The following is a 52,247-nucleotide window of genomic DNA, read 5'->3' as shown; positions in this document are numbered from 1 at the left end:
GCGGCTCGCCTTCTCGGTCGAACCCACCAGGATCACGACTGGGGTGCCCCCGTCGCTGGAGCCACATTAGCCAGCACGAGTTCGTGATCAAGCGAATTGACGCGCTTCGAGGTAGAGCCGCATCCGATCTCCGCCCCACTGTGGCCAAAATCCAACACCTCGAAGCTTGGATGTGCATAATAATTAAAAAGAAACTAACAGAATGCCGACAGAGAGTAGGAAAAGCGAAGAAAATAGCACCAGGCTTAGGAAGCAGGCCGTTCGAGAATCGGCCACTCCCTACATGTTGCTAAGTCCAGAGCGTTTGACATCTCAGGCTCAGTGCAACGGTTATGAGGAACTGTCTAGCGGGTCTGTGCCGCTTCCGTTAGGCGGCCGGCCCAGGAGAAGCACTGGATATGTTCTTCAAGCCTACGCGTTGGAGCCTGGATCCATCCAAGTTTATCTCCACTGACCTCACGTAGCGCGGGTGTCCCCTTTACAGGCTAAGCCACCAGATCAACGCTCCCGAACCCGAAGAAGGCGCTTCCCCAGTAATGACGACCGGCTTTGCCAGAACGGCTCGCGTCTTTCAGGGCGCTGCTCATCATCAGCCATTGCTCCTCGCGGCAACGATCCTAATGAACTACATCGTCTTAGGCGTGTTGCACGAAAGCCCCCGCCCATTTGGATAAAATTGAGCAACATCAAGCTGATCGTGTGACAGTTGCTTGCCCACTTCGTCAGCCCCCTCCTGTTTTTACCTAGAGAGGCTCTTCAGGATTAGGAAACGCCAGTTCTGGATCAGCAAACGGCAATCTGCATAGCTCAGTTGATGAAGGCTCAGTGTGGGTCAACCCAGGAAATTCCCTGTCATGCATCGAGGGTCCACTTTGGAAGCAGATGCAGCCCTCCCACCTAACAGCGTTGTTAGAAAGTTAAAAATCCCTCGAATTTCGTAGTTGCGTCCGACACTGGATAATTGCGGTTCATGCGAGGCACGCCGGGGGGGAAGCCTTTGGACCGTTTGTCCTGTGGCTCGCCAGATCGAATTGGGCGAGCGATGACGAGACCTCAAAGGCTTGGCGAGCCGGTAGAGGAGTGTGGCGCAAATTCGACCAGGTGTTAGGAAACGGTGGGGCTGGGCTTGAAAGGGAAGCTACCGCTATGGCGCCAGGCAGCAGTCCCCCACCCAGGCGCAGGCTCTTCGGATTGGAGCATTTGATACGGCTGTGTGAGACAGATCTGTGAGATAGGAAGGATAGAACCTGTAAGCCATTGATAACAATGGCGCTCCCTAGGGGACTCGAACCCCTGTTTTCGCCGTGAGAGGGCGACGTCCTAGACCGCTAGACGAAGGGAGCTAGCAAGGTGGAGGCCGCTCGTATAACCACCCTTCTGATTTGCTTCAAGCCCTTTTGCTGAAAAAAGCGAAGGCCAACCGGAAATGAGGATGCGGTGAACGATGTGACGCGGCACGAATGGATGTTGGAGGATGGTCTTGCGCCCGAGCGGCTCGATCGCGTGCTGGCACGGCTCCAAGGAGACCTGTCACGCAGCCGCCTCCAGGCGCTGATCCGCGACGGTCAGGTGAGTGTCGACGGCGCGCCGGCTCTGGATCCCAACCGCAAGGTGGCCGGCGGCGCCCGTATCGAACTGAGCGTGCCGCCGCCGGTGCCGGCGGAGCCGGCCGGCGAAGTGATGGCGCTCAGCATCGTCTATGAGGATGACGACCTGATCGTCATCGACAAGCCGCCTGGCCTGGTGGTGCATCCGGCGGCAGGACACGATTCCGGCACCCTGGTGAACGCGCTCATCGCCCATTGCGGCGAGAGCCTGTCGGGCATCGGCGGGGTGAAGCGGCCCGGCATCGTGCACCGGCTCGACAAGGATACCTCCGGCCTGCTCGTGGTCGCCAAGAACGACCTCGCCCATCAGGCTCTGGCGGCGCAGTTTGCCGATCACGGCCGCACGGGTCCGCTGGAGCGGGCCTATCTGGCCATCGTCTGGGGCGTGCCCGAGCGCCGGCGCGGCACCGTGGAGGCTGCCCTCGCCCGGAGCACGCACAACCGCGAGAAGATCGTGGTGGTGGGCGAGGAGCGCGGCCGCTATGCCATCACCCATTACGAACTCCTGGAGAGCCTGTCCCCTGCACAGCCCCTGGCGAGCCTTGTCCGGTGCGAATTGGAGACAGGACGCACGCACCAGATCCGGGTTCACATGGCTCATCTCGGGCACCCGCTCTTAGGGGACGCAACCTACGGCTCCGGCTTCAAGACCAAGGCGAACCGTCTCTCGGAGCAGTCGCGGGAGGCGCTCACCGCTTTACGCCGGCAGGCGCTCCACGCCACGATCCTCGGCTTCGAGCACCCGCGAAGCGGCGAATTCCTGCAATTCGAGAGCCCCATGCCGGCCGATATGGCTGCGCTGCTTGAGGCCCTGCGGTCGGAAATTTAGCGTCAATGGGTCGCAAAATCCGGCCACGCTGGCACCCTTGCGATTCTGGAGCGTTCACCACGTCTTGAAGCCTGACGCCTCTATTCGGACGAGATTGAACCGATTATATGAAGAGGTTGGGCGGCCAGCCATGGGAGGGGGCCGCCGCAGGCTTGCCTCGCGGTGAGGGAGCCAAAGGAGGAGACACGATGGCTACAGCGCTTCCAGTGCTTGCCAATGAAGGAGGCCTTTCGCGCTATCTCGACGAGATCCGTCGCTTCCCCATGCTCGAGCCGCATGAGGAATACATGCTCGCCAAGCGTTGGCGCGAGCATGGAGATCGCGAAGCAGCCCACAAGCTGGTTACATCCCACCTGCGCCTGGTCGCCAAGATCGCCATGGGCTACCGTGGCTATGGTCTGCCGATCGGCGAGGTGGTGTCGGAGGGCAATGTCGGCCTGATGCAGGCCGTCAAGCGCTTCGAGCCCGACAAGGGCTTCCGCCTCGCCACTTATGCCATGTGGTGGATCAAGGCGGCGATTCAAGAATACATCCTGCGGTCCTGGTCCCTCGTGAAGATGGGGACGACCGCAAACCAGAAGAAGCTGTTCTTCAACCTGCGCAAGGCCAAGGGCCGCATCTCCGCCTTCGAGGAAGGCGACCTGCACCCTGACAACGTCAAGCAGATCGCCACCCAGCTCGGCGTGACCGAGCAGGACGTGGTGGACATGAACCGCCGGCTCGGCGGCGACTCGTCCCTCAACGCGCCCCTGCGTGACGAGGGTGAAGGCGGCGGCGAATGGCAGGACTGGCTCGTCGATCAGAGCCAGAGCCAGGAGCAGGTGCTCGTCGAGGAGGAGGAGGGCCAGAACCGGCTGAAGGCTCTGCGCAATGCGCTGTCCGTTCTCAACCCGCGCGAGCGTCGCATCTTTGAGGCCCGGCGCCTCTCGGACGACCCAATCACCCTGGAGGAGCTCTCCACGGAGTTCGGCGTCTCCCGCGAGCGCGTCCGCCAGATCGAGGTGCGTGCCTTCGAGAAGATTCAGGACGCGGTCAGGAAGAACCTGACCCAGATCGAGACCTCGTCCGCCGAGGCCTGAAGCGTCACAAAGCAATCCTTATGGAAAAAGCCGCGCATCACGCGCGGCTTTTTGCTGTCTGTCGTCCGCCTTCGGCCTATTGCCACTGGCTGAAGGCGTCGTTGATCACCTGCTCGCCGGAGCCGCCCTTCTCGAAGCTCAAGATAGCCCGCTGGCCCGAAGCCATGCGCACCGGAAGGTCGATCCAATTGCGGCGCACGAACAATTGCGTGTTGCGCGCAATATCGGCCTGCAGGTTGGAGAGGCCGATCAGGAACAGGTTCTCGCGAACGGGCACCGGCAGGCCGGCCACGGGGGTGCCGCGCGCCGCCTCCTCGCTCTTGAACTGCAGGAGGCCCACGTCGCGGATCACCCGGTTTGTGTCGCCGGCGCGGGTCGTAAAAGTGAGCTCGACCGTATGGGAGGCCGGCAGGGTGGTGTCGAGATTGCGCCGCAGCACCATCTTCATGGTCAGCCCGGCATCCGGCACGTCGACATTGGCGATCACGGCCCGCTCCAGCGGCTGGCCTTGGCCCGGATTGACGTCTTCGAGGCGCCACGTCACGCGGCCGACCTGTGCCTTGGGAGCCGAAGGGTTGGCGGGGTCCTCTTCGTAGAAGACCGCGCGCTGTGCGACGCCCGTTTCCTGGCGCGGCGCCGCGTTGGGGGCCGATGCCGGCGGAGGCGCCTGCCCTCCCCCCACGCGCTCGTCGATCTTGGTGTCGGCCGGCGGCGGCGCCGGAGCCTCGGCGACCGGAGTCTCGGGGGCGAGGTCCTCGGGCCTGTCGCGCCACAGGAACGCGAAGGCCGCGATGGCCGCGATCACCAGCGCTAGGACCGAGCCGAACACAATGGTGCGGGCACGCCCCTTGTTCTGCATGGCCGGATGCGGCCGGCTGTCGATCTTGGGCCGGGCGACTGCGGACTCTGAATAGGAATCGTCGACCTCGTCGTCCTGCGCCTGCTGAGGAGCGGGCGCCCGCAATCCATGGACCGAGGCTGCACCGCGCGTGTCGGGCCGAGCCGGCGGCTCGTCAGCGGGCACGGGCGAGAAGCCACCGGCATCGAACCCGGCCGGCGGCGCATAATCCGCCTCCACTTTGGCGATGGCCTCGTCGAGGGAGCGGCTCTCCTGCTGGATCTCCGCCTCCGACAGGGGCGGATTGAGCGAGCGCAGCTGCGCGATCAAGGCCGTGCGGGCACGCTCGTAGACGGCGTGCCGCTTGTCGGCATTCTGCTCAGGCAGGCCTTCGACGGCCCGGGCGATGAGAGGGTAATAATCTGCCATTTGCCTTGGGAATGACCCGCCGGGGCTTTGCCGTCAACCCTCAAAGGGGTTCTTCATGAGGATTGTGTCGTCACGCTCCGGCGAGGTGGATAGCACCGCCACCGGCGCGCCGATCAGCTCCTCGACACGGCGGACATACTTGATGGCCTGCGCCGGCAGATCCGCCCAGGAGCGGGCGCCCGCGGTCGAGCCGCTCCAGCCCTCGAATTCCTCGTAGATCGGCTCCACGCGGGCCTGAGCCCCCTGGCTTGCGGGGAAGTAGTCGATGGTCTGGCCATCGAGCTTGTAGCCGACGCCGATCTTGATGGTTTCGAAGCCGTCGAGGATGTCGAGCTTGGTGAGCGCGATGCCGTCGATGCCTGAGGTGCGCACCGTCTGGCGCACGAGCGTCGCGTCGAACCAGCCGCAGCGGCGCTTGCGCCCCGTGACCACGCCGAACTCCTTGCCCTTCTGGCCGATCAGCTCGCCGGTTTCGTCGAAGAGCTCGGTCGGGAACGGCCCCTCGCCCACGCGAGTGGTGTAGGCCTTGGCGATGCCGAGCACATAGCCGACGGCGCCTGGGCCCATGCCGGAACCGGTTGCCGCCTGGCCGGCCACCGTGTTGGACGAGGTGACGAAGGGATAGGTGCCGTGATCGACGTCGAGCAGCGCCCCTTGCGCGCCCTCGAACAGGATGCGCTTGCCGGCCCGGCGCTCCTCGTCGAGGAGGCGCCACACGGCATCCATGTAGGGCAGCACCTTCGGAGCGACCGAGGCCAGCTCCTCGTAGATCTCCTCCGGCTTGAACTCGTCGAGGCCGAAGCCGCGGCGGAGCGCATTGTGGTGCGTGAGCAGCCGGTCGATCTTGTCGCGCAACGACGAGAGATCGGCCAGATCCATGAGGCGGATGGCACGGCGGCCGGCCTTGTCCTCGTAGGCCGGACCGATGCCGCGCTTGGTGGTGCCGATCTTGGTGCCGGCGCTGCCGCTCTCGCGCAGGGCGTCGAGCTCGCGGTGGATCGAGAGGATCAGCGTGGCGTTCTCGGCCACGCGCAGGTTCTCGCGGCTGATCGAGACGCCCTGCTCGCCCAGGCGCTCCACCTCGCCGGCGAGCGCATGCGGGTCGAGCACGACGCCGTTGCCGATCACGGAGAGCTTGTTCGGGCGCACGACGCCGGAGGGCAGGAGCGAGAGCTTGTAGACCTTGTCGCCGATCACGAGGGTATGGCCGGCATTGTGACCGCCCTGGAACCGCACGACCACATCCGCCTGTTCAGACAGCCAGTCGACGATCTTGCCCTTGCCCTCGTCGCCCCACTGGGCGCCCACGACAACCACGTTCGCCATCGCTCAAACCCTCACATGAAAAAGCCCCGGCGCAAGGCCAGGGCTGGGTAAAAACCTTGCAAACCCTCATGGTGGATCATGCGCCTCAGGTCAAGGCGGAATGAGCCCTGCATCCCCGCATCATAAACAGCGGAAAGGCGGGAATGTGGTTTTGTATTCCTGGCCTCGAATACAGATCGATCTGAGAAAGAGCCAGCACCTGTGGGCCCGCAGCGGGTGCTGCGAGCCTGAAGGTGTCGAGGGAGGCGTTTAGGGCAGCCCGGCTCGATGATGTGGTGTGGAAGGTGAGAGCCAAGCTGCTCGTCACGCGCGGTTTGTTTCAGCGGACCTGGAACAAGCCAGGATCGGCCACCCGCGATCACAGGGGTGCGAGACCTGCGGCGGGACCGCTCCTTGCCCCGCATCTGCGACGCCTCGCGAGCGCGCCCCTCGGCGGGCGAGGATGAGCCCAGATATAGCCAAGGTTAGAGCAGCAGCCAAGAACAAAGTGAGAACATGCTCTCACCTGCTGGCCTCTCCCCGTCATCTCGCTCCTGCGTCATGGCCGGGCTCGTCCCGGCCGCCCACGTCTTCAGGAACCGCAACGTTGCAAGACGTGGATCCCCGGAACAAGTCCGGGGATGACGCAGAGGGTGGCAGGACTGGAGGAGCATCAACACTATGCAAGACAATGAGAGTGCCATTCCCGGCCGGAGCGTAGCGGAGGGGAAGGGAATCCATGGCGGCGCGTCTGTGAATGGATCCCTTCCCTCGTTGGGAATGACAACTCCGTCACGGCCAAAGGAGCACTGGCCCTCCGGAACCGGGAGCCGCACGTCCTGTTGGTGAACGAATCCTCTGTTCATCCATGACGAGGCCCGCATGCACCCATACCTGCGCTTTGCCGCGATGATCGCAACATCCACCATCGTGATGTTCGGTCTGATGTACCTGAACGTCTATGCTCTCGATCACATCTTCTGGAGCGAGACCCGGGCCTACATGGCCCTGATCATGGGGGCGGCCATGGCCATCGTCATGCTGGCCTTCATGCTCGGCATGTACAAGAACAAGGCGGCGACCCTGGGCATCGTCCTCGCCGCCGCCCTGGTCTTCGCGGGAGCCCTCTACCTCGTCCGCAGCCAGGACACCGTAGAGGACGTGGCCTGGATGAAGGCGATGATCCCGCACCACTCCATTGCCATCCTGACGAGCGAGCGGGCGACCCTTACCGATCCCCGGGTTCGTCAGCTGGCGGATCGGATCATCGATGCCCAGCGCAGGGAGATCGACGAGATGAAGACGCTCATCCGGGAGCTGGAGAATCCCGCAGGGACACCGTCCGCCAGCGCCTCATGAGATCAGCCGCGACATAGCCTTTCGGAGACAGTGATGCAGCCCCAGCCAAACGCCCCTAAGACAGACGATTTCAGGCTCGAACGTGATGGCGATGCGCTCATCGTGACCTTTACGCCGGACGGACGGTCCTACACCTTCGCGATTGAAGGCGACCGGCTGTCCGAACCCAAGGTCTCACCGGCGCAGACCGCGGCCACGGACTATGCGGAGAATGAGGTTCGCAGGACCGCAACCGAACTGGCGCGGCTCGCGCTCACGGGATCTCCAGGGACGTGAAGTCCTTGACGGAAAGGCGCTTCACGCCCGTCCGCGAGCGCTCTTTTCCGTCCTGACCCGGTGCTCGATGAAGTTGCGGATCTCGCGGGTGCGGCGGGCGGGTTCGAGAACCTCGGCATCGATGCCGTGGCGCCAGGCGAGATCGAACCGCGCCGGATCCTTGTCGAGCGCCGCGAGATCCTGCGCATAGGACAGCGCCTCCTCGGCCGTCCGGCAGAAGCCTTCCCGCACGAGGATGTCGGTCCGGCGGCTTAAGATAGCGGCGAGCTCGCCCAGCGAAAACTCAGGGTGGTACTGCACGCCCCAGAAGGTGCCGCCGTCGCGACGGATCTCGGCCGCCTGCACGGGCGACACCGCATTGCTCGCAAGAACCGTGCAATCCTCCGGCACGGCTGTCACCATGTCGAGATGGATGGCGGGCGCGTCGTAAGCGGCCGGGCGCCCTTCGAGGAGCGGATGCGCCCTGCCGGCCTCCGTCCGCGTCAGCTTGCGGGCTATGCCGACCTCGCGGCCGAGCGGGTTCTGCTGCACGTCGCCATCCGCCGCGACGGCTGCTATTTGCAGCCCCCAGCAGGAGCCGAAGGACGGCGTGCGGGAGGCGAAAGTCGCCCGCATCAGGTCGATCTGGCGCAGGATCTCGGGCGTGCGGTCGTAGATGTTGAGGTGCGAGCCGGTGAGCACGATGCCGTCATAGGATTCGAGCCCCGCCGCATCGGGCAGGTTCGCGCCCTCATCCGTCGGAAAGGCGATGTCGCAGACCGCATCCTGGGCGATCCCCTGGATCACCTCCGCATAGGACTCGGAGAGCGTGAGTCCATAGGCTTCCTTGTGGGCCTGCCTTGCGCCCCGCGTATTGCCCTCAACCACCAGAAACCGTAAGGCCATGCCTGTCACCCGCTTGTTCCGTGCCGGTTTAGCCGAACGGCGCACGACAGCAAGTGCAATAAGGTCCGACCTCCGATGAATATCCTGCACGCGTTTTGGAAGGGAATCTGGGGGCAGGCCTACGTGCTCCTCACCCTCACCACGCTCATGTGGGGCGGCAATGCCATTGCCGGGCGGCTCGCTGTGGGCGAGGTGTCGCCCATGATGCTCACCTGCCTGCGCTGGGTCATCGTGGTGGTCGTGCTGCTGCCGCTCGTCGGCCGGCAGGTGATCGCGGCATGGCCGCAGATCAGGGAGCGCTGGGTTTTCACGGTCCTGATGGGAGCCTTCGGCTTCACGGGCTTCAACGCCCTGTTCTACGCCGCCGCGCACCATACGACCGCGGTAAACCTCACCATCTTCCAGGGTTCCATCCCGGTGCTCGTGCTTCTGGGCACGGTGCTGTTCTTCCACGCTCGCGTGATCCCGCTTCAGGTCATCGGCATGATCGTCACGATCCTCGGCGTGATCCTGGTGTCGGTGAAGGCCGATTTCGAGATCCTGAGAACACTTGCCCTCAACATCGGCGACGTCTGGACGCTGATCGCCTGCGTGTTCTATGCGGGCTATACGCTCGGCCTGCGCCATCGCCCCGCGCTTCCAGGCCTCATCTTCTTCGCGGCGCTGGCAGTGGTGGCCTTTGCAACCTCACTGCCTCTTCTGTGGATCGAGGCGTCTCAGGGCAGCCTGCAATTCCCAACCGCGAAAGGATGGCTGATCCTGCTCTATGTGGGCCTGCTGCCGTCCCTACTCTCGCAGGTGTTCTTCATGCGCGGCGTGGAGCTCATCGGACCGGCCCGGGCCGGCCTCTTCGTCAACCTCGTGCCGGTCTTCGGCGCCCTGCTCGCGGTTCTGCTGCTGGGCGAGCCCTTCGCGCTCTACCACGCAGGCGGCCTCGTGCTGGTGCTCGGCGGCATCTGGCTCGCGGAGAGAAAGCGGTAGCTCCCACTGTCATTCCCGGCCGGAGCGTCAGCGGAGGGGAAGGGAATCCATGGCGCTGTGCGTGTGAGTGGATCCCCTTCCCGGCCTCACGGCCGCCGGGGATGACACTCTCTCCGTCATGCCCGCACTTGTTGCGGGCATCCACGTTTTTACGCGGCCAAAGACGTGGATGGCCGGGACGAGCCCGGCCATGACGGTTGTAATTGTCAGTCTGCGAACACCACCGTCTTGCGCCCATTGAGCAGGATGCGATCCTCCAGGTGGTAGCGCACGGCACGGGCCAGCACGCGGCGCTCAATATCGCGGCCCTTGCGCACGAGGTCCTCCGCCGTGTCGCGGTGCGTGATCGACTCCACGTCCTGCGCGATAATCGGGCCTTCGTCGAGATCGGACGTCACATAATGCGCCGTGGCGCCGATCAGCTTCACGCCGCGCGCATGGGCCTGATGATAGGGCTTGGCGCCCTTGAAGCTCGGCAGGAACGAGTGATGGATGTTGATGCAGCGGCCGGAGAGCTTCGCGGCGAGCCCATCCGAGAGCACCTGCATGTAGCGCGCCAGCACCACGAGATCGGCCTTCGACTCGCGGATGATCTCCCAGACCTTCGCCTCCTGCTCCATCTTCGTTTCCTTCGTGACGGGCAGGTAATGGAACGGGATGTCGCCCAAGCTCACATGGGGATAGGTCTCGGCCGGATGGTTGGCAATGATGCCGACAGGCTCGAAATCGAGCTCGTCGATGCGCCAGCGATAGAGCAGGTCCGCAAGGCAATGGTCGAACTTCGAGACCAGCAGCATCACGCGGCGCTTCTCGGCCGGATCGCGCAGGGCCCAGGTCATGGAAAAGCGCTGAGCCAAGGGCGCGAAGCCATCCTTGAGTGCGTCGAGGTCGGCCTCGCCCGACACGGGATCGAACACGACACGCATGAAGAACCGGTCGGTCTGCGTGTCGTCGTATTGCTGCGCGTCGAGGATATTGAGGCCCGCATCCGACAGGTGCCCCGCCACGGCGGCCACGATGCCGGGACGGTTCGGGCAGGCGAGCGTCAGGACGAAGCGCTGCGACGGAGAATGGGCCATGGCATTACACCTTAGAACCGCACGGCGCGGGCGCGCTTGACCTGCGGGATCTCCTCGATCCGGCGCAGCAGCTCGTCGGAGACCGGCTCGTCCACCGACACGAAGCAGATGGCATCGCCGCCGGGCTTGTCGCGGCCGAGCGCGAAGGTCGCGACGTTCACGCCGGACTCGCCGAGCAGCGTGCCGAAGCGGCCGATGAAGCCGGGCTTGTCGTCGTTGCGCACATAGATCATGTGCGGGGCGAACTCCGCATCGACCGCGATATCGCGGATGTCGACCACGCGCGGCTTGCCGTCCTGGAACACGGTGCCGCCGGCATGCCTGGCCATGTCCTCCGCGTCGACCACGATGCGGATGAAGCTCTCGTAGTCGCGCGCCGCGTTCTCGCGCTTGACCTCTTCCACCATGATGCCGCGATCGCGCGCCACGAGCGGCGCCGACACCATGTTGATGTCCTGCAGGAAGGGACGCAGCACGCCGGTCACGGCAGCCGAGGTGAGCGCGCGCGTGTTCATCTCGGCGACATTGCCCTCGTACTCGATGCGGATGCCCTTGATCGGCGCTTCCGTGAGCTGACCCAGGAACGAGCCGAGCTTTTCGGCCAAAGCCACGAAAGGCTTCAGGCGCGGCGCTTCCTCGGCGGTGATCGACGGGAAGTTCACGGCGTTCTGGATCGCGCCCTGCAGCAGGTAATCCGACATCTGCTCGGCCACCTGCAAAGCGACGTTCTCCTGCGCTTCTGTCGTTGCAGCGCCCAGATGCGGCGTGCAGACCACGTTGGGGTGACCGAAGAGCGGGTTCGAGGTGGCGGGCTCCTCGACGAATACGTCGAAAGCCGCGCCCGCCACATGGCCGGAATCGAGCGCCGCGCGCAAAGCCGCCTCGTCGACGAGGCCGCCGCGGGCGCAGTTGACGATGCGCACGCCCCGCTTGGTCTTGGCGATGTTCTCGGCCGAGAGCACGTTCTTCGTCTTTTCCGTCATCGGTACGTGCAGCGTGATGATGTCGGCGCGGCGCAGCAGGTCGTCGAGCTCGACCTTCTCGACGCCAAGCTCAACGGCGCGCTCCGGCGACAGGAAGGGATCGTAGGCGATCACCTTCATGCGCAGCCCGATGGCGCGGTCGGCCACGATGGACCCGATATTGCCGCAGCCGATGACGCCGAGCACCTTGCCCGTGAGCTCGACGCCCATGAAGCGGTTCTTCTCCCACTTGCCGGCCTGCGTCGAGGCATCGGCCTGCGGGATCTGGCGCGCGAGCGCGAACATCATGGCGATGGCGTGCTCAGCCGTGGTGATGGAATTGCCGAAGGGCGTGTTCATGACGATCACGCCGCGCGCGGTGGCGGCGGGGATCTCGACATTGTCGACGCCGATGCCGGCGCGGCCGATGACCTTCAGGTTCTTGGCCTGCTCGAGGATCTTCGCCGTGACCTTGGTGGCGGAGCGAATGGCGAGGCCATCGTAGTCGCCGATGATTTGAGCGAGTTTTTCTTTGTCCTTGCCGAGATCGGGCTGGAAATCGACCGCGATGCCGCGATCCTTGAAGATCTGCACGGCGGCGGGGGAGAGAGCGTCGGAAATGAGTACGCGGGGAGCGGGCATGGGGCACCTGTTGTTTGCAGCCGTCCCACCCTCCCCTTGAGGGGGAGGGTCGGCTCGCAGAGCCGGGGTGGGGTGACGACGCTGTCGGTTCGATTGTCTGTGCGTTGTGTCCGAGGGCGACGAAGATGGGCGGTGCTGCCACCCCACCCCGCCGCCCTGACGGGCGTCGACCCTCCCCCTCGAGGGGAGGATAAAGGAACGTCAAGCCGCTTTCGCGAGCTTCGCCTTTTCCTGCGCGAAGGCCCAATCGAGCCAGGGCGTCAGGGCTTCGAGATCGGATTGCTCGACCGTGGCGCCGCACCAGATGCGCAGGCCCGGAGGAGCATCGCGATAGGCGCCGATGTCGAAGGCCACGCCTTCCTTGTCGAGGGCGGACACGATACCCTTGGCCACCTGCGCCACGGCCTCGGGGCCTTTCGCCACGATGTCCGGATCGGCGATCACCAGGCATACGCTGGTGTTGGAGGCGGTGGCCGGATCCTTGGCGAGGTTGGCGATCCACGGAGTCTTGGCGACCCAGTCGGTGATCACCTTCGCATTGGCGTCGGCCTTGGCGACGAGCGCGTTCAGCCCGCCGATGGACTTCGCCCATTCGAGCGCGTCGATATAGTCCTCGACCGCGAGCATGGACGGGGTGTTGATGGTCTCGCCCTCGAAGATGCCCTCGATGAGCTTGCCGCCCTTGGTCATGCGGAAGATTTTCGGCAGCGGCCAGGCGGGCTTGTAGGTCTCGAGCCGCTCCACGGCGCGGGGCGAGAGGATGAGCATGCCGTGGGCCGCTTCGCCCCCCAAAACCTTCTGCCAGGAGAAGGTGACCACATCGAGCTTCGAAAAATCGAGCTTCTGCGCGAAGGCCGCCGAGGTGGCGTCGCAGATGGTGAGGCCCTCGCGGTCGGCGGCAATCCAGTCGGCGCTCTGTACGCGCACGCCAGAGGTGGTGCCGTTCCAGGTGAAGACCACGTCGCGATTCTTGGTGTCGACCTGAGACAGATCGGGAAGCTCGCCGTAAGGCGCGCTGATCACGCGGGCATCCGCGAGCTTGAGCTGCTTGACCACGTCCGTGACCCAGCCCTCACCGAAGCTTTCCCAGGCCAGCATGTCGACCGGACGGGCGCCCAGCATCGACCACAGCACCATCTCGACGGCGCCGGTGTCGGAGGCGGGCACGATGCCGATGCGGTAGTCGGCCGGCACGTCGAGCACCTCGCGGGTGAGGTCGATGGCGAGCTTCAGGCGCGCCTTGCCGAGCTTGGCGCGATGCGAGCGGCCGAGGCTGTCGGTTTTCAGGTTCTGAAGAGACCATCCGGGGCGCTTCGCGCAGGGGCCGGACGAAAAGAAAGGCGCGCGCGGACGCGCGGCGGGCAGGCTTGTCATGTGATCCATCCTCTCAGATGGGCGCCTCTCGGTGGGGAGAGGTGTCCCGCCGACCGGTATGACGGACGCGAAAGCGACGGTCAAGGCGGATGCGGCCTGATCTGTCCTTGCGGCAGCGATCCAGATTACGAAATCGTAATACAAAACATTGTGTTCAGAAGGATCTGTTCCGATTAATTGGCATATATAGTCCTGTGATAAGTTCCGATAAACCGAACGACAAAGACTGACCTGTAAGGAGCGAGCATGCGTGTGTCCGGTCAACTTGCTGTCATAGCCTTGCTGGGGGCGGCAGGCTTTGGCGGCTGGTACGCCTATAAAGGCGGCCATCTGGCCGATATGCCCGTGATCGGCGCCTATGTGGGCCAGCCGTCCGGCCAGCAGGCCGGCGCTGCGAGGGGTCCGGGCGGCCGGGGCGGACCCGCCGGTCCGGCAACCGTCGAAGTCGACACGGTCAAGACCGGGCGCATCGTGGAAGTCCGGGAGGCGGTCGGCACCGTGCGCGCCTATGAATCCATCATGGTGACCGCCAAGGTGGCGGGCATCATCGGCGAGATCGGCTTCGAGGAAGGCCAGAAGGTCAAGGCCGGCGACATGCTGGTCCAGTTCGACGCCGCCGAGCGCCGCGCCGCCATCGAGCAGGCAACCGCCGAGGCCAACCGCGCCGCGGCGCTGCGGAACGAGATCGCCATCAAGCTCGAGCGCGCCCAGGCCCTGCGCCGCACCGGCTCGGGCACCGAGGCCCAGGTCGAGGACCTGACCGCCCAGATGAAGTCGCTCGAAGGCTCGATCGCCTCGGCTCAGGCCCAGCGCAGGGCCGCCGAGGCGCGGCTCGAGGAGTTGACGATCCGCGCGCCCTTCAATGGCCGCGTCGGCACCCGCTCCGTGTCGCTCGGCGCCTATGTGGCGCCCGGCACCCGCATCACCTCCCTCGACGACCTGTCGAAGGTACGCCTCGACTTCGCCGTGCCGGAGAACCTCCTGGGCCGTCTCGAGCCGGGCCAGACGGTGAACGCCAAAGCCGCAGCCTACCGGGACCGCATCTTCAAGGGCACGGTTTCCACCATCGATCCTCGCGTGGATCCCGCAACTCGCACCGTCCGCCTGAGCGCCGATTTCGACAACCCGGACGAGGCGCTCAAGCCTGGCATGTTCCTGTCGGTCGCCCTGGAGGTTTCGGCGCAGAACGACGCGGTGGTGGTGCCGGAGGAGGCCATCGTCAGCGAAGGCCTCCGCCACATCGTGTATGCGGTGAAGGACAACAAGGTGGAGCGCCGCGTCATCACCATCGGCCAGCGCCAGGGCGGCAAGGTCGAGGTTGTGGACGGCATCAAGGCCGGCGAGAGCATCGTGGTGCTGGGCGTCCAGCGCGTGCGCCCGGGCGCTGAAGTCATTGCCCGGCCCGTCGGCTCCACGGCACCCGCCGCCCCGGCGCCTGCGGCCAACCGCGAGCAGCCCTCGCGCTCCTCGCTGAACCTGCCCCAGGCCATCGGCAGCGCCCAAGCGGCCGAACGGAAGTAAAATGCACTTCGTGTCATTCCCGGCCGGAGCGCAGCGCAGGGGAACGGAATCCATCGCCGCGGCGCGTGCAAGTGGATCCCCTTCCCTCGCGTCGCTCGCCGGGGATGACACCGAGCCTCAACCCTTCAGAAGACTTGACCCGAACGGGATCGATTAGAGCCATGCAGGTTTCCGACCTCTTCATCCGCCGTCCCGTCTTCGCCGTCGTGGTCAGCCTGCTGCTGATTGTCGGCGGCCTTGCCGCGCTTATCCAGCTGCCGGTGCGGGAATATCCGAGCGTCGACCGTCCGGTCGTGTCCGTCTCGACGGTTTATCGCGGCGCCTCGAACGAGGTCATCGAAAGCCGGATCACGGAAGTCATCGAAGGCGCGGTGGCGGGCATCGAGGGCATCGACCAGATCCGCTCCCAGAGCCAGAACGAGCGCTCCTCGGTCACGATTGAGTTCGACGTATCGCGCGATCCCGAGGGCGCCACCTCCGACGTGCGCGATGCGGTGTTCCGCGTGGTCGGCCGCCTGCCCGACGGCGTGGACCAGCCCGTGATCCGCAAGGTCGACGACAACGCCTCGGCCATCATGTGGATCAGCGTGACCTCCTCCACCTACGATGCACTCGAGCTCAGCGACTTCCTGAAGCGCGTCTATGTGGACAGGCTCTCCACCGTGCCGGGCGTCGCCAACGTGTATCTCGCCGGCGAGCGGCGCTATGCGATGCGCGTCTGGGTCGATCGCCCGGCGCTGGCGGCCCGCGGCCTCACCGTGCAGGACCTGGAAAGCGCCATCCGGCGCCAGAACGTGGAGCTGCCCGGCGGCCGCATCGAATCCGCGCAACGCGAGTTCACCGTCAAGACGGATTCCCGCCTGTCATCGCCGCAGGATTTCGAGCAGCTGATCGTTTCGAACAAGAACGGCTACCTCGTGCGACTCAATGAGGTTGCCAGGGTCGAGGTGGGGCCTGAGGACAACCGCTTCGAATTCTACGAGGCCGGCAAGGTCGCCACGGGCCTCGGCATCGTGCGCCAGTCCACGGCCAATACCCTGTCGGTGGCCGAAGGGGTGCGCGCCGAGCTGGAGCAGCTTAAATCCTCCCTGCCGCCGGGCACCACGGCTGAGGTCTCCTATGACGAGAGCCAGTTCATCAGCTCCTCGATCAACGGCGTGCTGACCACGCTCCTCGAAGGCGTCGGCCTCGTGATCCTGGTGATCCTGGTCTTTCTGCGCGACTGGCGCTCGACCATCGTGGCCATCGTGGCGATCCCGGTCTCGATCATCGCAGCCTGCATGGTGATGGCCTATTTCAATGCTTCCATCAACGTGCTGACGCTGCTGGCTGTCGTGCTGGCCATCGGCATCGTGGTGGACGATGCGATCGTGGAGATCGAGAACGTTCATCGCCGCATCGAGGAAGGGCAGCCGCCGCTGCTCGCCTCCTTCGATGGCGCACGCGAGATCGGGTTCGCGGTGATCGCCACCACCGCCACGCTGATGGCCGTGTTCGTGCCGCTCGCCTTTATGACCGGCAATACGGGCCAGCTCTTCCGCGAGTTCGGCATCACGCTCGCGGCTGCGATCTTCTTCTCCGGCGTTGTCGCGCGAACCCTCACGCCGATGATGTGCTCCAAGCTGATGGTGCCGGCTCATGGCCCCATCCAGCGCATGACCGAGCCCTTCTTCACGGGCATGAACAATGTCTATCGCCGGATCCTGATCCGTGTTCTCAAGGCACCCCTGGTGATCCTGGCGATCGGCTTCGCCATCTCGCTTTCGGCCTACGGCCTCTTCCAGGGTCTGCCGAAGAACTTCGCCCCGACGGAGGATCGCGGCGCGATCATCGTCCGGATCGAGGCGCCGGAAGGCTCCAGCCTCGACTATACCCGCGAGCGGGTCAGGGAAGTCGAGAATATTCTGCTGCCCTACAAGGAGCAGGGCGTGGTCTCGTCCATCACGAGCCAGGTCGCGCCCGGCTTCGCGCGGCCGTCGCCGGTGAATGCGGGCATGATCATCGTTCGCCTGGTGCCGTGGGACCAGCGGACGATGAAGCAGCAGGAGCTGGTGCAGGAGATCAACCGCAAGGTCGCGAACCTGCCCGGCGCCCGCGTTTCGCCGATCAGCCCCGGCTCGCTCGGCCAGCGCGGCCCCTCCAAGCCGATCCAGTTCGTGCTCGGCGGCCCCGATTACGACACCCTGCGCGACTGGCGCGATACCGTGATGCAGAAGGCGCAGGAAACGGGCATGTTCGTGAACATGGATTCCGACTACCGGGAGTCCCAGCCCGACATCCGCGTCCAGATCGACCGGCAGCGCGCCGCCGATCTCGGCGTCTCGGTGGAGGATATCGGCCGCACGCTCGAACTGATGTTCGGCGAGCGCGAGGTCTCGACCTTCGTCAGCCGTGGCGAAGAATACTCTGTGATCATGCGCGGCCGCGCGGAGGACCGGGCGACGCCAAACGATCTCGCCAACACCTTCGTGCGCGCGACCAACGGCGAGCTCGTTCCTCTCTCGTCCTTCGTGACCCTGACCGAGGCCGCCGCGCCCCAGACACTCAACCGCTTCAACCGCATGCGCGCGATCACCATCGACGCGGGCTTGAGGCCCGACGTGTCGATCGGCGATGCGCTCCAGACCCTGGAACAGATCGTGCGCGCAGAGCTGCCTGCGGATGCGCGCATCGGTTATCGCGGCCAGTCGCAGGATTTCCGCGACTCCTCCAACGCCATCTACATCACCTTCGGCATGGCGCTGCTCGTGGTGTTCCTGGTGCTGGCGGCGCAGTTCGAGAGCTGGATCAACCCGTTCATCATCATGCTCACCGTGCCGCTCGCCGTCACGGGCGGGTTGGCGGCGCTCACGATCACCGGGCAGTCGCTCAACATCTACAGCCAGATCGGCATGATCCTGCTGATCGGCCTGATGACGAAGAACGGCATCCTGATCGTCGAGTTCGCCAATCAGCTGCGCGAGCGCGGCATGTCCGTGTGGGACGCTGTGATCGAGGCCTCGGTGCTGCGCCTGCGGCCGATCCTGATGACCTCCATCGCGATGATCGGCGGCGCGATTCCGCTGGCGTGGTCGACGGGCGCCGGCGCCGAGGCGCGCAACGCCATCGGCACGGTGATCGTCGGCGGCGTGACCATGTCCACCCTTCTTACCGTGCTGGTGGTGCCGGCGATCTACCTGCTCATCGGCGGCTATACCAAGCCCGCCACCTATGTGGGTGAGATGCTCGAGAAGCTGCGGTCGCAGACCGGCCAGCGCCCGCACGGCGAGGATCTGCCACGCCACACCGCCCCGCAGCCTCCGGCTCACCCGGCGGAGTGATCGGGAGAGATAGCACTCTTTCCAAGCCCTCATCCTGAGGAGGTGCGCCAGCACAGTCTCGAAGGATCAGGGCGCCTCCAGTGCAATCTGGACCCTCCTTCGAGACGCAGCCTCACGGCTGCTCCTCAGGATGAGGCCGAGGAACTCAAGGAAGCGGAAGTCGAAACAGAAAGCCCCGGCGATCATCTCGCCGGGGCTTTTGCTTGAAGACTGAGAAGACGTGGCGATATTAAGCCGCCACCTGCGAGGCGGCCCGGGTCACGGCATCGACCACGTCGTCGACCACGCGGTTGACGAGATCCTCGTTGTCGCCCTCGCCCATCACGCGGATGACCGGCTCGGTGCCGGAGGGGCGGATCACCAGGCGGCCCCCTTGGCCAAGAGTCTCGCGTCCGGCCTCGATGGCCTTGATGACCGAGGCGTCCTGCAGGGGCTTGCCGGCCTTGTAGCGCACGTTCTTGAGCACCTGCGGCAGGGGCTCGAAGCAGTGGCAGACCTCGGAGACCGGCTTGCCGAGGCTTTTCACCACCGCGAGAAGCTGGAGCGCCGCCACGAGGCCGTCGCCCGTGGTGGTGTAGTCGGACATGATGATGTGGCCGGACTGCTCGCCGCCGAGGTTGTAGCCGTGAGCCCGCATGTGCTCGAGCACGTAGCGGTCGCCCACCGCCGTGCGCACGAGGCCAAGGCCCATGTCACCCAAGAAGCGCTCCAAGCCGAGATTCGACATGATCGTCGCGACGATGCCGGGCTGCGACAGGCGTCCGTCTTCCTTCCACGAGCGGGCGACTATGCCCATGAGCTGGTCGCCGTCGACCTTGTGGCCCTTCTCGTCGACGATCAGGACGCGGTCCGCATCGCCGTCGAGGGCGATGCCCACATCGGCGCGCAGCTCCCGAACCTTCTGGATCAGGGCATCGGGCGCGGTCGAGCCCACATCGTGGTTGATGTTGAAGCCGTTGGGCTCCACGCCGATCGACATCACCTCGGCGCCCAGCTCCCACAGGGCTTCCGGGGCCACCTTGTAGCCGGCGCCGTTGGCGCAGTCGATCACCACCCGCATGCCTTCGAGATCAACCTGGCGCGGCAGGGTGCGCTTGGCGAATTCGATGTAGCGGGCCTGGACGCTCTCGATGCGCTTGGCGCGGCCCAGCGTAGCGGAGCCGGACAGGCGGCGGGTCAGATCGGAATCGATCAGCGCCTCGATCTGGAGCTCCATGTCGTCGCTGAGCTTGAACCCGTCCGGGCCGAACAGCTTGATGCCGTTATCCTCATAAGGGTTGTGCGAGGCCGAGATCATGACGCCGAGGTCACAGCGCATGGAGCGGGTCAGCATGGCCACCGCAGGGGTCGGGATCGGGCCGAGGAGGAGAACGTCCATGCCCACCGAGGTGAAGCCCGCCTGGAGGGCGGATTCGATCATGTAGCCGGAGAGACGCGTGTCCTTGCCGATCACAACCCGGTGCCGGTAATCGCCCCGCTGCTGGAACATGAGGCCTGCGGCCTGCCCGACCCTGAGGGCCAGGTCCGGCGTGATGATGCCGTTGGCGCGGCCCCGAATGCCGTCGGTCCCGAAGTATTTACGCACGTGCTTTGTCTCCGCATTCTTTGGCGCCGATCCGCGCTTTTGCTTTTTCAAAGCAACCTCCCCCATTCCGGTCAAGGCATGGAGGCCAATCCGCGCATCACAAGTGATAAGCGATTGTTACAAACCTTACGCCTGGCTCAGGTGTAGTATTAGTACTTTGAGGTAAACAAAAAAGAACGCCCGCTGCGGGAGCGGGCGTTCCTGGATTTCACAGATACTGACGTTTTAGGCCTGCGGCTGGGGCTCCATGCCCCCGTCGCTCTCGCGCGGACGGCCCGGGCGGGTGGTCGGAACGGCCGAACCGCGGGTCGGGGTGACCGTGTCGCCGGAATCCCGCACCGGCGGCTGGCCGTCGAGCAGATTGCGGATCTCGTCGCCCGTCAGGGTCTCGTATTCCAACAGCCCCCGGGCCAGCGTCTCAAGCTCGTGCTGCTTCTCGGTGAGGATGCGGCGGGCGTCATTGAGCCCGTCCTCCACGAGACGGCGCACCTCGGAGTCGATCTTCTGGGAGGTCGCCTCGGAGATGTTCTGCTGGCGGCCCATGGACATGCCGAGGAACACCTCGTCCTGGTTCTCGCCATAGGCGACGGTGCCGAGCTCGGGCGAGAAGCCCCACTTGGTCACCATCATGCGGGCAAGGCGCGTGGCCTGCTCGATGTCCGACTGAGCCCCGGAGGTCACCTTCTCCTTGCCGAAGATCATCTCCTCGGCGATGCGGCCGCCCATCATGATGGCCAGACGCGAGGTCATCTGCTCATAAGACATGGACAGCTTGTCCCGCTCAGGCAGCTGCATGACCATGCCGAGCGCACGGCCGCGCGGGATGATCGTGGCCTTGTGCACCGGATCGGTGGCCGGGACATTGAGCGCCACCACAGCATGGCCGGCCTCGTGATAGGCGGTCAGGCGCTTCTCGTCGTCGGTCATGACCAGCGTACGGCGCTCGGCGCCCATCATCACCTTGTCCTTGGCGTCCTCAAACTCGCGCATCGTGACGATACGCTTGCCGCGGCGAGCCGCGAGCAGCGCCGCCTCGTTGACGAGGTTCATCAGGTCGGCGCCCGAGAAGCCGGGGGTGCCGCGGGCAATGACCTTCAGGTCCACGTCGGGCGCCAGCGGCACCTTGCGGACGTGAACGCGCAGGATCTTCTCGCGGCCCATGACGTCGGGGTTCGGCACCACGATCTGGCGATCGAAGCGGCCTGGGCGCAGAAGCGCCGGGTCGAGCACGTCGGGGCGGTTGGTGGCCGCAATAATGATCACGCCCTCGTTGGCCTCGAAGCCGTCCATCTCCACCAGGAGCTGGTTGAGGGTCTGCTCGCGCTCGTCGTTGCCGCCCCCTAAGCCGGCGCCGCGATGGCGGCCGACCGCGTCGATCTCGTCGATGAAGATGATGCAGGGGGCGTTCTTCTTCGCCTGCTCGAACATGTCGCGCACGCGGGAGGCACCCACGCCGACGAACATCTCGACGAAGTCGGAGCCCGAGATGGTGAAAAACGGCACATTGGCCTCGCCTGCGACGGCGCGCGCCGTGAGCGTTTTACCGGTGCCGGGAGGGCCGACGAGCAGCACGCCGCGCGGGATACGGCCGCCGAGGCGCTGGAACTTCTGCGGATCGCGCAGGAACTCCACGACCTCCTGAAGGTCTTCCTTGGCCTCGTCGATGCCCGCCACGTCGTCGAAGGTGACGCGGCCATGGGCCTCCGTCAAAAGCTTCGCCTTCGACTTGCCGAAGCCCATGGCCCGGCCGGCGCCGCTCTGCATCTGGCGCGACAGGAACACCCAGGCGCCGATGAAGAGCGCGATGGGCAGGATGTTCATGAGCACCGCGATGAACCACGGAGTCGAATCCGACTGCGGACGGGCCGTGATCTGCACGCCCTTCTGCTGCAGCTTCGTGACCAGCATCGGGTCGCTCGGCGCATAGGTCGTGAAGGTGCGGCCATCCGTATAGGTGCCGCTGATCTCAGGGCCGGAGATGACCACGCTGGTGATGCGGCCAGCATCGGCCTCGCTGAGGAGCTGGCTATAGGCGATGTCGCTGCCGCCGCCGCGTTGACCGGGGCTCTGGAACAGGGTCACGAGCGCCAGCACAAGGAGGAAGATCACCACCCACAGGGCGAAGTTGCGGAAATTTGAATTCATTTGATCAGGTTCTGCCCCAGAGGGAGAGAAAGCGTGAGGAGGTCTCCCCGCGCGGCTAAACTCAATGTAGGCATACCGTCCCGCCTTGCCAAGGGAATGCGGCGCCGATGCGACATCATCCGATAACCTGAGCCGAGAGATTCGGCTAACGGCCCCGGTGGCGCGGTGGTTCCGGCCCCAGATATACCCGCCCGGCCTGGGTCAGGCGCAGATGGGCGCCCGCGATGGTGAGGCTCAGCGCCTCCCGGGCGCCTGCCGCCTGCCGCAGGCGCTCCGTGCAGGCCTCGAGCCGGCGCAGACGGCTATTGTCCAGATCCAATCCCGCCTGCGTCAAAGCCAGCTCCAGCACCCTTAGGGCGATGTCGAAGGGCTCGTCCGTCAAAATCTGCGCCGGAAACGACAGGGTTCCGGCTTCAAGACTCGGTTCGCCCCGGTCGAATGCCTCCCAGGCCTTGATATCGAGGGCCTCATCAGCCTGGGCGGCCCTCTCCGCCAGGCGGGCCAGTCGCTCGGCGGTGAGACCCTCCGCGGCAAGGAGCGGCATCAACCTGCGCCAGCGGACACGGGCATAGCGCTCGTCCGCGTTCGATGGATCGCTGACGAAGCGCCAGCCCTGCTGCCGGCAATGATCGAGTAGATGTGATTTCGGCAAACCAAGAAACGGCCGCACGTGACGGATGCCCTGCCGGTCCGTGCCCCGGCGCATGCCGGCAAGGCCCGATAGGCCCGAGCCGCGCGACAAGCGCATCATTACCGTTTCCGCCTGATCGTCGAGGGTATGAGCCGTGACGAGATGGGAGGCGGCCGCCTCGCGGGCATGCTCGACCAGAAGGCGGTAGCGCGCCTCGCGGGCAGCCTCCTGGATTCCGCTCACGGGCTTTTGTCCGCTCCAGGCGAGCGTTCGATGCGGCAGGCTCAAGAGAGCGGCCTCGCGCGCCACGAAGGCGGCTTCGTCGGCAGCCTCAGGCCGCAGGCCATGATCGACGGTTGCAACGTGAATGGGAGGGCGGCGTCCGAGGGAAGCCCAGCGGGCGAGGCTCTGCATGAGGGCCATGGAGTCCGGACCGCCCGATACGGCGGCGAGGATGCCGGGGGCTTCGTTCAGGGACGAAAAAAGACGCTCGAGCCCATCATCCGAGAGCGGATCGTCGGGGGGCGAGATCGGGGCCACAGCGCGGGCCTTCAAACGGTCAGCGGATCAGCTGCACTTGATCCGCTTCTGCTCGCGCTCGGAGGCCTGGCGGACGGGGGCGGAGGCCTGCGGATATTTGCGGTCGAGTTCGGAGAACACCGCGCAGGCGCGATCCTTGGCGCCCAGCCCGTTCAGCGAGATGCCGAGCCGCAGCAGGGCATCGGGCGCCTTGGCCGCGTCCGGATGCTCGGCCGAGACGTTCAGGAACTGCTCGGCGGCCTCGCGGTACCGGCTGCGCATGAGATAGGTCTCGCCGAGCCAGAAGGTGGCCTCCGGCACGAGCTTGTCGCGCGGATTGGACTGGAGGAAACGGCGAAAACCCATCTCAGCCTGGTCGTACTGCTTCGAGGTGAAGGAGGCGTAGGCCGTGTCGAAGTCCGACCGGGGGTTGCCGGCGCTGGTTGCCGCCACGCTGGGGTTGGCGCGCTCGGCGATGGCGCCCTGAGGCAGGGCCGCCTGGGCCTCGGCGGGATAGTCGAGCGGCGCGCCCTCGGGGTCGTCCTGCTCGATCAGCTCCCCGATTCCGGCCAGCTGCCCGCCCGGAAGCGGCAGCGGACGGCTCGCATCGACTTCAGCGAGCGGCGCCGACGGCGGGGTCGAGCCGAGCGGACGGGGGGCGCCGGGAGCGCCTGGCGCCTCGGATGGGTCGAACACGTCGCTGCGGCGCTGCGGCTGGGCCGGGGCCGGCTGCGCCGGGGGCTGGGCCGGACGCGAAGGCGTCGCGGTGGACGGTGCGGGAGCGGGCCTGGAGCCGCCGCCGCCGCGCCCTTCCTGGAAGCGGAACTCCACGTCCTCCTGGAACTTGCGCAGTTGTTCCTTCAGCTGGCGGTTCTCGTACTGGAGCTGCTCCATCTGACCGGAGATTTGGCGGAACTGGCTCTCGAGCCGGTTCAGGCGCACGATCGCGTCAGCCGCATCCTGTGCGGAAGCGGGGGCGGCCAGAGCCAGGGCAAAGGCGAAAAAGACAAACAGGCGTCGCAACATGCTGGGAATACCGTAAGGATCCAAGGCGGAGGGGCCAATAACACAAAAGCGCCGCCACGGCGAGAATGTGGCGGCGTTCTGCGATTTCACAAAACGTGAACCCGATGGGGCTTTATGCCCCGGCGCCGTTGCCGAGCACCGTCACCGCACGCCGGTTCTGCGACCAGCAGGAGATGTCGTTGCAGACCGCCACCGGGCGCTCCTTGCCATAGGACACGGTGCGGAAGCGGTTGCCCGGGATGCCGCGGGAGATCAGGTAGTCGCGGACGACCTGGGAGCGGCGGGCGGAGAGCGAGAAGTTGTACTCGCGGGTGCCGCGCTCGTCCGCATGGCCTTCGAGGATGAAGGTATATTGCGGGTAGCGCTGCAGCCACTGGGCCTGCTTGTCGAGGGTCGCGACCGCCGTGGGGGTCAGATCCGTCGAGTCGGTCTCGAAGAACACGCGGTCACCCACGTTAACGACGAAGTCCTGGGCGCTGCCTGGGGTGGCGGCACCGCCGGCTCCGAAGCCGCTGGCTCCACCGGCCATCTCATCTTTGTTGGACGAACACGCCGCCGCCCCAAGGGCGAGGACGAGTGCAGCGGCGAATTTGACGGCGCGCAGCGTCATCATTGGCAATACTCCTTACACATACGTTTGCCGAACGTTGTGTCTTTCATATCGGGAGGATGGTTAAGGGAGGGTTCCGTCAACCGAGGAGAGAGACCCGGGATTAAGGTGAATTATGGCCAAGTTGTGGAAGTTAGGATTAGGGTAAATCAACCGTGAATGAATTCCGGCCGGAGGCCTTATATCTGTCGCAAGGAGAGCCCTCGGAAGCTAGGCTGCTGCCGATTGCCTGTCTCACGCGTTGAGAGGTCATGAATATCGTGACGACCCCGCCCGGCACTCTTGGACAACCCTACCGCAAGGCCCTTGACGACCTGCGTCTGGAGCGCGCCTTCGCGCGCATCGCCGACAGCGATCTACGGCACGGGAATGCGGTATCGCTGCTCAAGGACTCGCGGGAGAACTACCCGGCCTGGCTGGAGGCTATCCGCTCGGCGCAGTCGGTGGTACATTTCGAAAACTTCATCATAGCCGATGACGAGAGCGGCCGAGAGTTTGCTGAAGCCCTGATGGAGCGGGCTCGCGCGGGCGTAAAAGTGCGCGTGCTCTACGACTGGCTCGGCTCGTCGTTCCGGGCCCTGCCCGGCTATTGGAAGCGGCTGCGCGAGGCCGGAGTCCAGGCCAAGGTCTTCAACCCGCCTCGGCTGACCGATCCGTTCTGGGTTCGCCGCGATCACCGCAAGGTGATTACCGTCGACGGGCGCATCGGGTTCGTGTCGGGCCTGTGCATTTCAGACAACTGGGTCGGCAAGAACGGTCATGCGCCCTGGCGCGACACCGGGATATGCCTGGAAGGTCCTGTGGTGGCCGACCTCGATACGGCCTTCGCGGAAACCTGGCGGCTCGCCGGCATGCGGCCAATCCCGAAATCCGAACTGCCCCACCCGGATCTGATCCCGCCGGCGGGCACCATGGCGGCCCGTGTCATCAGCGGCGAGCCGGGGATGCTGCGCACGTACCGGGTCGATCAGTTCATCGCGGCCACCGCACAGCGCAACCTATGGCTGACCGACGCGTATTTCGTCGCCACCACCTCCTATGTGCAGGCTTTGGGCGAGGCGGCGCGGGACGGGGTGGACGTGCGCATCCTGGTGCCGGGATCAAGCGACGTTCCCGCACTCCAGCCCGTGGTGCGGGCCGGCTACCGTTCCCTCATCGAGGCGGGCATCCGCGTCTACGAATGGAACGGTTCGATGCTCCACGCCAAGACCGCCGTCGCGGACGGGCGCTGGTCCCGTGTCGGCTCCACCAACCTGAATCTGGCGAGTTGGGCCACCAACTGGGAGCTCGATGTCGTCGTCGAGGATACCCAGTTCGCCGAGGCCATGGAGGCGATGTATCTCGAGGATCTCGCCAACGCGACGGAGATCGTTCCCGGCTGGCAGTCCCGCCGCCGTCAGGCGAAGAAGATGCGCTCCCGTCGCGGGCATCGCTACACGAAGGGCGGCGTGCGCAGGCTTGCGGCCGGCGCGCTGGCCCTGTCCACCACCCTCGGCAAGTCGGTGCATTCGCGGTCGCTGACCGCCACCGAGGCGAGCAGCGTTGCCATCATCGGCTTCGCCCTGCTGGCGCTCGCCGCGCTGATCACCTTCTTCCCGGTCCTGATCATATCGCCTGTGGTCATCGTCCTCGTATGGCTGAGCCTCGCTCTCCTCATTCGCGCCTTTCGTCTGAAGCGGCGCGTGCGCCTGAGGCGCCGCAAGCTCGCCCTGAGGCGAAGGTTGACCAAAATCAGGGAGACGGAAGCCTCCCCGGAAGCTTCCCTAGGAGAATAAACGGAAACCGGCCGCCAAGCTTGGCGTTGACCTCACGCCGGGCAGATGCAGCCCGACTGGCGAGGAGATCCCCATGGCATCAGGCACCTCCGGTTCGACCCATTCCCTCGACCGCATTCAGGCCATGAGTTCGCTCCTGGCGCAGAACTGGTGGGCCGTGGCCCTGCGCGGCGTCTTCGCCATCGTCTTTGCGCTCATCGCCTTCTTCTCGCCGGGCGCGACGATCCTGTCCCTCGTGCTGTTCTTCTCGGCCTATATGCTGGTCGACGGTGTGTTCGGCATCGTGTCGGGCATCAGGGCCGCATCCAACCACCAGCGCTGGGGCCTGCTGATCCTGGAGGGCATCCTCAACATCCTGGTCGGCATCATCGCGTTCATCATGCCGGGCCTGACGGTGCTGTTCTTCGTCACCCTTGTGGCCGTGTGGTCGCTGATCACGGGCGTCCTGATGATCGTCGCCGCCTTCAAGCTCAACCCCGAATACGGGCGCGGCTGGCTGATCTTCAGCGGCATCGTGTCGGTGCTGTTCGGGATCGCGCTCCTGATCGCCCCGCTCGTTGGCGCCGTGGTGCTGACCTGGTGGCTCGGCGCCTATGCGCTCGTCTTCGGCATCGGCCTTCTGGTGCTCGCCTTCAAGCTCAAAGGCCGCAGAGACAACACCGGCGGCGCAGCCTCACTGCGGGCCTGAATGAAAAAGGGCGCCTGAGGCGCCCTTTTCTTATCAGTTGCTCTGCCGGCTTTCGCTCAACAGCGGCGACCAGGTCGGGTCGGACGCGAAGGACGGCGTCGGGACGGGCTGCTCCACGCGGCCGGTGATATCGACCATGTAGAGCTTGCCGCCGGCCTGTCCGCCCGGATCGCGGAAGAACAGGATGTACTGGCCGTTGGGCGCCCAGGTCGGGCTCTCGTTGTGGAAGCCTTCCGTGAGGATGCGCTCGCCCGAGCCGTCTGGCTTCATGATGCCGATGGCAAAGCCCCCAGCGCGCTGTTTCGTGAAGGCGATGTAGTCGCCGCGCGGCGACCAGGCGGGCTGCGAGTAGGAGCCGTCGCCGAAGGAGATGCGGCGCTGGTCGGAGCCATCCACGTTCATCACGTAGATCTGCTGCTTGCCGCCGCGGTCGCTCTCGAACACGATCTGCTTGCCGTCCGGCGAGAAGGATGGCGAGGTGTCGATGGCGGGTGTCGAGGTCAGGCGCGTGGTGGCCTGCGAGCCCAGGTTCATCATGAAGATGTTGGCATTGCCGCCCTGCTGCAGGCTCATGACGATGCGGCTTCCCTCAGGCCCGAAGCGCGGCGAGGACGCCATGTCGGGGAAGTTGCCAAGCACCTGGCGCGAACCGGATTCGAGGTTGATCACCTGCACGCGCGGCTGCTGGCCCTCAGTCTGGGACATGTAGGTGATGTCCTGCGTGGCCGGCGAGTAGCGTGGAGCCACCACCGACGTGTCGCCTTGCGTCAGGTAGCGCACGTTCGCGCCGTCCTGGTCCATGATGGCGAGGCGCTTGCGGCGGTTCTCCTTCGGGCCTGATTCATCGACGAACACGATGCGCGTGTCGAAGAAGCCGCCGAAGCCCGTGATCTTGGTGTAGACCGCGTCCGAGATGATGTGGCCGACCCGGCGCCAGAAATTGGCGTCCGTCACGTATTGCTGGCCGGTGAGCTGCTGGCCCGTCTCGATGTCCCACAGGCGGAACTCGGCGCGCAGACGCCCCGACGGATCGCGCGAGACGCGGCCGGTCACAAGTGCCTGGGCGCCCGCCATCTTCCAGGCATCGAAGCGCGGCGCGGCGTCGAACGACGGGCGCTCGGGGAAGCGTGCCTTGTCGAGCGGCGCGAAGTACCCTGAGCGCTGCAGATTGTTGTTGATGATGCCGGAGACCCGCTGCCCCATGTCGCCTTCGCCGGAAAAATCGGCAACGGCGATGGGCATGGGCTGGAACTGGCCGCCTGGACCGACGCGGAACGACAGCTGCGCTTGTGCTGCGGGTGCGAGCGCCGCCATCGGCAGGACGACGGCCAGCGCGACGAGAACACGGGAGATAAGACGAGTGATCATGGGATGCTGTCTCAAGCTTTGATGGGCTTTAAGAGAGAGGAGGATCGAACTGGACGTTCAGGACCTTCCAGTCCGTGTAATAAGGCGCGAATTTCGCCGGGATCTCGAATTGGCGGCACTTGCGGATAGCCCTGACGGCGGCATCCGCCACCGCGCGATCGGTCGATGAGCTTCCGGCCTGGAGGACGCGAGGTTCGGTGGTGAGCGAGCCGTCCTGGTTCAGGCGGATATCGAGAACCGGCGCCATGACCTGTCCGCCTGATGCAGCGATGGGCGCGCTGTAGCAGCGCTCGATCTGCGAGACGAGAATGCCGATGAGGGCGTCGCGCAGGCTGGGCGAGAGCTTCGCGGCCGATCCCGTCGCGGTGCCGAGCGAGGCGGTCCTCTGGACCTCCGCGCCGGTCGCGCCGGTGGACTGGCTCTTGTCCTTGCTGTCGAGGAACTGCTTCAGGTCGCCCATGTCGAGCTTTTTGGCGACCTGGGCCTCCTTGCGCGCCTTGGCCTCGGCCTCTTCCTTGGCCTTGGCCTCCGCGAGCTTCTTCGCCTCGGCTTCCGCCTTTGCTTTTGCGTCCGCCTCTGCTTTCGCCTTAGCCTCCGCGACCTTCTTGGCTTCGGCCTCCGCCTTGGCTTTCGCCTCCGCTTGCGCCTTTGCCTTGGCCTCAGCCTCGACCTTGGCCAGCTCGGCGGCCTTGGCCTTCTCGATGGCTTCGGCTTCGGCCTTCTCGCGAAGCTGCTTTTCCTCCGCGGCCTTGGCCTCGGCGGCCTTCTCTTCCTGCGAGCGGGTCGGCGGCGCGGGCGGCGGAGGCGCAGCGGCCACCGGCTCCTCCTTGTCGGCCACCCTCATCTCGGCCGGGCGCTTCGGCGGGGCCGGCGCATCGCGCTTGTCCTCGCCGGGATCCTTCAGCTCGGTCTTGTCGGCGACGCGCTCGGCGCGGGGCTTCGGCTGCGGTGCCTTGGCGTTGATTTCGCCCTTGGTGATCTGGGAAAGTTGGGCATCGGTGATGACCTCGACCGGGATGCCTTCCTGCGCCTCGGGAAATTCGGCAACCGAAGACAGACCGATCATGGCAGCCGTCAGCAGCGCCGCATGGGCGACGCCCGAGACCCAGAAGCCCGGCTCCGAAGTGCTGAATTTCAGCTTCAACGCCACGTGTGTGTGCCCCTTGCTCTCAATCGTCTCAGCGCTGGTCGATCTCGGTCACGAGGGCGACGCGCTTGTAGCCGGCCGTGGTCACGATCGACATCACCTGGGCGACGCGCCCGTAATCCACCTTCTTGTCGCCACGCACGAAAACCCGCTCGTCGAAGCCTGCCTTCGACACTTCCGCGAGCTTGCCCACGATGGCTTCGTCCGTCAGCTCCGTCTCGCCGAGGAAGACCTGGCCGTTGGCCTTGATCGACAGGGTCACGGGCGTCGCGTCGGAGTTGAGCGGCGCGGCTTTGGTCTGCGGCAGATCGAGCGGCACGCCGGCCGTCATCATGGGTGCCGCCACCATGAAGATGATGAGCAGCACCAGCATGACGTCGATGAACGGCGTCATGTTGATCTCGTTGATCACACCCGACTGCCGGGAGCGCCTGCGGCGGCGTCCGCCTCCTGCCGATCCTGCCATCATGGCCATTTGGGCTCTCCCTTAAGCCGCGTTGGCGGGGGAGCGGCCCGCATGGCCGATGCGCTCGTCCACCTGCCGGGACAGGATGGCCGAGAACTCGTCGGCAAAGCCCTCGAGCCGCGACTGCAGCTTGCCCACTTCCGAGTTCAGCTTGTTGTAGGCCAGCACCGCCGGAATGGCCGCGAAGAGGCCGATGGCGGTGGCAAACAGCGCCTCGGCGATGCCGGGGGCCACGACCGCAAGGCTGGTGTTCTTGGAGGCGGCGATCGACGTGAAGGAATTCATGATGCCCACCACCGTGCCGAAGAGGCCGATATAGGGACCGGCCGAGCCGATGGAGGCCAGCACCGTCAGGCGGGCGTTGAGCCTCTCCACCTCGCGCTGGATGGTCACGTCGAGCACCTTGTCGATGCGCTGCGGCAGGGTCTGGAACGAGCGTCCCGAGCCCTCGAAGGAGCGCTTCCACTCGCGCATGGCGGCGACGAACACGGCGGCCAGGCCCGTGGCCGGGCGGCTCTGGAGATTGCGGTAGAGCTCCTCCAGGGACTGGCCGGACCAGAACACGTCCTCGAACCGGTCCATGGCGCGCTTGGTGCGGCTGTAGAGCAGCGTCTTGTCGACGATGATGGCCCAGCACCAGACGGAAGCCGCCAGCAGGCCGATCATCACGAGCTTGACGATGAAATGGGCCTGCCAGAACAGGCCGAAGAAGGACAGGTCGTGGGCCACAGGAGCGGCCTGGGCCACATCAGCCGGATTCATGAATCTCGTCCTCGCTCTTCGAGCAGCCTTGGGTTGCCCCAAGGCCCACCGCAGATTGATCTAGGAAAATCTTGTTTCTGTATCACAGCTCGTTCGCCCCCGAATCTGTCGAAAATAAGGGCGGCCGACCAATGAGCCTCAGATCATCCCGGACCGTTACCTGTTAGGCACAGAGTAAGGTTAAGGTCTGGTTTAAGTGCGGCTGCCAAAAGGCGGAATTGCCTGAAATTGATACAGAATCTTGGCTGGTATGCGTCTGCGGCAAGCCTCGTGGCGCCACTGCCGCTACGGCAGCCCCAATCCGGTGCAAACAGAACGATTTGCCTTGTGACGAAGCTCGACTGCAATACTATTCCAACCCATCAAACAGGGGGTTAGCTGTGGGTCACCAGATTGAACCGACCGAGGTCGTGCGGAAGCAGCTTGAAGCCTATAACGCGAAGGACATCGATGCCTTCATGAGCCACTGGGCCGAGGATGCGCAATTCTTAGCCTTCCCGTCGGAGCTCCTGGCTCAGGGCGCGGACCAGATCCGCGAGCGCCATGTCGCCCGGTTCAAGGAGCCCAATCTCTTCGGGCAGCTCATCAGCCGCATAAATGTTGGCAACTTGGTGATCAACAGGGAGGTCGTGACCCGCACCTTCCCGGAAGGTCCTGGACGCGTCGATGTGATCGGGATCTACGAGGTCGAGGGCGGGAAGATCAGGAAGGCTTGGTTCAAGACGGGGACGCCGGTGCTCGACCGGGCGTCTTAAGCCTGAGGTGGCGTCAGCGCCGCCCGCAGCTCATCCGGGATCCGCACGGCCCGCCCGCCCCTAACGGCCGCGACCATGACGTCGGCGGTGACCAGCACCTCGTCGCCGCGCCGGACTTCTTGGCCCAGCGTCATCGACGCGCCGCGCATCTCCTTGGGGCGGGTCACGATGGTGAGCACGTCGTCCATGACGGCGCCGCCCAGGAAATCGATGCTCATCTTACGCACCACGAAGGCGAGGCCATCCATATCCGCGTGAAGATCGGACTGCGCCACCTCAACGGCCCGCAGCAGCTCCGTGCGTCCGCGCTCCATGAAGCGGAGATAGCTCGCGTGATAGACGCGGGCCGAGAAATCCGTGTCCTCGTAATAGACGCGGATGGGGAGGATATGAGCGCCGTCCTGCATCAAGCCGGAGAGGTGGGGCCAGCGTCCACCCTCCCCTTGAGGGGGAGGGTCAGCCGTCAGGCTGGGGTGGGGTGGCAGTGCAGCGTTCGGAGAGGTCGCGCTACCCACCCCCTCCCGCGCCTCCGGCGCGACCTCCCCCCTCAAGGGGGAGGTGTTTGCATCCCGCCGCTCACTCATCCGCATCCCCGCCGAACAGCCCGAACTGCGCCGCCGTCTCGCGGCTCGGCTCGGGGATGCCGAGGTGCTTGAAGGCGTGGGGCGTCAGGATGCGCCCGCGTGGGGTGCGCTGCACGAAGCCCTTCTGGATGAGATACGGCTCGATGATGTCCTCGATGGCATCGCGCGGCTCGGAGAGGGCTGCCGCGATGGTCTCGATGCCGACCGGGCCGCCGCCGAAGGAATTGGCGATCATGGTCAGGTACTTGCGGTCCATCAGGTCGAGGCCGATGGGGTCCACGTCGAGGAGGCGCAGGGACTTGTCCGCAAGATCGCGGGAAACGGTCTGGACGCCTTCCACGATGGCGAAATCCCGCACCCGGCGCAGCAGGCGGCCAGCGATGCGCGGCGTGCCGCGGGAGCGGCGGGCGATCTCGTTGGCGCCCTCCTCGCTCATGCCGAGGCCCAGCACGCGGGCGCCGCGACGCACGATCAGCTCCAGCTCGTCCACGGTGTAGAACTCGAGGCGGATCGGGATGCCGAAACGGTCGCGCAAGGGCGTGGTGAGCAGGCCCGCGCGGGTGGTGGCGCCGACCAGCGTGAACTTCGGCAGCTCGATCTTCACCGAGCGGGCCGCCGGGCCCTCGCCGATGATCAGGTCGAGCTGGTAATCCTCCATGGCCGGATAGAGGATCTCTTCCACCGCTGGGTTGAGGCGGTGGATCTCGTCAATGAAGAGCACGTCGCGCTCTTCGAGGTTGGTGAGCTGGGCCGCAAGGTCACCTGCTTTGGCGATCACCGGGCCGGAGGTGGAGCGGAAATTGACCCCGAGCTCGCGGGCGACGATCTGGGCCAGGGTGGTCTTGCCGAGACCTGGAGGGCCGACGAAGAGCACGTGATCAAGAGCATCGCCGCGCGCCTTGGCGGCATTGATGAAGATCTGGAGATTGGCCCGCGCGGCCTTCTGGCCCGTGAAATCGTCGAGCGAGAGCGGCCGGATCGACGCATCGACATCGTCCTCGCGCTTTTCGGGGCTGATCAGGCGGCGGGAATCGGTCAAAGAGGCTTACCTTCCAAAGGCTTCATATAGGCGTTTTCGGTGTAATACGCCATCTTTAACAAGATCAAAACAGGAACGTTGAACGGTCACAGGATTCTCAGAGAGGATGGCTCAGCAAGCTTTTTACTAATGAGCCAGCAGGCAAGAGTCGGGACGAGGCCAACCAGAACAAAGGGGCCGTAATCTTCAAATGGAGAGACGGGCAGTCCACTCCTTGCAGCAAATATCATTAAGCCGATAGGCAACTTGATCACTGCAACGATGAAGACGAGAGAAAGACCGCCTGAAAGTAAGCCAATGCCCGACACCCAAATGAGCTCATATGAAATTGCTCATCGTTGTAGACTACGAATTAAGAAGCATGTCGCTAACGCGAAAGGAAGGCCAACAACATAGGATGGAAGCAATCCGAACAATAGAAACCGTCCAGCGACAGGCAGCCAGTTTACTAGTTCAGCAGTTGGAGGAATCTTATATATTAGGACAAATGCGAAGGTTATTGCTCCAATAATAGGCCCCAACCCCATGAATACGAACCAATTCGCCATGGCTTTAACGAGCCAACTCCCTCAGGCCTAGCCTGATCAGCGTCTTCGCCTCAGCCTCATCGCCGGCCTGCTTCATGGCGGCGGCGACGGCCGCGGACGCTTGGACTTGGGGGTAGCCGAGATTGACGAGGGCCGAGATCGCATCCGCCACGGGGCGCGGGGCGCTGTTGTCCTCGACCGCGCCGGTGAGGCGGATGAGGGCCGGATCCACGGCCGCGAAGGCCGGGGCCTTGTCCTTGAGCTCGGAGACGATGCGCTGGGCGAGCTTGGGGCCGACGCCGGGGCCGCGGGCAACGGACGCCTTGTTGCCGGTGGCGATGGCCGTGGCGAGACTGCCGGGGTCGAGCACCGAGAGGATGCCGAGCGCCACCTTGGAGCCCACGCCCTGGACGCTCTGCAGCAGCCGGAACCACTCGCGCTCGGAATCCGACCGGAAGCCGAACAGGCGGATCATGTCCTCGCGCACATGGGTCTCGATGGACAGAGTAGCCGCCTCGCCGGTGGGCGGCAGGTTCTGAAGGGTGCGGGAGGAGCAGTGGACCACGTAGCCGACCCCGTGCACGTCGAGGATCACGAAATCTTCGCCGTAGGAATCCACCACGCCTTTGAGTTTGCCGATCACGTCAGTCTTTGCTCCCGATAAACCCTCCTCCCCCTTGTGGGGAGGAGTTGGAGGTGGGGGTTTGAGCGATAGCCTATGTGGGTCTGGCGCTCACACCCCCCTCCCTAGCCCTCCCCACAAGGAGGGAGGGGACACCTGCGCTTTACCCGTCTGACGATCCCGGATCGGCTCACGCCGTCCGGGATGACGCTTTGTGCTTCTGTATCAAATTAATAGCTCGCCGCCAAAGCGCGGGCCTTGCGCTGGTGGGCGTGGGCGATGGCGATGGCGAGCGCGTCGGCGGCGTCGGCCTTTTTGAAGTCGGCCTTGGGCAGGAGGATCTTGATCATGGCCTGCACCTGGTTCTTGTCGGCGTGGCCGACGCCCACCACGGTCTTCTTCACCTGGTTGGCGCCGTATTCCGCCACCGGCAGGCCATGAAGGGCCGGGACCAGCAGGGACATGGCGCGGGCCTGGCCGAGCTTGAGGGTCGCCTGCGCGTCCTTGTTGACGAAGGTTTCCTCGACGGAGACCTCGTCGGGTGTCCAGGTCCGGATCACGTCGGTCAGCCGGTCGTGGAGCTGCTTGAGGCGCAGCGCCAGCTCAAGGTCGCCGTCGGAGGTCACGACCCCGCAGGCGACGTACGACAGCTTCGTCCCCTCGACCGTGATGACGCCCCAGCCGGTGTTGCGCAGGCCGGGATCGAGGCCGAGGATGCGGACGCGCTCAGTCACTGTTGTTCTCCACCGTCATGGCCGAATTGGTTTACGGCCATCCACGCCATCAACGGTTAAGATGACGTGGACGCCCGGGGCCAGCCCGGGCATGACGCACAGCAAAAATCAGCCCGCCATCTTCTGCATGAGGGCGTCGGAGAGCTCAAAGTTGCCGTAGACGTTCTGAACGTCGTCGTGCTCCTCAAGCGATTCCATCAGCTTCATCAGCTTCTCGCCGGTCTCGTCATCGACAGCCACCGGGGTCTGGGGCTTCCAGACCAGCTTCGACGCCTTGGGCTCGCCGAACTTGTCCTCCAGGGCCTTGGTCACCTCGTTGAGGGAACCCTGGTCGCAATAAACCTCGTGGCCGTTCTCGCCAGAAGTCACGTCGTCGGCACCGGCATCGATGGCGGCTTCCAGCATGGCGTCCGCATCGGCCACGTCCGGACCGAACTCGATGTAGCCGACCCGGTCGAACATGAAGGACACGGCGCCAGTCTCGGCGAGGTTGCCGCCGCTCTTGGTGAAGTAGGAGCGGATGTCGGAGGCCGTGCGGTTGCGGTTGTCGGTCATGGCCTCGACGATGATGGCAGCACCGCCCGGGCCGTAGCCCTCGTAACGGATCTCGTCGTAGTTCTCCGCGTCGCCCCCGGAGGCCTTGTTGATGGCGCGCTGGATATTGTCCTTGGGCATGTTCTCGGCGCGGGCGGCGAGGATCGCGGCGCGCAGGCGCGGGTTCATGGCGGGATCGGGCAGGCCCATCTTGGCCGCCACGGTGATTTCGCGGGCAAGCTTGGAAAACACCTTGGACCGCACCGCGTCCACCTTGCCCTTGCGGTGCATGATATTCTTGAACTGTGAATGCCCGGCCATGGGGGCCTCCGGATTTTCGGCCGAGAGCCGCCTCAAGAAGCGCCCGTCAGGCCGGAGAAGTTGACGATGGCCCGCTTATAAGGCGGCGAAGGGCTTCAGGCAAAGCCCCTTTGGGCCTGCCTGCCCTCAATCCGGTCCAAAGCCCGCCGGAGCGCATCCACGCAGGCCGGGTCGAAGGCCGCCCCTATATCGGCCTCCAGGATTCCCATAGCCTTTGAGACCGGCATGGCGGCGCGGTAGGGGCGATCCGCCGTCAGGGCGTCGAACACATCGGCCACCGAGATGATCCGTGTCTCCCGGCCGATTTCATCGCCCTTTAGCCTCCTCGGATAGCCCTTGCCGTCGAGGCGTTCGTGATGGGCCCCGCCGATACGGGCCAGTCCCTCGAAGGCGCGGATCCGGGACAGGATTGTTTCGCTGTGGAGGGCGTGATGGCGCATGGCAGCCATCTCAGTCTCGTCCAGCTTGCCCGGCTTGTCGAGGATCTCGTTGCTGACCCCGAGCTTGCCAATGTCGTGGAGGAGGGCCGCCCGCCGCAGGCTTCGCCGCCCCGCCTCGTCGAAGCCCATCTCACCGGCGATCAGATCGGCGAAAAACGCAACCCGGTCGCTATGGCCGCTGGTATAGGGGCTTTTGGAGTCGACCACCCGTGCGAAGGCTGCCGCGATGTCATCGAGATAATCCTCGTCGGCGCTCTCGATATGCTGGGCCGGTTCCAGGGCGAAGATCGCGGTCTCCACATCGTCGGAGCGGAGAACCTCCCAGAAGGCAGGGCTCCCAGCGACGCGCTCGAAGGCCTCGACAACCTGGGGATCGAACCACGTTCTCGACCGGGCTCTCACCTCATGTCGGGCAGCCGCCTCTCCGGTGCTGGTGTGGAAAACGTCCACCACCTGGGCGAGAAGCGCGATGCGGGAATAGACCGGGATCTCGGCTCCGGCAATCCCATACGGCTTGCCGCCGCCGTTCCAGTGCTCGTCGAGCGACTGAATGCCCTGCGCAACGCCTTCGGGAAAACGTAGCTGACGGGCGATCTCGGCGCCGCGCTGGCAACGGGTCTCGATCAGCTCGCGGGCGATCTCGCCGCCGTTCTGGACGATGTTGACGACCGCCCGGAAACGCTCCGCCAGCCCGGCCTTCAGACCCGTATGGGACAGCACGAAGCTCAAGACCTGCGGGAGCCGGTTGCCGACGGTTTTGAAGTCCCGTTTGAAGGAGAGATCGTCGGTCAGGTAGAGTTGGCAGATGCGGGCCGCGTTGCTGCTGCAGCCGAGATCCTTGAGGAGGAGCGTGTAATAGAGCTCCCACAGGGCGGCCTCGTTCAGGCCCAGCTCCCGTCCCACATGGACCCCGATCCAGCAGGCCCGCACGCAATGTCCGGCGGGCTGGCCCTCCGTCAGGTCCAGGGCATGGCTCAGGGCCCCCAGCACCTCCGACAGGCGGACAGCCTGGATTCCTTCGGCAGATTCCCTGCTCCATTCGCGTGATTGTACGCCCACCTGCCGCCCCTTGCTTCCCCTAGGGCAGACTAGGCCGAAGCGCTTAAGAGATCGTGCCTAGAACCCGAGCCAGCCCGGCAGGTTCTGAATGGCCGCCACGATGAGGTGGTAGGAGGCGCCGAGAATCGTCACCGTATAAGCGAGCCCCGCCAAGCCGATGAGATAGCCGACGAGCAGGAGATAGCCGTCCTCCTCCATGACCGCGATGGAAGCAATGACGAGGGCGATGGAGGGAGGGAAGTTGGTGCCGGGGAACGGGATCAGGACCGACAGCGCCACCAGGAATGCGAAGAGCCCCACCACCCGGTCGCCGATGGGGCCGAAGAGCTGGAGCAGGCGGGGCTTGCAGTAGCTTTCGAGCTTCTGGAGCTTGGGCTCCGCGATGTCGATGAGGCGCTTGAACTTCGCGACGGAGACCGTCTGGCGCAGGATGAAACCCGGCAGCCAAGGGCGCTTGTGGCCCAGCATCATCTGGATGCCGAAGATCAGAACAGGCGTTCCCACGATGCCGGCAATGCCGGGTACGTTCGGCACGCAGTTCGGCAGGGAGAACAGGATCAGCACGAAGCCGAAGGCGCGCTCGCCGAAGGCCTCAATGATCTCGCGGATCGAGATCGTCTCGCCCTTGGCCTCGTCGATCACGGCGCGCAGGACGGCCGACGCGCTCTGGTGCTCGTGCACCCGGTGGAACTCGCTCTCCTGACGATAGATGCTTGTCTTCGCCTCGGTCGTCTTCTCTAAATCCGCGTCCACCGGTCTCCTCCGTGACGGGACAGATGGGAACGGCGACGCTCCACGCCAAGGGACCGGCGCAATGGAAGTCGGGCTCAGTCCCAGAAGCGGGGCCAGGTTTCTTCCAGGTTCGGCCCGAGGCGAAGAGCCGCCACACGCACGGCCAAGCCCGTGCGATCGTCGGTTTCGACCGCGATGCCCGAGAGCGTGCCCTCCCCTAGGGCCGGCTCCATGCGGGCGCCGGGGGTCTTCTGGATGAAGCGGCGGATCGACTCCTCCTTCTGCATGCCGAGAACGGAGTCGTAGTCGCCGCACATGCCCGCGTCCGACATGTAGGCGGTGCCGCCGGGCAGCACCCGGTGATCGGCCGTGGGCACATGGGTGTGGGTGCCGACCACGAGGCTCGCCCGCCCGTCGAAGTAATGGCCCATGGCCTCCTTCTCGCTGGTCGCCTCCGCGTGCACGTCGATGATGACGGCATCGGCCACCTGACCCATGGGGCAGGTCTCCAGTTCCCGGTCGACGGCCGCGAACGGATCGTCCAGCGGGTCCATGTAGAGACGGCCCATGACGTTGACCACGAGAACCCGGTGGCCGGAGCGGGTGTCGATGAGATTGGCGCCGCGACCCGGCGTGCCGGCTGGGTAGTTCGCAGGCCGCAGGAGGCGCGGCTGGCGCTCGATGAACACAAGCGTCTCGCGCTGGTCCCAGGAATGGTTGCCCAGCGTGATCGCATCGGCGCCTGCGGCCAGGATCTCGTCGCAGATCGCCTCGTTGATGCCGAAGCCCCCAGCGGAGTTCTCGCCGTTGATGACCACGCAATCGAGCCGCCAGCGGTCACGAAGGCCGGGCAGGCGCTCGATCACCGCATTGCGGCCGGGCCGCCCGACGATGTCGCCGAGGAAAAGAAGACGCATGATGGACCTTTAAGCGGATTTCGTCCGAATGAGTTCGGCCTCAGTGATGATAACGTCGAGGTTCCGGTCGTGGGGTTCGACCGGAACCTCGTCGATCTCCTGAACCGCATAAGCCAGGCCGATGGTCAAGGTGGGATGCTGCTCTTCCAGCGCCGCGATGGCCCGGTCGAAATGCCCCTTGCCGTAGCCGATGCGCCCTCCCCGGCGGTCGAAGGCAACCAGCGGCACGAGCAGCGCCTTGGGGAAGACCTCCGGCGCATCGGGTCCGGGCTCGCGCACGCCGAAGCCGCCCTTGACCAGCACGTCGCCGGGCTGCCAGAGGCGCCAGCTCAAGTGGGGATGGAGAATTTGGGAGAGGGCCACGTCCTGCCCGCGTTCGAGCAGCGCCTCCATCAGCGGACGCGGATCGACCTCGGTGCGGATCGGCCAGTAGCCGCCCACCGGCGTCACGCCTTGGAGATCAGGTAGGTCGAGGGCCTGGGCCATGATGCGCTGCGCGGCATCGTGGCGGAAATCCTTGTCGAGCCCGTCGCGCCGGGCGAACCCCTCGCTGCGAAGGCGTTCTTTCAACTCGGGAGGGGGAAGAGATGTCATCAGGTGCGGAGCCACAGAAACCGTCGGAGAAGCGATCCCGGGAACCTACAAAGTAGGTGGGCGCCGTGTGTTCCGGTCCACGGACCGGGCAGGGACAGCTCCCGTTGGGATCGATAAGGCCCCGGGGAATATGAACTCCTAACGCGCCCCGCAGCCCCGCCTTCCCTATGTAGGGATTGGGACGCGCCGGGGAAAGGGGAAAAGTGAGGCCAAAAGCGATCTTTCGGAGGCAGTTCAAGGAGGCCGCCTCCGTAACATTACGGAATGGCCAGGATCGCCGGAGCGCCGCCTAATGGCCCTGTAGGGGATGCGCCATCCATCGAGTGGAGGAAACATGGCTCATCTGAAACAGAATCAATATCGAGAAATTTATCGCCGAGAGACGGATTCGCCGAGCATCGACGCCATGATGCGGGAGGTCCTGCACAGGCTCGGCAACATCGATTTCGAATATCATGTCCAGGTGGACAAGCTCGACAAGAGCGCCGCCGACCAGGAAATCAAGGATCGGATCGGGCGCAGGATCAGAGCCGCCCATCAGGAGAGGCGCGAGCCCTATGTGGAGCTCCTCGCCACGCTTCGGCAGCGGCAGCATCGATTGTCGTACCGGGGCTGACACTCTCTCACGCCATGGCCGGCCCTGTGCCAGCCATTCCGATGCGAAGGAATGCGACGCCTCAACAAAGCGGGATCACCGGCACAAGGCCGGTGATGACATCGGCGTGGAGGCTAAACCTGCCCTGCCCCGTTCAGGCTGCGGGCCAGTTCCTCGATGTGCTCGGCCGCCCGCTGGATGCCCGCGGCGAGCCTGGCCTCGATTTGTCCGAGGCGCTCGTCCCGGTAGATATGGGCGCTGTTGAGCATTGCCACTTCCTCGGTCAGCGCAGTGATCCGCTTTCTGGTTTCCTGCAGCTCGTCGGCCTGGGCAATGGCCGCCATGACGTGGAGGCGCAGGTCGTCGACTTGACCGAAAGTGGCGCGCATCTCCTCGACCCGGGCATTGTAGGAGGCCGCCAGCCCTTCGAGGTGTTGCTCTTCGCCTTCGGCGCAGGCGATCCGGTAGGTTCTGCCTGCAATGGTCACGGTCACCTGAGCCATGCCGTCAGCCTTCCTCAGGTTCGAATTGCCCGGCCGGAGCCGGTTGGCCGGCCTGGGCCAGAACGGTCTCGACGGCCCCGATGGCCTGGCGGACCCGCCGGCTCACGTCGTCGGTGGCGGCCTCGAAGCGGTGCAGGCGGGTGAGCGCCCCGTCGAGTTCCACCGCAAGGCGGGCCCGGTCGTCCTGCATGAGCTGAAGCTCGGTCTCCAGTCCCCCTCGCCGCTTGTCGGCATCGAGGCGCCGGGATACGGACGCTTCGAGCAGGCCTAGGGCCATGTCCAGCCGCTTCATCGCTTCATCGAGTGTGGGCGCCATCATGCCTCCGGGATTCGGGCAAGAGACTAGGCCTGGAGCCCTTCATCGGCAACGGTCCAGAAGGGGATTACGCCCTTTCGAGCCTTTGACTCCCCCCTGCCCCGTGTTAAGGAGCCCGCACCTTTCCCAGACAGACCGCCCCGTTGCGGGGCCCTCAAGATTTGTGGATCTCGCTGTGCAAGATACCGTCTCCGCCGATCGCGTCACCCATTCTGATCTGGCGAACGCCGTGCGCGTCCTCGCCATGGATGCCGTTGAAACAGCCAAATCCGGCCATCCGGGCCTGCCCATGGGCGCCGCCGACATCGCCACGGTGCTGTTCACCAAGTTCCTGAAATACGACGCCGCCGACCCGACCTGGCCCGACCGCGACCGGTTCATCCTGTCGGCCGGCCACGGCTCGATGCTCCTCTATTCGCTCCTGCACCTGACGGGCGTGAAGGGCATGACGGTCGATGAGCTGAAGAACTTCCGCAAGCTCGATTCCAAGACCCCCGGCCACCCTGAGAACTTCATGACCCCGGGCGTCGAGACCACCACCGGGCCGCTCGGCCAGGGCATCGCCACCGCCGTGGGCTTCGCGCTCGCCGAGCGCATGCTGAACGCCGAGTACGGCAACGACCTCGTCGACCACTTCACTTATGTGCTCGCCTCCGACGGCGACCTGATGGAGGGCATCAGCCAGGAGGCCATCGCGCTGGCCGGCCACCTGAAGCTCAACCGCATGATCGTCCTGTGGGATGACAACGAGATCTCCATCGACGGCCCCCTGTCGCTGTCCGATTCCGTCGATCAGGTGAAGCGCTTCCAGGCCTGCGGCTGGAATGCCGTGCGCGTGGACGGCCATGACGAGAAGGCGATCCAGCGCGCCATCTCCCGCGCCCAGAAGTCGGACCGCCCGACGCTCATCGCCTGCAAGACCGTCATCGGCTACGGTGCGCCCAAGAAGGCCGGCACCTCCAAGGCCCACGGCGAGCCCCTCGGCGCCGAGGAGCTTGCGGGCGCCAAGGCGGCGCTTCGCTGGAGCCATGCGCCGTTCGAGATTCCGGACAACATCCGCAGCGCCTGGGCGAAGGCCGGCAAGAAGGGAAGCCGCCAGCGCAAGGCCTGGGCCGAGCGCCTGAAGGCTCTGCCGCAAGAGAAGCGCGCCGAGTTCGAGCGCCGGGTGAAGGGCGTGCGCCCGCAGGGCCTCGCTGACGCGGTCGCCAAGCTGAAGGACCGGCTCGTCGCCGAGCCGCAGGCCGTCGCCACCCGCAAGGCCAGCGAGATCGCCCTCGAGGTCATCACCGAGGCGGTGCCGGAGCTGGTGCTGGGCTCGGCGGATCTCACGCCCTCCAACAACACCAAGACCAAGAACCTCAACGCCATTTCGCCCGGCAATTATGCCGGCCGCTACATCCATTACGGCATCCGCGAGCACGGCATGGCTGCGGCCATGAACGGCATCGCGCTCCATGGCGGCTACGTGCCGGCCGGCGCGACCTTCCTGGTCTTCACCGACTATGCACGGCCCGCCATGCGCATCGCGGCGCTCGCCGGCATTCCGGCCGTCTATGTGATGACCCACGACTCCATTGGCCTCGGCGAGGACGGCCCGACCCACCAGCCGGTGGAGCACCTGGCGGCGCTGCGTGCCATGCCGAAGATGCGGGTGTTCCGCCCGGCGGACGCCATCGAGACCGCCGAGTGCTGGCAGATGGCGCTTGAGCGCACGGACGGCCCATCGACGCTGGCGCTGACCCGCCAGAACCTGCCGCAGGTCCGGAAAGTAGGTGGCGCTGAGAACCTCTCGGCCACGGGCGCCTACGAGCTCTCGCCCGCCAACGGCAAGGCGCGAGCCACCCTCTTCGCCTCGGGCTCCGAGGTGGAGATCGCGCTGGCGGCCCAGAAGCTTCTGGATGAACAAAGCTTCGCCGTTCGCGTTGTGTCGGTGCCCTCGCTCGACCTGTTCCTCGCCCAGCCCGAGAAGATCCGCGCCCAGATCATCGGCGATGCGCCGATCAAAGTTGCGGTGGAGGCGGCGGTGCGCTTCGGCTGGGATTCGGTCATCGGGCCTGACGGAATTTTCGTCGGCATGCATGGGTTTGGCGCCAGCGCGCCCTACAAGGACCTTTACAAGCACTTCGGCATCACCGCCGAGGCCATCGCGGAGAAGGTTCTCCGGACACATAATCTCTGAGGCTCGAAAAGAACCGAGGCCTCGTTACGCAAGGGAGCTAAAGCTATGACGGTGAAGGTCGCGATCAACGGATTCGGTCGCATCGGACGCAACATCCTCCGCGGCATCGTGGAAAGCGGCCGCAAGGATATCGAGGTGGTTGCCATCAACGATCTCGGCCCGGTCGAGACGAACGCCCACCTTCTCCGCTTCGACTCCGTCCATGGCCGCTTCCCGGCAGACGTGCAGGTCGACGGCGAGTTCCTTGTCATCAACGGCCAGAAGATCCGCGTCACGGCAATCAAGGATCCGGCGACCCTGCCGCACCGGGAACTCGGCGTCGACATCGCCATGGAATGCACCGGTATCTTCACCTCGAAGGACAAGGCCTCGGCGCATCTGACCGCCGGCGCCAAGCGCGTCATCGTGTCGGCTCCCGCCGACGGCGCGGACCTCACGGTCGTCTACGGCGTCAACCATGACAAGCTGACCAAGGACCACGTGGTCATCTCGAACGCCTCCTGCACCACGAACTGCCTCGCCCCGGTGGCGAAGGTGCTTCACGATGCGGTCGGCATCGAGAAGGGCTTCATGACCACGATTCACTCGTACACGAACGATCAGCCGACGCTGGATCAGATGCACAAGGACCTCTACCGCGCCCGCGCGGCGGCCCTGAACATGATCCCGACCTCCACCGGCGCCGCCAAGGCCGTGGGCCTTGTGCTGCCCGACCTCAACGGCAAGCTCGACGGCTCGTCGATCCGCGTGCCGACCCCGAACGTCTCCGTGGTCGACTTCAAGTTCGTGGCCAAGAAGAACACCACGAAGGAAGAGATCAACGCCGCGATCAAGGCGGCGGCCGACGGTCCGCTCAAGGGCATCCTCGGCTACACGAACGCCCCGAACGTCTCGTCGGACTTCAACCACGACCCGCACTCCTCCGTGTTCCACATGGACCAGACCAAGGTCATGGAGGGCAACTTCGTGCGCGTGCTGTCCTGGTACGACAACGAATGGGGCTTCTCGAACCGCATGGCGGACACCGCCATCGCCATGGCGAAGCTCATCTAAGGGAGGCTGCCAATGACCGCCTTCCGCACGCTCGACCAGGCCGACGTCAAGGGAAAACGCGTTCTCGTCCGGGTGGACCTCAACGTCCCCATGGAGAACGGCCGGATCACGGACGCGACGCGCATCGAGCGCGTCCTGCCCACCATCCGGGAAATCGCCGACAAAGGCGGGAGGGTGATCCTCCTCGCCCATTTCGGCCGCCCGAAGGGACGCGACCCCAAGGAGTCCCTGAAGCCGGTTGCGGAAGCGGTCTCGCAGCACCTCGGAAAATCCGTGGCCTTCGCCGATGCCTGCATCGGCGAAGCCGCCAGCACCCCCGTGAATGCCCTGAAGGACGGCGACGTGCTTCTCCTCGAAAACACTCGCTTCCATGCGGGCGAGGAGAAGAACGATCCGGCCTTCGTTCAGGAACTGGCGAAGCTCGGCGATCTCTACGTGAACGACGCCTTCTCGGCCGCGCACCGGGCGCATGCCTCCACCGAGGGCCTGGCCCGCGTGCTGCCGGGCTATGCCGGCCGCACCATGCAGGCGGAGCTCGACGCCCTGACCAAGGGCCTGGAGGCGCCCAAGCGCCCGGTCGTCGCGATCGTGGGCGGCGCCAAGGTGTCCACCAAGATCGACCTGCTCGAAAACCTCGTGACCAAGGTCGACGCGCTCGTGATTGGCGGCGGCATGGCCAACACCTTCGTGCATGCCACGGGTCTCGGCATCGGCAAGTCGCTCGCCGAGAAGGATCTCGCTGCGACTGCCATGCGCATCATCGAGAAGGCGCGGGACGCCAACTGCGCCATCATCCTGCCCGTGGACGGTGTCTGCGCCTACGAGTTCAAGGTGGGAGCCCAGAACCACACCTACGGCATTGACGCGATCCCCGAGGATCAGATGATCCTCGACGTGGGCTCGCAGTCCATCGAACGCATCCAGGCTGCCATCAACGATGCCGCCACGGTGGTGTGGAACGGCCCGCTCGGCGCCTTCGAGATCGCCCCATTCGACCAGGGCACGGTGGCGGCAGCCCGCCATGCCGCCCAGCGCACCAAGGACGGCAAGCTCGTGTCGGTCGCCGGCGGCGGCGACACGGTGGCGGCCCTCAACCATGCCGGCGTGGCCGACAGCTTCACCTATGTGTCGACGGCCGGCGGCGCCTTCCTCGAATGGTTGGAAGGCAAGTCGCTCCCGGGTGTCGAAGCCCTGCGGGCTTAAGTCCATGCAGGCAAAGTGGTTAACCCACTTTGCCAAGCCAAATTGTGGCCTAGATGCTTAAGCTGAGGTTCAGCTTCTGCGCTGTTTAAAAGCAAAACCAATACGGAGGACCAAATGGCCCGCATCACGATGAGGCAGCTTCTGGATCACGCAGCCGAGCACGGCTACGGCGTGCCTGCCTTCAACATCAACAACATGGAGCAGGCGCTCGCGATCATGGCGGCGGCCAGCGAGGTCGATGCTCCGGTGATCATTCAGGCGAGCCGCGGTGCGCGCTCCTATGCCAACGACGTCATGCTCAAGCACATGATGGACGCGGTCACCGAGATCTACCCGCACATCCCGGTCTGCGTGCATCTCGACCACGGCAACGAGGCCGCCACCTGCATGACGGCGATCCAGGCCGGCTTCACCTCGGTGATGATGGACGGCTCCCTGAAGGCTGACGGCAAGACCCCGGGCGACTGGGACTACAACGTCGCGGTCACCAGGAAGGTGGTCGAAATGGCCCATCTCGGCGGCATCTCGGTGGAAGGCGAGCTCGGCGTGCTCGGCTCCCTGGAGACCGGCGAAGGCGAGGCTGAGGACGGCCACGGCGCCGAGGGCAAGCTCTCCCACGACCAGCTGCTGACGAACCCTGACGAGGCCGTGAAGTTCGTGGCCGAGACCAAGGTCGACGCGCTCGCCATCGCCATGGGCACCTCGCACGGCGCCTACAAGTTCACCCGCAAGCCCGACGGCGCGATCCTCGCCATGCATGTGATCGAGGAGATCCACAAGAAGCTCCCGAACACGCACCTGGTGATGCACGGCTCGTCCTCGGTGCCGCAGGACCTGCAGGACATCATCAACCAGTACGGCGGCCAAATGAAGCCGACCTGGGGCGTGCCGGTGGAGGAGATCCAGCGCGGCATCAAGCATGGCGTGCGCAAGATCAACATCGACACCGATAACCGCATGGCCATGACCGGCCAGATCCGCAAGGTTCTCCAGGAGAATCCGGGCGAGTTCGATCCGCGCAAGTATCTCAAGCCTGCCATGGAGGCGATGACCAAGCTCTGCAAGCAGCGCCTGCAGGAGTTCAACACCGCCGGCCAGGCCTCGAAGATCAAGCGGGTCTATACGCTCGCCGAGATGGCCAAGCGCTACGCCTCCGGCGAACTCGACCCGACCTTCGGCACGACCCGCCAGGCGGCGGAGTAACATAAACTATCCTCATCCTGAGGAGCCTGCGCAGCAGGCGTCTCGAAGGAGGGTCCAGAGAACAGTGGAAACGCCTCGTCCTTCGAGACGGACCTGACGGTCCTCCTCAGGATGAGGCTACGGGGTAGAAGTTCTTGATCCGTCTTTCGCCTTAATCATGATCGACAAGCGGGGCCTCGCAAGATGGCCCCGTTTTCGTTATGGGAACGGTGTCTTTTGTTTTCTCAATCCTAGTGACCCATGGCCGATACCGCCGCCCGCCTCTACCTAATCACCCCCGTCCTGGAGGACGCCTCCTTCGCGCCGCAGCTCGCCGAGGCCTGCGCGACCGGCGCGGTGGCTGCCGTGCTGCTGCGGCTGGCGCCCGCCGACGAGCGCACCCTCACCAACAAGGTGAAGGCGCTGGCTCCCGCCGCGCAGGAGCATGGGGCCGCCGTGATCGTCACCTCGGAGGCCAAGGCCGATCTCGCCACCATCGCGGCGCGCGGCGGGGCGGATGGGGTTCACGTCACGGGCGACCCGGCCCTTGTGCGCGAGCTGCGTGACCGGTTGAAGTCCGAGCGCGCGCTTGGCGTCGGCGCCATCCGCACCAAGGACGATGCCATGACCTTCGGCGAGGCCGGGGTCGATTACCTGCTCTTCGGCGAGCCGCGCCCGGACGGGTCCCTCCCCTCCCTGGAGAGCGTGGTGGAGCGGGCCTCCTGGTGGGCCGAGATCTTCGAGACGCCCTGCGCGGCCTATGCCCCGAGCCTTGACGCGGTCGAGACGCTCGCGGCCACGAATGCCGAGTTTGTGGCGCTGGGTGACGCGGTCTGGACGCATGCGGATGGACCCGCCGCTGCCGTGAAGGCGGCGGCCGAAATCCTCGAGCGCCAGGAGGCGTCGCGCTGATGCTTGTCTCCTGGATCATCGGCGGCGCGCTTCTGCTGGCCTCCGCCACCGGAAGCGCCGCAGCCCAGCCCGATGCGGCTTACGGCGCCTATCAGCGTGGCCTCTATCAGACGGCTTTCCGCGAGGCGACCCTGCGGCTGGAGAAGAACAACAACGACGCCGCCGCCATGACCCTTCTGGGCGAGCTCTACAACCAGGGCCTCGGCGTCGCGGCGGACCCGAAGAAAGCATCCGAATGGTACCGGCTCGCGGCCCAGCGGGGCGATGCCCATGCGCTGGCGGCTTTGGGCCTCATGGCCCTCGACGGGCGCGGCATGCCGAAGAACGCCGTGCAGGGCCGCGCCTGGCTGGAAGAGGCGGCCGCCAAGGGCAACCCGCTCGCCAGCCACAACCTCGCCCTTCTCCTGCTCACGAGCGAATCCCCTGCGGACCTGCAGAAGGCGATCACGCTCCTGAAGCGTGCGGCCGAGGCCGAGATCCCGGACGCGCAGCATGCGCTGGGCGTGCTCTACCTCAAGGGCCGCGGCGTCGAACGCAACCCCACGGAGGCCGCGCGCCTGTTCGAGCGCGCCGCCCGCAACGGCAGCTCGGTCGGCGAGGTGGAGTACGCGATCCTGCTCTTCAACGGCGACGGGGTTCCGGCAAGCGAGTCGCAGGCCGCCCGCCATTTCCGCCGCGCGGCCGCCAAGGGCAACGCTATCGCCCAGAACCGCCTCGCCCGCCTGCTTGTGGCAGGCCGGGGCGTGCCGGCCAACAAGGTCGACGCGGCGGCCTGGCATATTCTGGCGGCAGCCCAGGGGCTGGCGGACCCCTGGCTCGACAACGCCCTCAAGGATCTCACCGCCGACGAGCGCACCCGATCCGAGAAGCTGGCGGCGGAACGGTTGGGGATGCGGTAATTGCCTCCGGTGTCATTCCCGGCCGGAGCGCAGCGGAGGGGAAGAGAATCCACTCATACCCTCAGCGCTATGGATCCCTATCCCGCATTTCGTGCGCCGGGGATGACACTCGCATAAAATCGCAAGTTCGTGGATCAATTGGGCTGCCCGCCCGGTTAATCCACCGCTTGACGCCGTCCCTTCCGTGGTCCATCGACCACCTTCTCTTTGAAAACCGCTCTTTGTCAGGACCTGCACGATGATCCGCTCGCCCCTCATGACCGTTATGACCGATGCCGTGATGAAGGCGTCACGCTCGCTCAAGCGCGATTTCGGCGAGGTCGAGAACCTGCAGGTCTCGCGCAAGGGCCCGGGCGACTTCGTGTCCGCCGCCGACCGCAAGGCGGAAAAGATCCTGCGCGAGTCCCTGGAAAAATCCCGTCCCGGCTACGGCTTCGTCATGGAGGAGGAAGGCGTCATCCAGGGCACCGATACCAGCCACCGCTGGCACATCGACCCGCTCGACGGCACCACGAACTTCCTGCACGGCCTGCCGCAATTCGCCATCTCCGTCGGCCTGGAGCGCGACGGCCAGATCGTGGCCGGGGTGATCTACGATCCGGCCAAGGACGAGCTCTTCATCGCCGAGCGCGGCAAGGGCGCCTATCTCAACAACCGCCGCATCCGCGTGGCGGCCCGCAGCGACCTCGCCGACGCGGTGGTGGCCTGCGGCCTGCCCCATATCGGCAAGGGCGACCACGGCCTGTTCCTGCGCGAGACGGCGGCCGTCATGGGCTATGTGGGCGGCATGCGCCGCTGGGGCGCCGCCGCCCTCGATCTTGCCTATGTGGCCTGCGGGCGCTTCGATGCCTATTGGGAGCGCGGGCTGAACTCCTGGGACATGGCCGCCGGCATCCTCATGGTGCGCGAGGCGGGCGGCTTCGTGTCCGACGCGGACGGCGGCAGCGACCCGATCGCCAAGGGCTCCATTGCCTGCGGCAACGAGATCATGCAGCGGGAACTGCTCAAGCTCCTGAAGAAGGCCAAGGGGTAGGTCCAAGCTCATATTTCTGTTCGTGCCGGTTATGGAACCGATGGTCGCGCTTGATCCTTCGGACGGGCGCGGTCACATTGGTGCCGTCCCGAAGCCCAAACGCACAGGATAACGATGGCGGACCAACCCCTTACCCCACCGCGGATTTATCTGATCCGCATGGTGGTCTTTCTGGTTCTGGCAGGGTTTGTCGCCTTTATCCTCTATCGCCAGATCTGGGAGGCCTTCCAGGCCAATCCCGGTCTCAACGCCCTGATCATGGGCGTCATGGTCATCGGCATCGTGCTGGCCATTCGCCAGGTATGGCGCCTGCGCCCCGAGGTGCGGTGGGTCAACACCCTGCAGCGGACCGAGGAAGGGCTCGTTGCTCCCACTCCGCCGGTGCTGCTCGCCCCTCTGGCTGCTCTCCTGGGCAATCGGCCCGATCAGTCCGGCTTCTCCGTGGCGGCGACACGCTCGGTTCTCGATTCCATCGGCGCCCGCCTGGATGAAAGCCGGGAGATCCTGCGCTATCTCGCCGGCCTTCTGGTGTTCCTCGGGCTGCTGGGCACCTTCTGGGGCCTCATCGACACCGTCGGATCGGTCGGGCGGATCATCGGCTCTTTGAGGACCGGACAGGATTCGGCGGTTCTCTTCGACGAGTTGAAGAACTCGCTGGCCGGCCCGCTCCAGGGCATGGGCCTCGCCTTCTCGGCATCGCTGTTCGGCCTCGCGGGTTCCCTCGTCCTCGGCTTCCTCGACCTTCAGGCCGGCCAGGCGCAGAACCGCTTCTACACGGAGCTGGAGGACTGGCTCGCCACCTCGACCACGGACGCTCCCGTCGAGGCTTCCCTCCGCGCCGGCACCACGCCGGACCTGACGCTCGCCCTCAACCGGCTCTCCGCGGCCGTCAACGAGGGCGGCGGCGGGCGGGCCGCCACGCAGGCCATGGCGAACCTCGCCGAGGGCGTGCAGGGCCTCGTGCAGCACATGCGGGCCGAGCAGCAGATGATCCGCGACTGGGTGGAAGCGCAGGCCGCCCGCGAGAAGGAGTTGAAGCAGGTGCTCGACCGCCTTTCCCGTGAAAGGCTGCCCTGATGCCGGTCTCGAGCGCAGGCGGACGGCGGCGCGGGCGCGGCGGCCAGATCAATTACTGGCCGGGCTTCGTGGACGCCCTGTCCACGCTGCTGCTCGCCATCATCTTCCTGATCTCCGTGTTCACCGTCGGCCAGTTCTTCCTGTCCCGCGAGCTGTCCGGCCGGGACACGGTGCTCGACCGGCTGAACCGCCAGATCGCAGAATTGACCGACCTTCTCTCCCTGGAGCGCTCGAGCCGGCGCACCATCGAGGAGACGGTCACGTCACTCCAGACGACCCTGCAGGCCAACGAGGCCGAGCGGGCGCGCCTTCAGAGCCTTCTCGACAGCGGCGGCGCCGCACAGGTTCAGGCCGATCAGCTGAACACGCAGCTCGAGAGCGAGCGCCAAGCCACGGGGCGCGCCTTAAGCCAGGTCGAGATCCTTAACCAGCAGATCGCCGCCATGCGCCGCCAGCTCGCGGCCCTCGAGGATGCGCTTGCGGCCTCCGAGAACCGGGACAAGGAAAGCCAGGCTCGCATCGCCGACCTCGGCAGCCGCCTCAACGTGGCGCTGGCCCAGCGGGTGCAGGAACTGGCCCGCTACCGCTCCGACTTCTTCGGACGCCTGCGCCAGATCCTCGGCAATCGCCCGGACGTACGCATCGTCGGCGACCGCTTCGTGTTCCAGTCGGAGGTGCTTTTCCCGGCAGGCCAAGCCACGCTGCGGCCCGAAGCCTCCGGCGAGATCGACCGCATCGCCAGCGCCCTGATCGAACTCGAGCGCCAGGTGCCGCCCGATATCCCGTGGGTGATCCGGGTCGACGGCCACACGGACCAGCGCCCCATCAACACCGCGCAATTCCCGTCGAACTGGGCCCTCTCGTCCTCCCGTGCCATCGCGATGGTGCAGGCGCTCGTGGCCCGCGGCGTCCAGCCCAAGCACCTCGCCGCCACAGGCTTCGGCGAGTTCCAGCCGCTGGACAACGGCACGACGGAAGAAGCCTATGCCCGCAACCGGCGCATCGAACTTAAGCTGACGGAGCGTTAATCCGGAGCCTCAAAAGCAAAGGAGCCGCTGTTTCCAGCGGCTCCTGCTTGAGAGAATTGCTGTCATCTGGAATGCGAGCCGCGTGGGGCTGGCCAGAATCCGGAGCGGAAAGCCTCCCGACTTCTAAGCGGCTTTGACGCCTTGGAGGAAGTCCTGGACCTCTCTGGAGAGGTCGTTGGAGTGGCGCGACAGCTCCTGGGC

The 52,247-nt window shown here is 65.4% G+C and carries 46 protein-coding genes, 1 tRNA gene and 1 other RNA gene; 20 read left to right on the top strand and 28 right to left on the bottom strand.

Going from position 1 to position 52,247, the window contains the following annotated elements:
* Positions 1–1,267: 1,267 nt before the first annotated feature.
* Positions 1,268–1,343 (bottom strand) — tRNA-Glu (locus tag JQC81_RS18405).
* A 121-nt stretch (positions 1,344–1,464) separates the two neighbouring features.
* Between JQC81_RS18405 and JQC81_RS18400 the strand changes: the two genes are divergently transcribed.
* Both JQC81_RS18400 and rpoH read left to right on the top strand, forming a co-directional pair.
* Positions 1,465–2,436 carry an RluA family pseudouridine synthase gene (locus JQC81_RS18400; protein ID WP_203273239.1) on the top strand — a complete coding sequence of 324 codons (972 nt, stop codon included), beginning with the start codon at positions 1,465–1,467 and terminating at the stop codon, positions 2,434–2,436.
* Positions 2,437–2,624: 188 nt separating this feature from the next.
* Positions 2,625–3,515, top strand: coding sequence for an RNA polymerase sigma factor RpoH (gene rpoH / locus JQC81_RS18395; protein ID WP_203273233.1), 891 nt, complete (start codon positions 2,625–2,627; stop codon positions 3,513–3,515).
* A gap of 76 nt (positions 3,516–3,591) precedes the next feature.
* Here rpoH and JQC81_RS18390 read toward each other — a convergent pair whose 3' ends face one another.
* Together JQC81_RS18390 and JQC81_RS18385 are read right to left on the bottom strand one after the other, a co-directional pair.
* Entirely contained in the window at positions 3,592–4,782 is a 1,191-nt protein-coding gene (locus JQC81_RS18390) for a histidine kinase (RefSeq protein WP_203273232.1), read from the bottom strand.
* Positions 4,783–4,815: 33 nt separating this feature from the next.
* Complete coding sequence (locus JQC81_RS18385; protein ID WP_203273231.1) at positions 4,816–6,108, bottom strand: adenylosuccinate synthase; 1,293 nt, start codon at positions 6,106–6,108, stop codon at positions 4,816–4,818.
* 861 nt (positions 6,109–6,969) lie between these two features.
* On the opposite strand from JQC81_RS18385, the gene JQC81_RS18380 reads away from it, so the two are divergent.
* The gene (locus JQC81_RS18380) at positions 6,970–7,446 is read left to right on the top strand and encodes a DUF305 domain-containing protein (protein WP_203273230.1); all 477 of its coding nucleotides are present in this window, start codon (positions 6,970–6,972) and stop codon (positions 7,444–7,446) included.
* Between the two features lie 33 nt (positions 7,447–7,479).
* Positions 7,480–7,722, top strand: coding sequence for a hypothetical protein (locus JQC81_RS18375; protein WP_203273229.1), 243 nt, complete (start codon positions 7,480–7,482; stop codon positions 7,720–7,722).
* 21 nt (positions 7,723–7,743) lie between these two features.
* Here JQC81_RS18375 and JQC81_RS18370 read toward each other — a convergent pair whose 3' ends face one another.
* Complete coding sequence (locus JQC81_RS18370; protein ID WP_203273228.1) at positions 7,744–8,607, bottom strand: type 1 glutamine amidotransferase; 864 nt, start codon at positions 8,605–8,607, stop codon at positions 7,744–7,746.
* 75 nt (positions 8,608–8,682) lie between these two features.
* Here JQC81_RS18370 and JQC81_RS18365 point away from each other — a divergent pair, with 75 nt between their 5' ends.
* Complete coding sequence (locus JQC81_RS18365; RefSeq protein ID WP_203273227.1) at positions 8,683–9,588, top strand: DMT family transporter; 906 nt, start codon at positions 8,683–8,685, stop codon at positions 9,586–9,588.
* A 206-nt stretch (positions 9,589–9,794) separates the two neighbouring features.
* Here JQC81_RS18365 and purU read toward each other — a convergent pair whose 3' ends face one another.
* The 3 genes from purU to JQC81_RS18350 all read right to left on the bottom strand — a co-directional run bounded on the left by purU (position 9,795) and on the right by JQC81_RS18350 (position 13,645).
* Positions 9,795–10,667 (bottom strand): formyltetrahydrofolate deformylase, encoded by an 873-nt coding sequence (gene purU, locus JQC81_RS18360; RefSeq protein ID WP_203273226.1) that lies wholly within the window; start codon positions 10,665–10,667, stop codon positions 9,795–9,797.
* 11 nt (positions 10,668–10,678) lie between these two features.
* Positions 10,679–12,271 (bottom strand): phosphoglycerate dehydrogenase, encoded by a 1,593-nt coding sequence (gene serA / locus JQC81_RS18355; RefSeq protein WP_203273225.1) that lies wholly within the window; start codon positions 12,269–12,271, stop codon positions 10,679–10,681.
* Positions 12,272–12,472: 201 nt separating this feature from the next.
* Positions 12,473–13,645: a phosphoserine transaminase gene (locus tag JQC81_RS18350; protein ID WP_203273224.1), complete on the bottom strand. Its 1,173-nt coding sequence runs from the start codon at positions 13,643–13,645 to the stop codon at positions 12,473–12,475.
* A gap of 246 nt (positions 13,646–13,891) precedes the next feature.
* Here JQC81_RS18350 and JQC81_RS18345 point away from each other — a divergent pair, with 246 nt between their 5' ends.
* Positions 13,892–15,166, top strand: a complete 1,275-nt coding sequence (locus tag JQC81_RS18345; RefSeq protein WP_203273223.1) for an efflux RND transporter periplasmic adaptor subunit — start codon at positions 13,892–13,894, stop codon at positions 15,164–15,166.
* A gap of 161 nt (positions 15,167–15,327) precedes the next feature.
* Entirely contained in the window at positions 15,328–18,486 is a 3,159-nt protein-coding gene (locus JQC81_RS18340; RefSeq protein ID WP_203273222.1) for an efflux RND transporter permease subunit, read from the top strand.
* 229 nt (positions 18,487–18,715) lie between these two features.
* Here JQC81_RS18340 and glmM read toward each other — a convergent pair whose 3' ends face one another.
* The 5 genes from glmM to pal form a co-directional block, all read right to left on the bottom strand.
* On the bottom strand, positions 18,716–20,071 hold the full coding sequence (gene glmM, locus JQC81_RS18335; RefSeq protein WP_203273221.1) for a phosphoglucosamine mutase: 1,356 nt from the start codon (positions 20,069–20,071) through the stop codon (positions 18,716–18,718).
* Between the two features lie 225 nt (positions 20,072–20,296).
* Positions 20,297–22,216, bottom strand: coding sequence for an ATP-dependent zinc metalloprotease FtsH (ftsH, locus tag JQC81_RS18330; RefSeq protein ID WP_203273220.1), 1,920 nt, complete (start codon positions 22,214–22,216; stop codon positions 20,297–20,299).
* A gap of 145 nt (positions 22,217–22,361) precedes the next feature.
* On the bottom strand, positions 22,362–23,387 hold the full coding sequence (gene tilS / locus JQC81_RS18325) for a tRNA lysidine(34) synthetase TilS (RefSeq protein ID WP_312887550.1): 1,026 nt from the start codon (positions 23,385–23,387) through the stop codon (positions 22,362–22,364).
* A 27-nt stretch (positions 23,388–23,414) separates the two neighbouring features.
* Positions 23,415–24,392 carry a tol-pal system protein YbgF gene (gene ybgF, locus JQC81_RS18320; RefSeq protein ID WP_203273219.1) on the bottom strand — a complete coding sequence of 326 codons (978 nt, stop codon included), beginning with the start codon at positions 24,390–24,392 and terminating at the stop codon, positions 23,415–23,417.
* A gap of 112 nt (positions 24,393–24,504) precedes the next feature.
* On the bottom strand, positions 24,505–25,005 hold the full coding sequence (pal, locus tag JQC81_RS18315; RefSeq protein WP_203273218.1) for a peptidoglycan-associated lipoprotein Pal: 501 nt from the start codon (positions 25,003–25,005) through the stop codon (positions 24,505–24,507).
* Positions 25,006–25,253: 248 nt separating this feature from the next.
* On the opposite strand from pal, the gene JQC81_RS18310 reads away from it, so the two are divergent.
* The gene (locus JQC81_RS18310; protein ID WP_203273217.1) at positions 25,254–26,777 is read left to right on the top strand and encodes a phospholipase D-like domain-containing protein; all 1,524 of its coding nucleotides are present in this window, start codon (positions 25,254–25,256) and stop codon (positions 26,775–26,777) included.
* A 73-nt stretch (positions 26,778–26,850) separates the two neighbouring features.
* A complete protein-coding gene (locus JQC81_RS18305; RefSeq protein ID WP_203273216.1) occupies positions 26,851–27,465 on the top strand; it encodes an HdeD family acid-resistance protein in 615 nt (204 codons plus the stop codon).
* A gap of 33 nt (positions 27,466–27,498) precedes the next feature.
* On the opposite strand, the gene tolB is transcribed toward JQC81_RS18305, so the two are convergent.
* Genes tolB through tolQ form a run of 4 tightly spaced genes read right to left on the bottom strand, consistent with a single transcriptional unit; the run spans position 27,499 to position 31,208 of the window.
* Positions 27,499–28,833: a Tol-Pal system beta propeller repeat protein TolB gene (gene tolB / locus JQC81_RS18300; RefSeq protein WP_203273215.1), complete on the bottom strand. Its 1,335-nt coding sequence runs from the start codon at positions 28,831–28,833 to the stop codon at positions 27,499–27,501.
* A gap of 28 nt (positions 28,834–28,861) precedes the next feature.
* On the bottom strand, positions 28,862–29,977 hold the full coding sequence (tolA, locus tag JQC81_RS18295; protein WP_203273237.1) for a cell envelope integrity protein TolA: 1,116 nt from the start codon (positions 29,975–29,977) through the stop codon (positions 28,862–28,864).
* A gap of 34 nt (positions 29,978–30,011) precedes the next feature.
* Positions 30,012–30,455 carry an ExbD/TolR family protein gene (locus JQC81_RS18290; RefSeq protein WP_203273214.1) on the bottom strand — a complete coding sequence of 148 codons (444 nt, stop codon included), beginning with the start codon at positions 30,453–30,455 and terminating at the stop codon, positions 30,012–30,014.
* 12 nt (positions 30,456–30,467) lie between these two features.
* Entirely contained in the window at positions 30,468–31,208 is a 741-nt protein-coding gene (tolQ, locus tag JQC81_RS18285; RefSeq protein ID WP_203273213.1) for a protein TolQ, read from the bottom strand.
* A gap of 380 nt (positions 31,209–31,588) precedes the next feature.
* Between tolQ and JQC81_RS18280 the strand changes: the two genes are divergently transcribed.
* The gene (locus JQC81_RS18280; protein WP_312887549.1) at positions 31,589–31,963 is read left to right on the top strand and encodes a nuclear transport factor 2 family protein; all 375 of its coding nucleotides are present in this window, start codon (positions 31,589–31,591) and stop codon (positions 31,961–31,963) included.
* On the opposite strand, the gene ybgC is transcribed toward JQC81_RS18280, so the two are convergent.
* The 10 genes from ybgC to ssrS all read right to left on the bottom strand — a co-directional run bounded on the left by ybgC (position 31,960) and on the right by ssrS (position 40,226).
* Positions 31,960–32,370 (bottom strand): tol-pal system-associated acyl-CoA thioesterase, encoded by a 411-nt coding sequence (gene ybgC, locus JQC81_RS18275; RefSeq protein ID WP_203273235.1) that lies wholly within the window; start codon positions 32,368–32,370, stop codon positions 31,960–31,962. The two genes, JQC81_RS18280 and ybgC, sit on opposite strands and share 4 nt — an antisense overlap.
* Positions 32,371–32,539: 169 nt before the next feature.
* On the bottom strand, positions 32,540–33,586 hold the full coding sequence (gene ruvB, locus JQC81_RS18270) for a Holliday junction branch migration DNA helicase RuvB (RefSeq protein WP_203273212.1): 1,047 nt from the start codon (positions 33,584–33,586) through the stop codon (positions 32,540–32,542).
* Positions 33,587–34,138: 552 nt separating this feature from the next.
* Positions 34,139–34,756 carry a Holliday junction branch migration protein RuvA gene (gene ruvA, locus JQC81_RS18265; protein WP_203273211.1) on the bottom strand — a complete coding sequence of 206 codons (618 nt, stop codon included), beginning with the start codon at positions 34,754–34,756 and terminating at the stop codon, positions 34,139–34,141.
* Positions 34,757–34,965: 209 nt separating this feature from the next.
* Complete coding sequence (gene ruvC / locus JQC81_RS18260; RefSeq protein ID WP_203273210.1) at positions 34,966–35,469, bottom strand: crossover junction endodeoxyribonuclease RuvC; 504 nt, start codon at positions 35,467–35,469, stop codon at positions 34,966–34,968.
* Between the two features lie 108 nt (positions 35,470–35,577).
* Positions 35,578–36,324 carry a YebC/PmpR family DNA-binding transcriptional regulator gene (locus JQC81_RS18255; RefSeq protein WP_203273209.1) on the bottom strand — a complete coding sequence of 249 codons (747 nt, stop codon included), beginning with the start codon at positions 36,322–36,324 and terminating at the stop codon, positions 35,578–35,580.
* A 95-nt stretch (positions 36,325–36,419) separates the two neighbouring features.
* The gene (locus JQC81_RS18250; protein WP_312887548.1) at positions 36,420–37,823 is read right to left on the bottom strand and encodes an HD-GYP domain-containing protein; all 1,404 of its coding nucleotides are present in this window, start codon (positions 37,821–37,823) and stop codon (positions 36,420–36,422) included.
* A gap of 57 nt (positions 37,824–37,880) precedes the next feature.
* The gene (locus tag JQC81_RS18245; RefSeq protein ID WP_203273208.1) at positions 37,881–38,576 is read right to left on the bottom strand and encodes an exopolysaccharide biosynthesis protein; all 696 of its coding nucleotides are present in this window, start codon (positions 38,574–38,576) and stop codon (positions 37,881–37,883) included.
* Between the two features lie 74 nt (positions 38,577–38,650).
* A complete protein-coding gene (locus tag JQC81_RS18240) occupies positions 38,651–39,472 on the bottom strand; it encodes a TIGR00282 family metallophosphoesterase (protein ID WP_203273207.1) in 822 nt (273 codons plus the stop codon).
* A gap of 9 nt (positions 39,473–39,481) precedes the next feature.
* Positions 39,482–40,066: a 5-formyltetrahydrofolate cyclo-ligase gene (locus JQC81_RS18235; RefSeq protein ID WP_203273206.1), complete on the bottom strand. Its 585-nt coding sequence runs from the start codon at positions 40,064–40,066 to the stop codon at positions 39,482–39,484.
* Between the two features lie 4 nt (positions 40,067–40,070).
* Positions 40,071–40,226: non-coding RNA, 6S RNA (ssrS, locus tag JQC81_RS18230), on the bottom strand.
* Positions 40,227–40,400: 174 nt separating this feature from the next.
* Here ssrS and JQC81_RS18225 point away from each other — a divergent pair.
* A complete protein-coding gene (locus tag JQC81_RS18225) occupies positions 40,401–40,682 on the top strand; it encodes a hypothetical protein (protein ID WP_203273205.1) in 282 nt (93 codons plus the stop codon).
* Between the two features lie 113 nt (positions 40,683–40,795).
* Here JQC81_RS18225 and JQC81_RS18220 read toward each other — a convergent pair whose 3' ends face one another.
* Positions 40,796–41,164 (bottom strand): cell division protein ZapA, encoded by a 369-nt coding sequence (locus tag JQC81_RS18220; protein WP_203273204.1) that lies wholly within the window; start codon positions 41,162–41,164, stop codon positions 40,796–40,798.
* Between the two features lie 4 nt (positions 41,165–41,168).
* Positions 41,169–41,480 carry a DUF4164 domain-containing protein gene (locus JQC81_RS18215; protein ID WP_203273203.1) on the bottom strand — a complete coding sequence of 104 codons (312 nt, stop codon included), beginning with the start codon at positions 41,478–41,480 and terminating at the stop codon, positions 41,169–41,171.
* A gap of 244 nt (positions 41,481–41,724) precedes the next feature.
* Between JQC81_RS18215 and tkt the strand changes: the two genes are divergently transcribed.
* The 9 genes from tkt (at position 41,725) to JQC81_RS18170 (ending at position 52,046) form a co-directional block, all read left to right on the top strand.
* A complete protein-coding gene (gene tkt / locus JQC81_RS18210; RefSeq protein ID WP_246520513.1) occupies positions 41,725–43,659 on the top strand; it encodes a transketolase in 1,935 nt (644 codons plus the stop codon).
* A 45-nt stretch (positions 43,660–43,704) separates the two neighbouring features.
* Positions 43,705–44,712 (top strand): type I glyceraldehyde-3-phosphate dehydrogenase, encoded by a 1,008-nt coding sequence (gap, locus tag JQC81_RS18205; protein ID WP_199051444.1) that lies wholly within the window; start codon positions 43,705–43,707, stop codon positions 44,710–44,712.
* 12 nt (positions 44,713–44,724) lie between these two features.
* The gene (locus JQC81_RS18200) at positions 44,725–45,915 is read left to right on the top strand and encodes a phosphoglycerate kinase (RefSeq protein ID WP_203273201.1); all 1,191 of its coding nucleotides are present in this window, start codon (positions 44,725–44,727) and stop codon (positions 45,913–45,915) included.
* A 114-nt stretch (positions 45,916–46,029) separates the two neighbouring features.
* Positions 46,030–47,118, top strand: a complete 1,089-nt coding sequence (fba, locus tag JQC81_RS18195; protein WP_203273200.1) for a class II fructose-bisphosphate aldolase — start codon at positions 46,030–46,032, stop codon at positions 47,116–47,118.
* A gap of 240 nt (positions 47,119–47,358) precedes the next feature.
* Positions 47,359–48,009: a thiamine phosphate synthase gene (locus JQC81_RS18190; protein ID WP_203273199.1), complete on the top strand. Its 651-nt coding sequence runs from the start codon at positions 47,359–47,361 to the stop codon at positions 48,007–48,009.
* Positions 48,009–48,908 (top strand): tetratricopeptide repeat protein, encoded by a 900-nt coding sequence (locus JQC81_RS18185; RefSeq protein WP_203273198.1) that lies wholly within the window; start codon positions 48,009–48,011, stop codon positions 48,906–48,908. The genes JQC81_RS18190 and JQC81_RS18185 overlap by 1 nt, the downstream gene beginning before the upstream one ends.
* A 238-nt stretch (positions 48,909–49,146) precedes the next feature.
* A complete protein-coding gene (locus tag JQC81_RS18180) occupies positions 49,147–49,941 on the top strand; it encodes an inositol monophosphatase family protein (protein ID WP_203273197.1) in 795 nt (264 codons plus the stop codon).
* 114 nt (positions 49,942–50,055) lie between these two features.
* Complete coding sequence (locus tag JQC81_RS18175) at positions 50,056–51,018, top strand: MotA/TolQ/ExbB proton channel family protein (RefSeq protein WP_203273196.1); 963 nt, start codon at positions 50,056–50,058, stop codon at positions 51,016–51,018.
* Entirely contained in the window at positions 51,018–52,046 is a 1,029-nt protein-coding gene (locus JQC81_RS18170; protein ID WP_203273195.1) for a peptidoglycan -binding protein, read from the top strand. The genes JQC81_RS18175 and JQC81_RS18170 overlap by 1 nt, the downstream gene beginning before the upstream one ends.
* Positions 52,047–52,247: the final 201 nt, after the last annotated feature.

This window comes from Microvirga arabica (assembly GCF_016811235.1).
GTDB lineage: Bacteria > Pseudomonadota > Alphaproteobacteria > Rhizobiales > Beijerinckiaceae > Microvirga > Microvirga arabica.
The sequence above is the reverse complement of the archived record's forward strand: the minus strand, read 5'-3'. Positions and strand labels throughout refer to the sequence as shown.

What these genes read in the sequence shown, in the direction of transcription:
- JQC81_RS18400 (WP_203273239.1), top strand. Translation starts at nt 1,465, where the DNA reads ATGTTGGAGGATGGTCTTGCGCCCGAGCGGCTCGATCGCGTGCTGGCA.
- rpoH (WP_203273233.1), top strand. Translation starts at nt 2,625, where the DNA reads ATGGCTACAGCGCTTCCAGTGCTTGCCAATGAAGGAGGCCTTTCGCGC.
- JQC81_RS18390 (WP_203273232.1), bottom strand. Translation starts at nt 4,782, where the DNA reads ATGGCAGATTATTACCCTCTCATCGCCCGGGCCGTCGAAGGCCTGCCT.
- JQC81_RS18385 (WP_203273231.1), bottom strand. Translation starts at nt 6,108, where the DNA reads ATGGCGAACGTGGTTGTCGTGGGCGCCCAGTGGGGCGACGAGGGCAAG.
- JQC81_RS18380 (WP_203273230.1), top strand. Translation starts at nt 6,970, where the DNA reads ATGCACCCATACCTGCGCTTTGCCGCGATGATCGCAACATCCACCATC.
- JQC81_RS18375 (WP_203273229.1), top strand. Translation starts at nt 7,480, where the DNA reads ATGCAGCCCCAGCCAAACGCCCCTAAGACAGACGATTTCAGGCTCGAA.
- JQC81_RS18370 (WP_203273228.1), bottom strand. Translation starts at nt 8,607, where the DNA reads ATGGCCTTACGGTTTCTGGTGGTTGAGGGCAATACGCGGGGCGCAAGG.
- JQC81_RS18365 (WP_203273227.1), top strand. Translation starts at nt 8,683, where the DNA reads ATGAATATCCTGCACGCGTTTTGGAAGGGAATCTGGGGGCAGGCCTAC.
- purU (WP_203273226.1), bottom strand. Translation starts at nt 10,667, where the DNA reads ATGGCCCATTCTCCGTCGCAGCGCTTCGTCCTGACGCTCGCCTGCCCG.
- serA (WP_203273225.1), bottom strand. Translation starts at nt 12,271, where the DNA reads ATGCCCGCTCCCCGCGTACTCATTTCCGACGCTCTCTCCCCCGCCGCC.
- JQC81_RS18350 (WP_203273224.1), bottom strand. Translation starts at nt 13,645, where the DNA reads ATGACAAGCCTGCCCGCCGCGCGTCCGCGCGCGCCTTTCTTTTCGTCC.
- JQC81_RS18345 (WP_203273223.1), top strand. Translation starts at nt 13,892, where the DNA reads ATGCGTGTGTCCGGTCAACTTGCTGTCATAGCCTTGCTGGGGGCGGCA.
- JQC81_RS18340 (WP_203273222.1), top strand. Translation starts at nt 15,328, where the DNA reads ATGCAGGTTTCCGACCTCTTCATCCGCCGTCCCGTCTTCGCCGTCGTG.
- ftsH (WP_203273220.1), bottom strand. Translation starts at nt 22,216, where the DNA reads ATGAATTCAAATTTCCGCAACTTCGCCCTGTGGGTGGTGATCTTCCTC.
- ybgF (WP_203273219.1), bottom strand. Translation starts at nt 24,392, where the DNA reads ATGTTGCGACGCCTGTTTGTCTTTTTCGCCTTTGCCCTGGCTCTGGCC.
- pal (WP_203273218.1), bottom strand. Translation starts at nt 25,005, where the DNA reads ATGATGACGCTGCGCGCCGTCAAATTCGCCGCTGCACTCGTCCTCGCC.
- JQC81_RS18310 (WP_203273217.1), top strand. Translation starts at nt 25,254, where the DNA reads ATGAATATCGTGACGACCCCGCCCGGCACTCTTGGACAACCCTACCGC.
- JQC81_RS18305 (WP_203273216.1), top strand. Translation starts at nt 26,851, where the DNA reads ATGGCATCAGGCACCTCCGGTTCGACCCATTCCCTCGACCGCATTCAG.
- tolB (WP_203273215.1), bottom strand. Translation starts at nt 28,833, where the DNA reads ATGATCACTCGTCTTATCTCCCGTGTTCTCGTCGCGCTGGCCGTCGTC.
- JQC81_RS18290 (WP_203273214.1), bottom strand. Translation starts at nt 30,455, where the DNA reads ATGGCCATGATGGCAGGATCGGCAGGAGGCGGACGCCGCCGCAGGCGC.
- tolQ (WP_203273213.1), bottom strand. Translation starts at nt 31,208, where the DNA reads ATGAATCCGGCTGATGTGGCCCAGGCCGCTCCTGTGGCCCACGACCTG.
- ybgC (WP_203273235.1), bottom strand. Translation starts at nt 32,370, where the DNA reads ATGCAGGACGGCGCTCATATCCTCCCCATCCGCGTCTATTACGAGGAC.
- JQC81_RS18255 (WP_203273209.1), bottom strand. Translation starts at nt 36,324, where the DNA reads ATGGCCGGGCATTCACAGTTCAAGAATATCATGCACCGCAAGGGCAAG.
- JQC81_RS18240 (WP_203273207.1), bottom strand. Translation starts at nt 39,472, where the DNA reads ATGCGTCTTCTTTTCCTCGGCGACATCGTCGGGCGGCCCGGCCGCAAT.
- JQC81_RS18235 (WP_203273206.1), bottom strand. Translation starts at nt 40,066, where the DNA reads ATGACATCTCTTCCCCCTCCCGAGTTGAAAGAACGCCTTCGCAGCGAG.
- JQC81_RS18225 (WP_203273205.1), top strand. Translation starts at nt 40,401, where the DNA reads ATGGCTCATCTGAAACAGAATCAATATCGAGAAATTTATCGCCGAGAG.
- JQC81_RS18220 (WP_203273204.1), bottom strand. Translation starts at nt 41,164, where the DNA reads ATGGCTCAGGTGACCGTGACCATTGCAGGCAGAACCTACCGGATCGCC.
- JQC81_RS18215 (WP_203273203.1), bottom strand. Translation starts at nt 41,480, where the DNA reads ATGGCGCCCACACTCGATGAAGCGATGAAGCGGCTGGACATGGCCCTA.
- tkt (WP_246520513.1), top strand. Translation starts at nt 41,725, where the DNA reads ATGGATGCCGTTGAAACAGCCAAATCCGGCCATCCGGGCCTGCCCATG.
- gap (WP_199051444.1), top strand. Translation starts at nt 43,705, where the DNA reads ATGACGGTGAAGGTCGCGATCAACGGATTCGGTCGCATCGGACGCAAC.
- JQC81_RS18200 (WP_203273201.1), top strand. Translation starts at nt 44,725, where the DNA reads ATGACCGCCTTCCGCACGCTCGACCAGGCCGACGTCAAGGGAAAACGC.
- fba (WP_203273200.1), top strand. Translation starts at nt 46,030, where the DNA reads ATGGCCCGCATCACGATGAGGCAGCTTCTGGATCACGCAGCCGAGCAC.
- JQC81_RS18190 (WP_203273199.1), top strand. Translation starts at nt 47,359, where the DNA reads ATGGCCGATACCGCCGCCCGCCTCTACCTAATCACCCCCGTCCTGGAG.
- JQC81_RS18185 (WP_203273198.1), top strand. Translation starts at nt 48,009, where the DNA reads ATGCTTGTCTCCTGGATCATCGGCGGCGCGCTTCTGCTGGCCTCCGCC.
- JQC81_RS18180 (WP_203273197.1), top strand. Translation starts at nt 49,147, where the DNA reads ATGATCCGCTCGCCCCTCATGACCGTTATGACCGATGCCGTGATGAAG.
- JQC81_RS18175 (WP_203273196.1), top strand. Translation starts at nt 50,056, where the DNA reads ATGGCGGACCAACCCCTTACCCCACCGCGGATTTATCTGATCCGCATG.
- JQC81_RS18170 (WP_203273195.1), top strand. Translation starts at nt 51,018, where the DNA reads ATGCCGGTCTCGAGCGCAGGCGGACGGCGGCGCGGGCGCGGCGGCCAG.